Below are 57671 nucleotides of genomic sequence, written 5' to 3'. Positions count from 1 at the left end.
CCAACAGTGATTTACGGGGCGCAGTGGCGGTGTCCGTGCCGTTCCGTCTGGACGAATGCGCCAACCGTATCGGTCAAGGCTTCTCGCGGGTTTATCAACGGCACTTCATGCGCGAAATGCTGGCGTATATCCGTGACAAGCAGCATCGGTTCCAGCATGAAGGCATCAGCGAGGGGCTGGCCGAACTCGCCGCGCTGGGCTCACTGGAGAACATGCGAACGTTCTGGGACTTCGATGGACGGGTGACTGCACCGCTGCATGGTTTTTCCGACGCCACGGATTACTACCGCAGGGCATCCAGCCGCTACTATCTGGGTCAGATTCAGACGCCGACGCTCATCATCCAGTCCAGCGACGACCCGTTCGTGTTCCCCCACAGCCTCCCCGAACCAAGCGAGCTGTCGTCCTGCACCGAGTTCGAGCTACACGCCAAAGGCGGGCATGTCGGTTTCGTCGACGGCTCGCTGCGCAATCCGGGCTATTACCTTGAGCGCCGCATCCCGTTATGGCTAAGCGCTGCACATCAGCGCGAAAACGCCTGATCAGGCTGACGACGCATCAACCGGCGCCCGTGGCGATTTCATGCTCGGGATCGTTGATCCACTCGCTCCACGAGCCCGCATAAAGCGTTGCCAGCGGGTATCCGGCCAGGCACAGGGCGAACAGGTTATGGCAGGCCGTGACGCCTGATCCGCAGTAGGACACCAGACTTTCCGGCGGACGACCCTGCAATTTTTCGGCAAAACGCTGCCTGAGCTGCTCAGGTGGCAAAAAGCGTCCATCCGGCCCGAGGTTATCGGTACAGGCCGCACACTGAGCACCTGGAATATGCCCGGCGACAGGGTCCAAAGGCTCTACGTCACCTCGGAAGCGCGCTTCGGCGCGGGCGTCGATCAAGGTCATTTCCGGGCGACCGAGACGGCCATGCAAGCGACTGCCGCTGAGCACCATCGACATGTCCGGCTCACCGCTGAAACTGCCTGGCTCACGATTCGGAGCGTCAAGGCTCAACGGCAACCCGGCAGCGTGCCAGGCTTTCAGCCCTCCATCGAGCAGGTACACGCCTTCGCGCTTGCCCATCCAGGCCAGCAACCACCAAGCGCGCGCGGCGTACATTCCCGGCCCATCGTCATACAGCACAACATCACTGTCAGCGTTGATACCCCAAGCCTGAAAGCATTGCAGCAAAGCGCCGGGATCGGGCAGTGGATGACGTCCGGTCTTGCCTTTGATAGCAGGCCCGCTGAGGTCGCGCTTCAAATCGGCAAAGGACGCGCCCTCGATACGCCCTTGGGCGTAACTGCGCTGACCGTAATCGGAATCTTCAAGCGCATAACGGCAATCGAGAATCACCAGACCTGGGGTTTTCTGTCGTGCAGCCAGTTGCTCGGGGCTGATCAGTTGCGCAATGGACATGACACACTCCTGCGGCAGAGAACCGACAAGCAGGCCGCTCATCGGCTCTGAAATTCACATCAGAACCTCAGGCAACGTCGAGTGAAACGTTTCGCATAGCGCGTCGAACGCTTCGCGAGCCTGAGGCGCGACAAATACAGATTCGAGCATAAGTACCTGATAGACGCCACGTCGAATCGCCGATTCGTTCAACTCTGTAGCGTTTTCCCGGTTGGTGCACAGAAAACGCACCCACGACGTCAGAACGATCCAGGTGTTGAGACTGGTCCACTCGATCTGCGATTCATCCATTTTCAGGATGCCAGCCTTGATAAACCCCCGATAGATAGTCATCGCCTGCATCAGGCAGCGATACGAAAAGCGCCGGTAACGCCTCGCCAGCTCTGCATCCGACGTCAGTAGATGCTCAAGGTCGCGATGCAGAAAACGGTAGCGCCACATGGCGTCCATTATCGCCAGAAAATAATCGCGCTTGTCTTCAATGGTCGGCGGGCGGTCGGCAGGCAGGGTCAGAAAACTGCCCACCAGCGTTTCGTACTCGGTGAACAGCTCGGCGATGATCACCTGCTTGTTGGCGAAGTGGTAATAGAGATTGCCGGGCGAGATTTCCATGTGCGCAGCAATATGATTGGTGGTCACGCTTCGTTCGCCCTGCTGATTGAACAGCTCCAGACTGGTTTGCACAATGCGTTCACGGGTTTTGGTACGGGTTGCCATGCGGACAAGGCCACTCTAATTGCTAATCAGATGATGGCAATCTTAACGCAGGCAGATGCCGCAATGGCGGCAGAATCGAAGCAGCACCCGTGACGAGTCGACGCAGACAAGCTGAACACAAGGTGTCTTAGCCAATTGCTGCGCGTCGAGCATTATCCGCACCACAGTAAATAGCCCCAAAATCGGGGGTTTGGGCTGAAACATGGCCGATAATCGGCGCAATACGACGCTTGGCGCTTATTACGCAGCTTGGCCCATCGGGAAGGCTGCGATACCATCCGAGTCCCACAACGGACTCCGACCAGGACGACGCGATGAACCGAGTGTTGTACCCAGGCACCTTCGACCCGATTACCAAGGGCCATGGAGATTTGGTCGAGCGCGCCTCGCGCCTGTTCGATCACGTGGTCATTGCGGTTGCCGCCAGCCCGAAGAAAAACCCGCTGTTTCCTCTGGAACAACGCGTCGAACTGGCCCGCGAAGTCACCAAACACCTGCCCAACGTGGAAGTCGTCGGCTTCTCGACGCTGCTCGCGCATTTTGCCAAGGAACAGAATGCCAACGTCTTTCTGCGCGGCCTTCGCGCGGTATCGGACTTCGAGTACGAGTTTCAGCTGGCCAACATGAACCGTCAGTTGGCACCGGACGTCGAAAGCCTGTTCCTCACGCCCTCAGAGCGCTACTCATTCATTTCCTCGACGTTGGTGCGTGAAATCGCGGCGTTGGGCGGTGATATCACCAAATTCGTTCATCCTGCCGTCGCTCAGGCGCTGACCGAACGCTTCAAGCGCTAGACGCACTGCATGTGAAGGTGCATCCCGAAGCCTAATGCGGCACAATTCGCCGCATTGGTTTTAATGTGCCCCGGCGTCGGCTGCGGCAGGAGCAATTCATGTCCCTTATCATCACTGACGATTGCATCAACTGCGACGTCTGCGAACCCGAGTGCCCAAACGAGGCGATTTCACAAGGCGAGGAGATCTACGTGATCAACCCGAACCTGTGCACCGAATGTGTGGGTCACTACGACGAGCCTCAATGCCAGCAGGTTTGCCCGGTCGACTGCATCCCCCTGGATGAAAATCACGTCGAGAGCAAAGAGCAGCTGATGGACAAGTACCGGATCATCACCAGCAAGGTCTGATACAGCCTTTACTGCTGCTTGCCGTACCCGTCACCGGTGCAACCCAGGCAACGCACAAAGGCTGCCTTGCCCGGATCGACCACCAGCGCCTTGCCCGTTGCGCCGAGGTTGCCGCCTGCAGCTGCAAAAGGCGCAGCAATCACGAACAGCCCTGTACCGATGACCGTGGCTGCTATCAACAGCGGTCGGGCAATCAGCAGATCGCCGATCATCGCGAACGCTGGCGGGTTTTGAATGGTGTAGACCGGATCGCCGCTGCCGGTGGAGACATCGGCGGCAATCGCAGGCAGCGCCTGCAGGCCGATAAACAGCGCCAGCGTGGCAGCAAGAATACGAAACGGTCTCATGGCTTGGTCCTTCAGGCGTAGCAAATAATTAAGGTGCCATCACTATAAACAGGGGTGCAGCTTAAGCAAGTGGCCTGACGCTCTGCGCCTCTCGTATTTCAGCGCTGGCATTTTGGACAGTAAACACTGGCGCGCTGCCCCAGCTTGATTTCACGCAACGTTGTACCGCAGACCTTGCATGGCTGGCCGCCACGCCCGTAGACAAACAATTCCTGCTGGAAATACCCCGGCTTTCCGTCGCCGCCGATGAAGTCACGCAGGGTGGTACCGCCGCGCTCTATAGCGTAGGTCAGAATGCGCTTGATCTCGATGGCAAGCTTGAGATAACGAGCCCGTGAGACGCCTCCGGCTTCGCGTCGCGGGTCGATACCCGCCGCGAACAGTGCTTCGGTCGCGTAAATATTGCCCACCCCGACCACCACGGCGTTGTCCATGACAAACGGTTTGACCGCAATCGACTTGCCGCGCGAGCGCTCGTAAAGGCGCTCACCGTCGAACAGATCAGTCAGCGGCTCCGGCCCCAGACGAATCAACAACTCGTGGTTATGCGGATCAAGGCTCCAGAGCATCGCCCCGAATCGACGCGGGTCGGTGTAGCGCAAGGCCAGCCCGGACTCCAGTTCGATATCGACATGCTCGTGCTTGAGCGCCGGAAGCCCGGCCTCGACGAGGCGCAGATTGCCCGACATGCCCAAGTGGCTGATCAGCGTGCCCACTTCGGCCTGAATCAGCAGGTACTTGGCGCGCCGGTCCACCTGCACAATGCGCTGTCCGGAAAGCCGGATGTCCAAATCTTCGGGAATGGGCCAGCGCAAACGGCTGTCGCGTACGATAACGCGGCTGACACGCTGACCTTCAAGATGGGGTGCAATGCCGCGACGGGTGGTTTCTACTTCGGGTAATTCAGGCATGTATCACTCGGTTTTACAGGAAGGGCAAGCCAGCAGCGCACAGGCTCAGCGCGCGCCCAGCTCGCGGATGCTTTCCCTCAGGTATTCAAAGTCATATTCGGACAAGCCCACGTAATCCAGCACCAGCGCACCAATGCATTCCCATTCGTGATCTTCGCCCTGATTGCCCAGCACCTGGTAGGACTGGCAGATGTGCTCGGCCATTTTCAGGGGGGCCAAGAGGTTCTTGAGCGGGGCATTGCGACTGGTATCGTCCTGAAAAATCGCCAATGCGTTGTGATGATTGGCGATCGCGTCAGTCACGTGCGCAGGCAAGCGCCATGACTTGGCCGTGTAATAGCCGACCACCGAGTGGTTGGTGTGGAACGCGGCGTTTTCAGTATCGACAACGCGACAATCAGGCCCTGCGTTGGCGTAGGCTTGTTCAAGGACCGGCATGTAATTCGGGAAGCGCTTGAGCATCAACGGAATACCGCAGTCATGGAACAGGCCCAATGCGTAGGATTCATCCACAGTCTGCGAGCCGATGCGCTTGGACAGCGTCAGACTGGTCATTGCGACATCCTGCGCGGTGTCCCAGAAGCGATTAAGCGCGACGATGGTCTCATCGGTCATCTCGCCCCTGATCGACTGTGCGTTGATCAGATTGATCACGGTACGACTGCCCAGCAGATTCACGGCCTTGTCAATCGAGGCAATCTTGTTGGACAGGCCGTAGTGCGCAGAGTTGACGATCTTCAGCAGCGCCCCGGACAAACCCGGATCTTGCGCAATCAGCCGCGCAATTACCCCAAGGTCCGGATCGGGCATGTATTGCTCCATCTGCAGATCCACCATGATCTGCGGCTGCGGGGGCACACTGATACCCTGCAACGCTTGCTGGATCTGTTCTGGGCTTAGCTCTTCGGACATAGGAATTTACTCACCGTAATGACTGGATTCTGACCCCTTGCGGGGAAACGGTCCATCACCCAAGACGAAGATATTCTCGGAACTTTGCCAAATGCCAGGCTTCGGACCTTGTGTTGACGGCGTATATGGCGGCCTCAAAACGACCGCCAGACGCCACCCTGAAAGCCCGACACTGGAGGATCCCATGTCTAAAGCACTGACTGGCAAACGCATCGCAATTCTTGTAACCGACGGTTTCGAACAGGTCGAACTGACCGGCCCGAAAGAAGCGCTGGAGCAAGCAGGTGCCACCGTGGAAATCCTGTCCACCGAAGAGGGCCAGGTCAAAGGCTGGAATCACGACAAACCTGCCGATGATTTCAAGATCGACCGCACGTTCAAGGCGGCCAACGCCAGCGACTACCATGGCGTGGTTCTGCCGGGCGGCGTACAGAACTCCGACACCATCCGCATAGACACGGACGCACAGAAGCTCGTCAAGGACATAGAGGGCTCCGGCAAACCAGTGGCGGTTATCTGTCACGGCGGCTGGCTGTTGATATCGGCAGGCCTGGTGAAGGGTAAAACCCTGACCAGCTTCAAGACGCTGAAGGATGACCTGGTCAACGCCGGGGCTAAATGGGTTGATCAGGAAGTTGTCACCGACGGCACGCTGATCAGCAGCCGCCAGCCTGATGACATCCCGGCCTTCAACAGCAAGTTGATTGAAGCGCTGTCGGCTTGATCGGTTGCGATTATTGTAGTCATCCCGGCGCACTACCGGGATGACGCGCTATAATCCCGCTCTTTTTTCAGGAGCGACGTCATGTCCCTGCCTAGCTTGCGCCTCAAAGCCAACGCCGACCGCCGCCTGCGCGCCGGTCACTTGTGGGTCTACAGCAACGAAATCGACGTAGCCGCCACCCCGCTGCATGGTTTTGCAGCCGGTGATCAGGCCATCCTCGAAGCTGCTGGCGGCAAGCCGCTGGGCATCGTCGCCATGAGCCCCAACAACCTGATCTGCGCACGTTTGCTGTCGCGCGACATCAAGCTGCCGCTCGATAAGTCTTTGCTGGTCCATCGCCTGAACGTGGCGCTGTCGCTGCGCGAGCGTCTGTTCGACAAGCCTTTCTACCGCCTGGTCTACGGCGATTCAGACCTGATGCCGGGTCTGGTGGTGGATCGGTTCGGTGACATTCTGGTTGTCCAGCTGGCCTCGGCCACCATGGAAAACCACAAGGAAGACATCATTGCCGCGCTGGTTCAGGTCATCAAGCCAAGCGGCATCCTGTTCAAGAACGACTCAGCCGCTCGCGATGCGGAAGGTCTGAATCGTTATGTCGAAACCGTGTTCGGCCTGGTTCCCGAATGGGTTGCGCTGGAAGAAAACGGCGTGAAATTCGAAGCACCGGTGATGGCCGGGCAGAAGACCGGCTGGTTCTACGACCACCGTATGAACCGCGCGCGCATTGCCCCCTACGTCAAAGGCAAGCGTGTACTGGACCTGTACAGCTACATTGGTGGCTGGGGAATTCAGGCAGCGGCTTTTGGTGCCAGTGACGTGACCTGCGTCGACGCATCGTCCTTCGCCCTTGATGGCGTTGAGCGCAACGCAGCCCTGAATGGCTTCGCAGAAAAAATGACCTGCATTGAAGGCGATGTTTTCGAAGCGCTGAAAGAGCTGAAAGCCGGTGAAGAGCGTTTCGATGTGATCGTTGCCGATCCACCTGCGTTCATCAAACGCAAGAAAGACATGAAAAACGGCGAAGGCGCTTACCGCCGCCTGAACGAGCAAGCCATGCGCCTGCTCAGCAAGGACGGCATTCTGGTCAGCGCTTCCTGCTCCATGCACCTGCCGGAAGACGACCTGCAAAACATCCTCCTGACCAGCGCCCGCCATCTGGACCGCAACATCCAGCTACTGGAACGCGGCGGCCAGGGCCCGGATCACCCGGTACACCCGGCAATTGCCGAGACGCGCTACATCAAGAGCATTACTTGCCGGTTGCTGCCTAACAGCTGATGCTTCCAGCGTCGGAATGCAGTTCACGACGCTCTGCCTTGCAAGAGGACGCAGAGCGTCCGGAACGGCATGCGACGCGGAGCGTCGCACGATAGTTGAGGTTATCGTTCAGCCACGCTCCAACACCGTCCGCAAACCCAGCAATACCAGAAAGTGCAGCGGGTAGATCGCATAGGCCCAGCGCCGCATCGGGATCACTGCGAACTTCGGTTTGGTGCGCAGTAGCGCTATGCCCAGCGCAGGTGCCACCAGGCAGGCGGCTATCGAGCCAATGGAAATCGGATCGCCCCAGCTCGCGCCGGCAAACATCTGCGGCCAGGCATTGCCTGCGAGACAGAAAGCTGCCGGAAACACCGAATACCAAAGGCGCTTTTGCAGCACCAACAGAAAAACCAGCGGCAGCAACACGCCGGCAAAACCAAACATCAATTGTTGCTGAAAAACCGCCCCCAGCAGCAGGGCCACGATGGCCATGATTCGCGTCGTCACGTTGCGGTGCTGCCAGCCTTGAGCAATCAGCAGCCCCAGCAACAGGGTCGGCATCACGTTCAGCACGGTCACATCCGCCATGAACAGCCGATACGGGATTTCTGATAGCGCTGCAAATGCCAGCAGCCACCCCAGATAGCGCCATTGCACCCGCGGGGCCAGAATGGTTGCGCTGCGCCGGGAAAGGTTTACGGCAATTGCCAGACAGAACCAGGGAAAGGCGAAACGCCCCGGCACGTAAAGAAAATCAACTGACCAGCCCACATAGCGAAGATGATCGAGCACCATGCTCAGCATCGCCAGCCACTTGAGCAGGTCCAGCGCCTTGTTGCGTCCGGGCAGAAAAGGCGGGTTGGACAGATCCATATCGCTCCTGAATGGGGAATTGCGTCATGCAGTCAACACATGACCGAACCTTATATTGTCGCTACAGTGCGCACCATAATCGCCCATAAGGAATCGGCCATGACAGACCAAAGCCAACAGTTCGCCAGCGACAACTATTCCGGTATCTGCCCTGAAGCCTGGGCAGCCATGGAGCAGGCGAACAAGGGGCATCAACGTGCCTATGGTGACGATCAATGGACTGCACGCGCATCAGATGATTTCCGCCGTCTGTTCGAAACCGACTGCGAAGTGTTTTTTGCCTTCAACGGCACAGCGGCCAACTCGCTGGCGCTGTCATCGCTGTGCCAGAGTTACCACAGTGTCATCTGTTCGGAAACGGCTCACGTTGAAACCGATGAATGCGGCGCGCCGGAGTTTTTCTCCAACGGCTCCAAACTGCTGACAGCACGCAGCGCAGGCGGCAAGCTGACCCCGGAGTCGATTCGCGAAGTGGCGCTCAAGCGTCAGGATATTCACTACCCCAAACCGCGCGTCGTGACGCTGACCCAGGCCACCGAGGTAGGCGGCGTTTATCAGCCCGAAGAACTCAAGGCAATCAGTGCGACCTGCAAGGAGCTGGGCCTGCATCTGCACATGGACGGTGCCCGCTTCTCCAATGCCTGCGCCTTTCTGGAGGCCTCACCGGCAGAACTGACCTGGAAATCCGGCGTCGATGTACTGTGCTTCGGCGGTACCAAAAACGGCATGGCGGTGGGTGAAGCCATCCTGTTTTTCAACCATGACCTGGCTGAAGACTTCGATTACCGCTGCAAACAGGCCGGGCAACTGGCGTCGAAAATGCGCTTTCTGTCTGCGCCGTGGGTCGGGCTGCTGGAAAACGACGCTTGGCTCAAACACGCACGCCACGCCAACCATTGCGCACAACTCCTGGCCGAACTGGTCAAGGATATTCCCGGCGTGGAGCTGATGTTTCCGGTACAGGCCAATGGTGTGTTCCTGCAATTGTCGCAACCGGCCATTGCAGCATTGACGGCCAGGGGCTGGCGTTTCTATACCTTCATCGGCAACGGCGGCGCACGCTTCATGTGTTCGTGGGACACCGAAGAAGAGCGCGTGCGTGAACTGGCCGCCGATATCAAGCTGGTGATGCAGGGCTGAAGCGTCTGGCTCAAAGCTTGCAGGTGCAGCCTGGCAATCGTGGGGGGGTAATCTCCCCCTTAACGGCAATCGGCTCAAAAGGCCGCCCGGACTTCACTGACCACCCTCAAGAAGGAGCTTGTCTGCATGTTCGATTTCTCCGCCCGGCTCACGCAGCATTTCGCTGCTCTGCAGAGTGAAGCGCAATTTTTTTCCGTACGTTACGTGCACCGCACCGGCCAACGCCTGTGCGTGCGCAAGAATGTGGCCGAGCCGCCGTCGCTGAGCAGCGACGAGGGCGCAATGCTGACCGTGCGCCTGAACGGTGTTGAAGCCTACGCCGCCACCAACGACATTTCCCTTCGGGGTTTGCAAGCCGCCTTGCAGCAGGCCGAAGCGCTGGCACGTCGCCTGGCACCGCATGCGTTGCTGAACCTGAGCGATCAAGCTGTCTCGACTGCCAAGGCTGACTATCTGTCGCCGCACATGGATCAAGCATTCCCGCCACTGAGCGACTGCATCGGCCTGCTGATGGCCGAGTCCAGCGCCGTCCCGAAAGACGAACGGCTGGTCAACTGGCAGGCCGTACTGGGGCTGGAAACGGTTGAGCAGATTTACCTGAACACCGCGGGCGCAGAGCTTCGTCAGGCGCAACGCTTCGTTTTTCCGGGCCTGAGCGTCACCGCCTACGATGGCCGTGACAGCCAGACGCGTAACCTGGGCGGCGACAACTTCGGCCAACAGGGCGGTCTTGAAGTGCTGAGCAGTTGCGGTCTGATCGGCTCTGCGGCCAACGTCGCCGACCAGGCTTTGCAGCTTATCCTCGCCCCCAACACACCGTCAGGCCCACGCGACCTGCTGCTGATGCCGGATCAGATGGTGCTGCAGATTCACGAGTCCATCGGCCATCCGCTGGAACTGGACCGGATTCTCGGCGACGAGCGTAATTACGCAGGTACCAGCTTCGTCAAGACGACCGATTTCGGCACCCTGCAATACGGCTCCAGCCTGCTGAACGTGACGTTCGACCCGGACATTCCTGAACAACTGGCCAGCTACGCGCACGACGACGATGGCACGGCCGCCAGTAAACAGTTCCTGATTCGTGACGGCCTGTTGCAACGCCCGCTCGGCGGCGCACTGTCGCAATACCGCAGCGGCCTGGACGGGGTGGCCAACAGCCGCGCCTGCGGCTGGAACCGTGCGCCCATCGATCGCATGGCCAACCTGAACATCGAACCGGGCGACCAGTCACTGGACGGGCTGATCGGTAACATCGAGCACGGCATCCTGATGTCGAGCAATCGCTCCTGGTCCATCGACGACGCGCGCAACAAGTTCCAGTTCGGCTGCGAATGGGGCCAATTGATTGAAAACGGTGAACTCAAGGGCGTTGTGAAGAACCCCAACTATCGGGCAATTTCTGCTCAGTTCTGGAAAAACCTCAGCGCAGTCGGTGACGCCAGTACCTTCAAAGTGCTGGGCACGCCCAACTGCGGCAAAGGCGAACCCAATCAGGTGATCCGTGTAGGCCATGCCTCTCCGGCGTGTGTGTTTGCCAATGTCGATGTGTTTGGAGGGGATGCCTGATGTCGCACCAACAGCAATTCGAGGCGCTGGTCGCCGTGCTCAAGGCTGCCATCAGCCCGACGGAACACTTCACCCTGGCCTACGACGCCGAAGCGTCCGACTTCATTCGTTTCAACCACGGCCAGGTTCGGCAGGCCGGGAGCGTGCAGCAGGTCATTGCGACCTTCAAACTGATCGACGACGGGCGTCATGCCAACCTGGAAGTGACCTTGTCCGGGGATCAGGAGACCGATACTCGGCGCCTTTCCAATGCCTTGCAGCAATTGCGCGAAACCTTGCCTTCGCTGGCGAAAGACCCGTATCTGTTGCCTAACACGCAGGCCTGGCAAAGCAGCAATGTGCAGGACTTACCGCTGCCGGACAGCGCGCAGGTCGTCGAGCAAATCAGCCAACTGTCAGGCGACCTCGATCTTGTGGGTTTTTACGCGGCTGGCCCGCTGTACCGGGGTTTCGCCAGTTCGTGGGGAGCGCTGGGCTGGCATCAGGCCAACAGCTTCAATTTTGACTGGAGCCTGTTTCATGAAAACGGCCAGGCGGTGAAAGCCAATTACGCAGGTCACGACTGGAACAACGAAGCGTTCGTGCAACGCTTTCAGCAGGCCCGTGAGCAGCTCGAATTTCTCGGCCGTCCACTGCACACCCTCAAGCCCGGTCAATACCGCGCCTATCTGGCTCCGGCGGCACTGGACGAAGTCATTGGCATGCTCAGCTGGGGTGGGTTTTCCGCGCAAGCGGTGGCCAGCAAGCGCAGCCCGTTGCAAAGGCTGTATGACGGCGAGACTCATTTCAGCCCGCTGATCAGCTTCGACGAGCAAGTCAGTGGCTCGCTCTCGCCAGCCTTCTCACGCGAAGGCTACCCGCGCAAGGATCTGAAGCTGATCGTCAACGGGCAGGCCCGCGAGCGACTGGTGGACTCGAGCAGCGCCGCTGAGTACGACCTGCCTGCCAACGGCGCGGATTATGGCGAAGGTCCAAGCGCACTGAGCATTGCCGGCGGCTCGCTGGAGCTGGACCAGATCCTTGAAAAGCTCGGCACAGGCCTTTACATCAGCAACCTGTGGTACCTGAACTTTTCGGATCGCGCTGCCGCACGTCTGACCGGGATGACACGTTTCGCAACATTCTGGGTCGAAGACGGCAAGATCGTCGCACCGGTCAGCACCATGCGTTTCGATGACAGCGCCTACAGCCTGTTGGGTAGCGCACTGGAGGACCTGACTCGCGAGCGGGAACTGATTCTTCAATCGAGTACCTACACTCAGCGCCAGACGGGGTCGATTCAACTGCCCGGCGCTCTGATAAGCCGAATCACCCTAACCTTGTAGCAGGAGCTTATGTCGAACTCAGCAGCGCCAATCATGGATGAAAAGACCCTGCGCTGGATGCCCTGGGTCATCGCCATTGCGTTCTTCATGCAAAGCCTGGACGGCACGATCCTCAACACTGCCCTGCCGTCCATGGCCAGCTCGCTGGCGCAAGACCCCCTGCGCATGCAGTCGGTGGTTATCGCCTACATGCTGACCATCGCACTGCTGATCCCGGCCTCGGGCTGGATTGCCGATCGTTTCGGGATCAGGCGCATCTTCTTCAGCGCCATTTTGCTGTTCAGCTTCGGCTCGCTGCTGTGCGCGCTGTCCTGGTCGCTCAATGTGCTGGTGGCGGCGCGGGTGATTCAGGGGCTGGGTGGCGCGCTGATGCTGCCCATCGGACGCCTGATCGTCTTACGTGCGTATCCGCGGTCGGAGCTGGTACGGATCATGGGCTTTATCACCGTGCCCGGTCTTTTGGGACCGTTGCTGGGGCCGACGCTTGGCGGCTGGATGGTCGAGTACCTGAGCTGGCACTGGATTTTCCTGCTCAATATTCCAGTCGGGATTATCGGCTGCTATGCCGTCAAACACTTCATCCCCGACCTTCCCGGAGGCGGTCGAACGCGTTTTGACGGCATCGGGTTTATCCTGTTTGGCGCGGCAATGGTGCTGATCACCATTGCTCTTGAGGGGCTGGGCGAGCTGAACCTGCCACATATGCGCGTGGTGCTTCTGCTGTTTGCCGGGATGGGCTGCCTGGCGGCCTACTGGCTGCGCGCCGGGCACATCGAATCGCCGTTGTTCGCCCCTTCGCTGTTTCGCACCCGAACGTTTGCGGTCGGTATTCTGGGCAATCTGTTCGCCCGTCTGGGCAGCGGAGCCTTGCCGTTCCTGATCCCGTTGCTGCTGCAAGTGGCACTGGGGTATTCGCCTTCCGAGGCGGGCATGAGCATGTTGCCGCTGGCAGCTGCAGGAATGTTCGCCAAGACGGTAGCGCGCTGGCTGATCGAGCATATGGGCTATCGCCTCATTCTGACCGGTAACACATTGCTGCTGGGCATCCTGCTGGCAAGCCTGGCACTGGTCGATGTGCAGACGCCTTATTGGGTTCTGCTGGTGCATCTGGGCCTGCTCGGTGCGGTCAACTCCTTGCAGTTCACCGCGATGAATACCGTCACCCTGATCGATCTGGACGATGCCAGCGCGGCAAGCGGCAACAGCCTGCTCTCGGTGGTGGCACAACTTTCGCTGAGCCTTGGGGTTGCAAGCGCTGCGGCCTTGTTGGGCGGTTTCAGCGAAGAAGTGGCCACCGGCGAGCTGAGCAGCGTGCTGGAGGCTTTCCAGCTGACGTTCCTGAGCGTCGGAGTTCTGGCCATGTTTGCCGCCGGGATTTTCCTGCAATTACCAGCGAAGGAGGCCAGGGTAGCGACGACTTGATTGACAACCCTTCCGGACAGGAGCAAACCTGTATGGCGAAATCCCCTTTAAAACAGGGACTTTGCCCGAAAAACGAGCAGTTTCAAGTATCCGACCAGATACATTGAAGAACCTGGGCAATCGGCCGACACTTTTATAGCACTAAGCCACTGTGGTCTCTTGTAAGCACGAGCCGCATCATGCAACCTTGCCATACGCGAAAGTGGGGTTTACGCCCGTCGCGACTAGTATTCCGGAAGCGAGTTTGTTCATGAAAAGCCAAACCGATGCTGCCGGTAGATCCGCAGCCGAGGTAGTGACGCAATTGCCAGTGCCATCGCGCCTGGGCATGCTGCGTTTCGAGCGGCTGAATGAAGCCAATTGGGCGCTATTGTTTCTCGATCCGAATTGCGAAAAGCAGTTCGGCCTGCCCGCCGTCGACCTTTGCGCCTTGATTGGATCCCCTTATGCCAGCCTCATGGAGCCGCAAGCACGCTATCAACTGCATGACGACATCCAGCAGCAACTGGCTTCTTCTCCGAATTACCTGATTCGCTACACCCTGCACAGCCCCAAGGGCGCGCTTGGCTTGCTGGAAATCGGCGAAGCCTACAAGCAGCACAATCGTCATCTGCTGCGTGGTTATTTTCTGATCGTCGATGGCCTTGTCACAGAAAGCGAGACCGCCACTGACTCCGATCTCGAAACCCGTAACCTGCGCCTGCAGATTGCCCTTGAACTCAACCAGCGCGCCCAGCGTGACCAGTTTGCCCATCTGGAACGCGTGCGTGCCCAGCAGGACCTGATCCTGCGCCTTACCCGGCATCGTTACACCACAGCCAATACCCTGCTGGAAGCGGCAAAGCTGATCACCAAAAGTGCCTGCGACATTTATGACGTCGATCATGTCAGTATCTGGAACCTCACCGACAAGCGTCTTGAGCCGATCACCGACTATCGTCGGGAAAGCGGCGACTATCAGTCGCGTACGCCGATTGATATCAGCGCCTACCCCACCTATCTCCAAGCGCTCAATACCAGCAGGGCGATTGACGCCAGCAATATCCAGACCGACCCGCGCACCCGCGAAATGGCCGAAAGCCTGAACCCTGGAGAAGACAAGGCGGTCCTCGATGCGAGTATTCGTATCGATGGCCAGGTCATTGGCGTGCTCTGCCTGGAACAGTCCGGCTCGACACGCGAGTGGCAGTCCGACGAAATCGCCTTCGCCGGGGAGCTGGCCGACCAGTTCGCTCAGGTCATCAACAACCATAACCGTCGAGCCGCGACCAATGCGCTGCACCTGTTCCAGCGTGCAGTCGAACAAAGCGCCAACGCCTTTCTGCTGGTCAACTGCAACGGCGTGGTCGAATACGTCAATCCAAGCTTCACGGCGATCACGCAATACAGTTCCGATGAGGTCTCCGGGCACAAGCTCTCGGAACTGCCTGCGCTGGAAAACCTCAACCAGTTGCTGCTGGAAGCCAACTCCAGCCTGACCAACAGCAACAGCTGGCAGGGCGAGTTCAAAAGTCGACGCAAGAACCTCGAACCCTACTGGGGCCAGCTGTCGATTTCCAAGGTGTATGGCGATAATCGCGAGCTGACGCACTACATCGGCATCTATGAAGACATCACCCAGAGCAAGCTGGCCCAGCAGCGCATCGAGCGCCTGGCGTACACCGACAACCTCACCAATCTGGGCAACCGTCCGGCCTTTATCCGCAATCTGGACGAACGCTTTGCCCGCGACACCGATACGCCGATGAGCCTGTTGTTGGTCGACATCGACAACTTCAAGCGCATCAACGACAGTCTTGGCCACCAGACCGGCGACAAACTGCTGATCAGTCTGGCGCGCCGTCTGCGTAACACCTTGAGCCCGTCCGACGTGCTGGCGCGCTTTGCCAGTAACGAATTCGCCGTTCTGCTCGACAACACGGATCAGGAAGCCGGACAGGCCACAGCCATTCAGGTACTGGCCACGCTGGACAAGCCGATGTTCGTCGATAATCAGCTGATCAGCGTTACCGGCTCGGTGGGCCTTGCTTGCGCGCCGCTGCACGGCCGTGACCCGCAGACCTTAATGAAAAACGCCGGCCTGGCACTGCATAAGGCCAAAGCCAACGGCAAGCACCAGGTTCAGGTGTTTACCGAAGCCTTGAATGCCGAGGCCAGCTACAAGCTGTTTGTGGAAAACAACCTGCGCCGCGCCCTGACCCAGAACGAGCTGGAGGTGTTCTACCAGCCCAAGCTGTGCCTGCTGACCGGTCGTCTGCTGGGCATGGAAGCGCTGCTGCGCTGGAATCATCCTGAAAAAGGCATGATCCGCCCCGATCAGTTCATCAGCGTGGCGGAAGAAACCGGCCTGATCATCCCCATCGGCAAATGGGTCGCTCGCCAGTCCTGCCGCATGAGCAAGGACCTCACCGCCGCTGGTTTCGGTAATTTGCAGGTAGCGATCAACGTGTCACCCAAGCAGTTTTCCGACCCCGAGCTGGTGTCATCGATTGCCGCTATCCTCAGAGAAGAAGAGCTGGATCCTTCGCTGCTGGAACTGGAACTGACCGAAGGCCTGCTGCTGGAAGCCACCGAAGACACGCGCCAGCAGCTGGACTCGCTGAAGAAGCTTGGCCTGTCGTTGGCCATGGATGACTTCGGCACCGGTTACTCGTCATTCAGCTACCTGAAGAAATTCCCCATTGATGTGATCAAGATCGATCGCAGCTTCATCCGCGATATTCCGGATGATGAAGACGACATGGAAATCACCTCTGCGGTCATCGCGATGGCCCACAACCTCAAGCTCAAAGTGGTCGCCGAAGGCATTGAAACCGCTGCACAGTTGACGTTCCTGCGCCGTCATCGTTGCGATGTGGGCCAGGGCTATTTGTTCGACAAGCCTATCCCCGGCGAAGAGCTGATCGAGAAACTGAAGCGCTACCCGCGTCGTCCGTCCGCCTGACAACCTTCCCTGCACCCTGCTCTCTCGGGCACACTGTCAGGCTGTTATTACACGGCAGCACTTGTTTGTGCGTGTAACGGGACCTATGTAACTCTGCTCATCTGTCCTGGCCCCTGCTGCCTGTCTCTAAACGAGAGGATATGGTTCATGACTCTGCGCTCGGAAATTCTAGTGAACAAAAACGTACTGCCCACCGCCGAACAAGCACTGCCGGGTCGTGAAACGCCTATGGCGCTTCCGGAAACTCATTTCGTCAACGGCAACCCGCTGCTGGGACCGTTTTCGAGCAATGTGGAATTCGCCATCTTCGGCCTGGGTTGCTTCTGGGGCGCAGAACGCCGCCTGTGGCAACAGGAAGGTGTGGTGAGCACCGTCGTGGGGTATGCGGGCGGATTTACCCCGAACCCGACTTACGAAGAAGTCTGCTCCGGTCTGACTGGCCACACTGAAGTGGTGCTGGTTGTCTACGAGCCCGAGAAAATCAGCTACAAGTCGTTGCTCAAGGTGTTCTGGGAAGCGCACAACCCGACCCAGGGTATGCGTCAGGGTAACGACATCGGTACTCAGTACCGCTCGGTGATCTACTGCACCACTCCCGAACAGCTCGACGCCGCCAAGGCCAGCGCTGCAGAATTCCAGGCGGAACTGAGCAAGGCCGGGCTAGGCGCAATTACCACTGAAATCGAAGAAGCCCCGACGGTCTACTTTGCCGAGGCCTACCACCAGCAATATCTGGCCAAGAACCCACAGGGCTACTGCGGGCTGGGCGGCACGGGTGTGTGCATGCCGGCTTGAGACACGCCCCTGCCGGGGCGTCAGGAACCGGGCTTCTGCCCGGAGGGCGTAGGAGCGGACTTGTCCGCGATGGGCTGCGAAGCGGCCCCAAAACCGGCCAACTCGGCTGTATCTGATGCACCGAGGCAAGCGGTTTTGCTGCCGGTTCCCGGCAGATCGCGAACCAGCGAAGCGTTGCACGGTACGCACCTATATGCCCTACACAGCCTTCTGGGCTTGCCAGGATCTGTGTACAACGCTGAGTGCTCCGCATGGGCACGCAGTGATGGATGCAGGCAAGCCTACTCCGCAATCAACCAGTCCATCTTCCAGCCGCCCTGGGTCTGGCCCAGTTTCTGGGCGAGGTACGGCATCAGCTCACGCAGCTCTTCTTCCAGGCCCCACGGCGGGTTGGCGATGGCCAAGCCTGAACCGTTGAGGCTGGCCGGGGTGTCCAGCGGGTGGACGAACAGCTCGACGCGCAGCAATTTGGGTGCGCCAGTCTCGGCCAGGTCCTGATAAAAACGCCGCAGCAGGCGCGGGTCCTTGATCGGGTACCAGATCGCCGCCACCGTCTGACGCATGCGCCCGATGGTTTCCTTGAGCGCTACAGCGCAACGTTTCATTTCATCGAGCTGCTCAAACGGCGGGTCGATGAGCATCACGGCACGCTTTTCAGCCACCGGCAGCAAGGCGCGTGGCACATGCCAGCCTTCCCCCAGATGCACTGCCACGCGGCGATCGCCCTTCATGTTTTCCTTGAGCAGACGCCCATCTTCGGGGTGCTTCTCGTTGAGCAGCACACGCTCGCGCTCGCGAGTCAGGCGGCGGGCCAGCTCCGGCGAGCCGGGGTAGTAGCGCAGCTCGCCGTCGGGGTTCATGTCGTGCAGCACTTGCAAGTAATCGGAGGCCAGCGCGGGCAAATCCGGTGCATCCCAAAGACGGCCGATGCCTTCCAGCCATTCTCCGGTGCGGGTGGCCTGATCGCCCTTGAGGTCGTATAACCCCAACCCCGCGTGGGTGTCGAGATAGGCGAACGGCTGCTCCTTGCGCGCCATGAGGGCGATCAAGCGAGTCAGAGTCAAGTGTTTGAACACGTCGGCGTGGTTGCCGGCATGGTAGGCGTGACGGTAATTCATGGCAGCTCCTGGCAAGCTGCGCAGTTTAGCAAACCTGAGCAATGAACAAGAATTTGTAACGAATTTGCGGGACTCGTCTCTTTCGTTTGAAGGAAATTTCCGAGAAACTCCCGCCCCCTTGTGCCTGCCGATTTCGATCACTACTCTGCGCCCGTCGCTGCATATTCAGCGATGAGGATTAGTAGCCCTCGTTAATCCAGGCGCATTGCGCCACCTTGTGCAGGTGCCCTTTCACGGCCTGCATTTTTTATGGTGGTCGTGCGTGGGGCATCTTCGGATGCACCGGGGTTCCTGGACCGGGCTACTACCTGCGCATGATCACCACCCTCGCTTAGTAGCCGACGGTGATGGTCTTCTAAAACTCCAGGAGATACATCACATGCTAAAAATCGTCCCCGACCCACCCCTCTTCAACGCCCGCCCCAAAGTCAGCCATGAAGATGCGCTGATGTATGCCAGCGACCTGCTGCGCTGTGCTGCAACCAGCGCTTACGAATTCAGCGACAGCATGACCGGCGCGCAAAGAGACATGACGCTCACGATCATGCACTTGGTGGAAATGGCAAAGGTCATGGTCGACAACACAATAGAAAACCTGCAAATCGAATAAGCGCGACCTGAACTGAAAACGACGTACCTGTAGTCAATCCTGCCATGCGCGACGCACAGGACTTGCCCTTGGCAGTCTGCCCTACCAGAATCGGAAAAAAGCCCGATCAAAGGAACAGAAGCCATGATGCACGCAGATTTGATTGACCAGGAAGACCTGCTCGGCCAACTCAGAGCCCTGGGCTTCGAAGCACCCGGCGGCGCAACCGCTGAACAAGCCTGCGCGCAAGCCGTTTGCGGCCTGAACGCCGAACGCGCTACAGCCCTGCGACGTCTGGTAGAGCAACTCCTGACCGGCAGTGCCACCCTCCTCCCCGCCGTCCGCCAGGCCATCGACCAGCAACTGCTGCCAGCGCTGGCGGCTTATAAGCAGAGTCACAGTGGAAGGTAACCGATAGATACCCGAAAGAATGCCCATCGTACCCACGCTGGAGCGTGCGGAAGGATGACACCAACTATCGTGCGACGCTCCGCGTCGCATGCCGTTCTGGACGCTCCGCGTCCGGTCTTGAACCTGCGGTGCGGCATAGATTTGTGACGCAGAGCGTCACCCACGGCATTCCCACGCTGGAGCGTGAGGAACGATAGTCGTCAGAGAGATCACTATCGTGCCCATGCTCCGCGTGGGTATGCCGTTCCGGACGCTCCGCGTCACACAGTTTCAGGCGTGCTCAATACTCAATCCGCACATCCCCCTTCGGTACGCTGCAGCAGGACAGAATGTAGCCCTCTGCAACATCCTCGTCGGTGATGCCGCCGTTGTGCTCCATTTCCACTTCGCCGCTCAGCTTCATAACCTTGCAGGTGCCGCAAATGCCCATACCACAGGCTTTGGGGATCATCAGGCCGAGTTTGGCGGCAGCGGCGTGAACAGTTTCGCCCGGGGCCACGCGAATGCTCTTGCCGGTGTCGGTGAATTCCACCTGATGCAGGTCGGCGGCGTCGACATCCGGCGTGTCGGCTGCGATTTCGGCCTGCTCGACTGCATCGGCCCGCGCTTCAGGCGGTGTCGCGCCGAACGACTCCTCATGGTATTGCGCCATGTTGAAGCCGTTTTCCAGTAGAAGACGCTTGACCGCCGCCATGTACGGCGTCGGCCCGCAGCAGAACACCTCGCGGTCCATGAAGTCCGGGGCCATCAGTTCAAGCATTTTCTGGTTCAGGTAGCCGCGATAACCGGCCCACGGCTCACCCAGCCCATGCTTTTCGCAGACAAGATGCAGGCTGAAGTTATCGATCCGCGAGGCCATGTGTTCCAGCTCGCGGTGATAGATGATGTCCTTGGGCGAGCGGGCGCTGTGCACAAACACCATGTCGACATTGGCGTTGGTGTCATAGAACCAACGCGCCATGGACATCACCGGCGTGATGCCGACGCCACCGCTAAGGTAGAGAATCTTCGGGTTGGGGAAATCGATGGCATTGAACAGCCCGACCGGCCCGTGCACGGCCAATTCCTGACCCTCACTGAGTGTGTCGTGCAGGTAGTTGGAGACCTTGCCGCCCGGTACGCGTTTGACGGTGATCGAAAAGCTGTAGGGCACCGACGGTGAGCTGGAGATGGTGTAAGAGCGCATGATCGGCAGACCATCGATCTCCAGCTCCAGGGTCACGAACTGGCCCGGCTTGAAGAAGAACATGATCGGCTGGTCGGCCATGAAGCAGAAAGTGCGCACATCCCAGGTTTCCTGGATGACTTTGACGACACGTACCAGGTGGCGACCGTTGGCCCATGTCTGGGTCGTGACCGGGCTCAGGAAACTTTGCGACATACTCGATCTCCACGGCCGACTGTCGGCCTCTCATGCTGCGGATTCTGCGTAACGCGCGAGGCGGCCATTTACCTATCAACGACATTCACGTACTTACCGCGACCAGCCCCGTGCAACAAGGCCTGTCGCGTCGGGAACGGATGCGGCCATGTCGCCCATGGATAAGGTTCGCTGCGCGCCCGGCTCCACACTCGCCACCAAGGGTCATAAGCATGGTCGACTGATCTATCGTCATGCGTGAAACGCGATCACACCCGTATCAGCCACATTCGCAGGCCGCCCATGCCGCGGTCATGAGGGATTTAATCGATGGACGTCACCGCAACCTTGAGCCTGGGCGATCCGCTGGAACCTGCACGCAAGGCCACTGCCGAGATGCTGCAGAATCGCGAGCGCACCTACTCGCTGCCGCAGCCTTTTTACAGTGATGACCGACTGTTTGAAATCGACATGCAGGAAATCTTTCACAAGGAGTGGCTGATTGCCGGGATGACGTGCGAGATCCCGACCAAGGGCAATTACCTGACGCTGCAGATCGGCAAGAACCCGATCCTGGTGGTGCGCGGCCCGGACGGTGCAGTCAACGCGTTCCACAACGTATGCCGCCATCGCGGCTCGCGCCTGTGCACCGCCGAGAAAGGCAAGGTCGCCAAACTGGTTTGCCACTATCACCAGTGGACCTATGAGCTGGACGGTCGTCTGCTGTATGCGGGCACTGAAATGGGCGACGACTTCGACATGAAGCAGTTCGGCCTCAAGCCGGTGCACGTCAAGACCGCAGGTGGCTACATTTTCATCAGCCTGGCGGAAAACCCGCCTGCCATCGACGAGTTCCTGTCGACGCTGCGGCACTACATGGAACCCTATGATATGGAGAACACCAAGGTGGCGGTGCAAACCACCTTGATGGAAAAGGCCAACTGGAAGCTTGTACTGGAGAACAACCGCGAGTGCTATCACTGCGGTGGCTCGCACCCTGAGCTGCTCAAAACCCTGCTGGAATGGGACGATGTCACAGACCCGCGCGCCGATCAGGCCTTCAAGGATCACGTGGCCGCGTCTGCTGCTGCGTGGGACGCCGAGAAAATCCCCTACGCCCACGCCAGTTTCGGCCTGCGTAACCGTATCGTGCGCATGCCGCTGCTCAAAGGCACGGTGTCGATGACCCTGGACGGCAAGGTCGGCTGCAAAAAACTGATGGGCCGCATCCAGAACCCGGACCTGGGCTCGATGCGTATTCTGCATTTGCCGCACTCCTGGAACCACTGCATGGGCGATCACATCATCGTATTCACGGTGTGGCCGATCAGTGCGCAGGAAACCATGGTTACGACCAAATGGATTGTCCACAAGGATGCAGTCGAGGGTGTGGACTACGACGTGGAACGCATGCGCCAGGTCTGGGATGCCACCAATGATCAGGACCGCCGTCTTGCCGAAGAAAACCAGCGTGGCATTAACTCTACCGCCTATCAACCCGGGCCTTATTCGAAAACCTATGAGTTCGGCGTGGTCAACTTCGTCGACTGGTACAGCTCGCGCATGCTGGAAAACCTCGGGGCAGAGCCTGCACCCTATCTGAAGGGCGTGGCGGTGAATCACGAGTAGAGGGCACACCTGCCCTTGGCAATACTGAGTACGGCTCACTCTCCAGCGAGGTGAGCCTGCTCAAACGATCGTCGACTGACGAATTTCCCGTTTCCCCCGCACAACAACTCCTCCGCCGATACCGTCATTTCTGACAGTTACCTGAAAACCCCTCTCGTGATCAACTCTCGTTGAAGTCAATCCAACGGAAGGAGACACGGACTATGCTCAACCCAAAAATCATTAATCAATATAAAAACAAAACAACCGATGCCGCCTCGGCCATGCCGGATATAAGGGGCAAAAATATTCTCATGGGGTTCTGGCATAACTGGCCTTCCGAACCCGGTCAAGGTTACCAGCAAGGCCTCTTCAAAGAGATGGCGCTGACCGACATACCCGAAGCGTATAACGTTGTGGCAGTGGCCTTTATGAAAGGTGCCGGCATTCCCACCTTCAAACCTTATAACCTGAGTGATGATGCGTTTCGCGCTCAGGTGGCAGCACTCAATGCACAAGGCCGTGCAGTGCTGATTTCTCTTGGCGGGGCTGACGCGCATATTGAGTTGCATGCCGGTCAGGAAGATGCACTGGCCTATGAAATTATTCGTCTGGTTGAAACCTATGGCTTTGACGGCCTGGATATCGACCTTGAACAAGCTGCTATTACCTTTGCCGATAACCAGACCGTATTACCCGCTGCGTTGAGGATGGTGCGCGAGTATTACGAGACAGAAGGTAAGCACTTCATCATCAGCATGGCCCCGGAATTTCCTTACCTTAGAGTCAGCAAAAAACTGCCTTTATTGAAAGAAATCACTGCGTACTTTCCGTTTCTAAAAGACGTCGTGACGTTCCTGGAATCGTTGAGAAGCGGCGGCGCTTACCTGGCCTACATCAACGCTCTGGAAGACATCTATGACTTTATCGCGCCACAGTATTATAACCAGGGCGGCGATGGCATATGGGTCGATGAGCTGAACCTGTGGGTCACTCAAAACAACGACGCCCATAAGAAAGAGTTTATTTACTACCTGACCGACAGCTTGATCCACGGTACGCGTGGCTTCACTAAAATTCCGGCCGACAGGCTGGCCATTGGTCTACCGACCAACAATGACGCCGCCGCCACCGGTTACGTGGTTGATCCGCAGGACGTCAAGGATGCACTGCAAGAGCTGGAAGACGCCGGCAATCCGATTCGCGGGCTGATGACCTGGTCAGTCAACTGGGATGCCGGCAAGAACAAAAGCGGCGAGGAGTACAACTGGGAGTTCGTGAACCGCTACGGTTATCTCACCGGAGGCGAAACACCTGTACCGGAAAAACCATCAGTACCTGCTGATCTCAGATCAACCGAAAAAACTGCAACGTCGGTGAAACTGAACTGGTCGCTCTCGGAAGGCCCGCAACCGGTCTTGCAATATGAATTGCGTCGTAACGGTACGGACTCCTTTCTTGTAGACAACCCTGTTTATAACAATACCGGCCTTCAGCCCGGTACTGCTTACAGTTACCAAGTGCGTGCAATTGATGTCACGGGCAACACATCCGAATTCTCGGCCGCGCTCACCGTGCGTACACAGAGTGAAGGCGGAGGCGATGCAAAACCGACGACACCTGTATTGAGCCTCGTGGACGTCACCGAGAGCAGTGTGTCACTGACCTGGACACCGTCCACCAGCGATAGCCAAATCGTCAGGTATCAAATTGGCCGCAATGGCTGGCCTTTTCAAACGATCGCGAGCGTAACGACCGCGTATACCGATAGCGACGTTACTGCCGATACTCAATATGAATACTACGTCGTTGCACAAGATACCGAACTTCAGTGGTCAGAGGTCAGTAATGTATTAAAGGTCAAGACCGCTGGCGAAACACCTGTGCCCGGCAACCCGTCACTGCCTCTCGACTTCAAATCCACCGAACAGACCACAACGTCGGTAACGCTCGACTGGAGCAAGGCGAAAGTTGCTCACGTCCAATATGACCTCTTCAGGGATAATGTTTTTTTACAGCGCGTTGGAAGCGCACCCTTTACTGACACAAGTGTTTTGCACAGCCGTCTTTATGGTTATCAGATCCAGGCGATTGACAGCGTGGGAAACAGCTCTGAGCGCTCTGAAACGCTCTTGGTCACTACAAAGTCCGAGCCCTCTGACGATCGCCCTACGCCACCAGGCAACTTACGCCAGACCGCTGCAACAATGACCAGTGTTTCATTAGAGTGGGACGCGTCTTTCAGTGCACTGGGTGTCGCGTCCTACCGCCTCATAACCTTTGGCGGGGAGACAGTGAGTCTCGACGCCACAACACTCAAGTACACTGTGGAAGGACTAACAGCGGCTAAAACGTATCAGTGTCTTGTCGGCGCGCTCGATACAGAGAAAAACCTGTCTGGCCCAAGCAATGTTGTACAAGCTTCGACCAGCGCAGCGATTCCTGAGTGGAAAACAGCTCAATCCTATTTGGAGGGGGATAAAGTGACGTATGGCGGCGACACCTATATCTGTCTTAATCCTCACACCTCACAAATAGACTGGAAGCCAGGTAGTGCACCAACGTTGTGGGCGCTTTGGGTGGAGCAAGCAGGCGGCAAACTTTATCCCGGTTTGCCGAAAAAATGGCAGTAATCCTCGTGGCGTCAGGTACCTGCTGCCATAGCCGATGAGACGGGCTTGAAAATATAGCGACGAAATGACTTATCCACACAGCCTTCAAAGCGTTCATGTGGGTGAGTCGTTGCGCTGACGCAAGAATGTACTGGATAACAATCACTTATCCAGATCACCTTGCAAACATTGCACCTGTACATTTTTTGCTCAAAACCTTGTAGCCCACAGTTTCACTGGGTTACAGAGGAGCGCGAACACCTTATCCACAGAAGCGCCAACAGACTTTGGGTACAACTTCGTCCGAATCACCCGGCCTGCTGTGGACAACGTATAAAATGGCTGAAAAACCACCCGAATGAACCAACGCTGCACGCAAAACCCTGCTTTGATCATTTTTCGTACAAAACCTCCAAAGCCTTTATTTACAAGGCTTGCAGGTAATCACAAACAACTTGTCCACAAGCACGCGCACAGAGATTGTGGGCAAACCCAGTGGCTGGCAGATGGCAGTGCGCATTTATCCACAAAAAAATGCAATAAAAATAAAGAGTTAGATTGATCGTTTTTTGAACACCACTCCGAAAGTCACGTTCTAAAAGCCCTTCAGACGTCCACCAACACATTATCCACAGGCACACGCACAGGGATTGTGCGTAAGTCTTCCCGAAAAGAATATTGGTCAAGGCCGTACAGGCGTGACGTTCAAACGAGCCATCTTGCTACCCCATCACCATTTCGAGTTTCAACCGCAGTTACGAAAACGCGGATGTAAAAGTCGAGGTCAGTAATAGCGGTGGTCTGGACGGGAGTATTTCCTATGCCTGCTTCCGGCCTCTCTCCGAGCAGAAAGGCAAACCGCCCATCAAAGAGGGCAGCACAAGACCATAGCCTTACTTTACGACGCCCTCATCGATCAACAGCTTCAGAATCGCGGCTGCGCCCTCTTCCGGGCGCAGCCCCTTCAGCACTTGGCCTGCGCCGCCGCTGGCCTTGGCGGTGGCGGCTTTCATGCGGTCAGCGCCGCTCTTGGCCTTGATGACCTTCAAGCGTTTGGGCCGCGGTCTGGCTGGCTGCAGCGCTTGGTCGGTCAATAACTCATCGGCAACGACCTGAACCATTTCGGTGTCCAGCGTGCCACGCTGTGCAGGCCCGAACGCGCTCTGCCGAGGTTTGGGAGCCGCGTTATCCACAGTGGCCAGAAACGGCAGGCGGACCTTCAGCCGACGACGCTGGCCGCGAGGCAGAGCCTGCAACACCACTGCGGTACCGTTGTTCAGCGACTGGACTTCAGCCAGACCGGTCACCAGTGACCAGCCCAGCCTTTCAGCCAACAAAAAAGGCAGCATGCCCGACCCTTCACCGGTTTCAGCCTGACTGCCGGCCAGCACCACCTGTGCGGCAGAATCGCGGAGGTAGTCAGTCAACGCGACCAGCGCATCGGCGCCCTCGGGTTGCTCCAGCACATGTAGCTCGTTGAGCCCCATGCCAAGGTAAGCGCGCAGCGCCGGTTCTTCGGCATTGCCGGCGTGCAGTACCTGCAAGTTATCCCCAGCCAGCTGCAAGCCAAGCTCGACGGCCCGCGCATCCTGTTCGGCGCGGCGCGCACGACCTGATGTCGGGTGCGCTCCGATGGACACCAGACTGATGATCTGTACCGCATGCTTATCCACAGACACTTCAGGCTGCATCGCGCTTACCTCCGCTGCGCCAGGCTTGCACTGCGGCTATCAACGCCGTGAGCACTTCGGCGCTCTCGCCGATGACCGATAGATCAGCGCGTTTGACCATGTCGCACCCCGCATCAAGATTGATCGCAATAACCTTGTCACAGGCGCCGATGCCCTGCAGATGCTGGATGGCCCCGGAAATACCGACGGCGACATACACCCTTGCGGTCACCCAGGTGCCACTCGCGCCTACCTGCCGCTCGCGGCCCATGAAACCATCGTCCACCGCCACCCGCGACGCCCCTTCGGTGGCCCCGAGTGCCGAAGCGGCCTGATGAAACAGGTCCCAGTCTTTGACACCATTGCCGCCAGACAGAATGAATTCGGCTTCAGCCATGGGGATAACGCCGGGATCGACGGCAACTGCTCCCAGGTCTTCGATACGCGGCAGGCTGCGCGCTACGCCTGTGGACAACTCGACCAGCACTACCTCGTGGCGGGTTTCGCTCACCGGTTCGGCACACTCTACGGCGGCCAGAATCAGACGGGCCAAAGGCCGAACCAGGTCTTCGCGCCCGGCTCCTGCCCGACTTATGCACAGCTGGTCCTTGACCTGCCAGACCCGCGTTGCAGGTCGCTCGCCGATGCTGGCGGCAAAACGTCTTCCCAGTTCGCCACCGCCGGTGCGGCTGTCCGGCAGCAGCCAGTGGCGCGGGTTGAACTGGTTATCCACAGCTCGCAATCCTTGCACGCGCTGTTCCGGTGAATAACCGTCGAACCCGGCACCGTCGATAATCAATAACCGATCCACGCCAGCAACGTCGAAAGCAGTTTCCTTGTGTTCGCCGAACACCACTGCCAGCACGGCACCTTCAGCTCCGGCAAACTGACGCGCCAGCCCCAGTAGATCGCGATCGTGGCTGCTCAGGCGGCCGCCGACCATATCGGGCACCACTGTGATATAGAACGCTGGCTCGACGATGGTATGCAGTGGCAACTGCACGTCGGCAGCGGCCGAACGCTTGACCGCGCCACCCTGCTGAGCGCCGCTGCGGTCGATGCGCTTTATACCGTTGGGACCGATAAAACCCAGGCCATGCACGTTCTTGCGCAGCAAACCGTTTGGTCCCATCCAGCTGTTCAGCGCCGGCTGCATGGCGGCATGCAGTGGGTGCAGTCGATTGCGGGCAATCCACTCGGCACGAGGGTCGCGGCGGATAATGTCGCTCATCAGTGCACCTCCGCGGGTTCACGTTTGCTGGCAACAGACGAGCTGGGGATAACTTCTTCAATCAGCGCATCGGCCACCAGCTCGGCGATATCCTTGATCAGCGGGCGTGGTTCAACCACGCCTTCAAGCATGGCCGTGCACTGTGGACAACCGACTGCTACCACCTCGGCAGCGGTTTCACGAATGTCGTCCATGCGCATGTCGGGAATTCGCTGTTTGCCGGGGATATCGGTGATCGGCGCGCCGCCACCACCGCCACAGCAGCGGGAACGAAAGCCCGAGCGCTGCATTTCCCTGATTTCTATACCCAGCGCACGCAGCACGTCACGAGGGGCCTCGTACTCGCCGTTATAACGGCCCAGGTAACACGGGTCGTGATAGGTCACGCTGGCACCTTTGTGCTGGCCCAGACTCAATGCGCCATTGCGCACCAGTTCAGCCATGAAGGTGCTGTGGTGCTGCACCTGATAGTCGCCACCAAAAGCGCCATATTCGTTTTTCAGCACATGAAAACTGTGCGGGTCGCAGGTCACGATACGCTTGAAGCTGTAATTGGCCAGGGTCTGAATGTTTCGTCGGGCAAGTACCTGAAAGGTTGCCTCATCGCCCAGACGCCGTGCCACGTCACCGCTGTCGCGCTCTTCGAGGCCCAGCACGGCGAAATCGATCCTGGCCGCTTTAAGCACTTTGACGAAGGCGCGCAGCGTGCGCTGATTGCGCATGTCGAACGCGCCGTCCCCCACCCAGAACAGCACGTCCACGCTCTTTCTCTCGCTGAGCAGACTCAGGTTCAGATCCGCTGCCCAGTTCATCCGACCACCCGGTGCAAAACCGCCGGGGTTATCGGTGGCGATCAGGTTGTCCAGCACCTCGGCACCCTTGTTTGGCGTCGCGCCCTTTTCGAGGGTCAGGTGACGGCGCATGTCGACGATGGCATCGACGTGCTCGATCATCATCGGGCACTCTTCTACGCAGGCCCGGCACGTGGTGCAGGACCACAGCGTTTCGGCGTCCACCAGCCCGTTGACGATGGGCTGATGCGGATTGCCGCCATGCTCGCCCAGCGGCTTGCCTTTGCCATCCAGCGACGGATATGGACTGCCCGCAAATTTTGCGTCGGTGCCACCGGCAAGGCCGACCACCATGTCCTGAATCAACTTTTTCGGGTTGAGTGGCTGGCCTGCCGCAAACGCCGGGCAGGCCGCTTCGCACTTGCCGCACTGCACGCAGGCGTCGAAGCCCAGCAGTTGATTCCAGGTGAAATCCTGCGGTTTCTCCACACCCAGCGGTGCGGTTCGATCGTTCAGGTCCAAAGGTTTCAGGCCCGTGGAGCGACCACTAGCAAAGCGCTCGGCACGCCGATGCCAGGCCAAGTGCAGAGCCCCGGCGAAAGCATGCTTCATCGGCCCGCCCCAGGTCATGCCGAAGAACAGCTCGCTAACGCCCCACAACACGCCCAACCCGAGGATAACGACCAGCACCCAGCCACCAAAATGCTCGGGAAGAATGCCCGCCACCGGCAGCGTGACCAGAAAGAAGCTCGCTGAAAACGCCATGAGGCTTTTCGGCAGACGCATCCACGGCCCTTTCGACAAACGCGCGGGCGGATTGAGACGACGCTTATAGACAAATACCGCGCCGACAAACATCACCGCCGTCATTAGCAATAGCGCGTAGCCAAGAACGCGGTTATGCAGGCCGAAGCCGTGCACCAGAATCGCCAGCACGATTGAGGCAACCGCCCCGCCTGCAGTGGCAACATGGGTGTTGGCGATGTATTTATCGCGTGCGACTACGTGGTGCAGGTCAACCATGTAGCGCTTGGGCATGGCCAGCAGCCCGCCGAGCAAGTCGACTTTCGAGGGCCGTCCGTTGCGCCACATGCTCACCCGCCGCCACGCACCCAGCGCCGCAAGGGCCAGGGCGCTGAACAGCAGGATGGGAAGAAGGGTGTCTAGCATCACGTTGCCCTCAAGATGCAAGCTTTAAGCTGGAAGCCTCAAGCTGCAAGCTTCAAGAAAAAGCACCGAGCAAAGGCTTCTACTTGCAGCTTGAAGCTTGCAACCTGTAGCTGTTCTCAAAAATCCTTGCACAGGCGCAAGCCGTCATAGATCGCTGCATGGGTATTGCGCTGCGCCACGCAGTCGCCGATACGGAACAGCAGGTAACCGTCGCCCGGCTGGCTCAATGAAGGCTGTGGCTGAATGGCGAACAGCGCATCGATGTCGATCTGGCCCTTGTTGCGCGAGCCTTCCTTGAGCGCGTAATAGATCGCTTCGTCCGGACGCACGCCGTTTTCCACCACCACTTGATCGACCACTCGCTCTTCCCTGGCACCGGTGTATTCGTTCTCCAGCACCGCCACCAGCTTGTCGCCCTCGCGATAGACCTTTTCCAGCATCATGTCGCCGGTCATGATCACTTCCTTGGGGTACATGCTGCGGTAGTAGGTCGGGAACGAGGTTCCGCCAATTGCCACGCCCGGCTTGATGTCATCGGTGACGATTTCGACCTGGCTGCCCTTGTCGGCCAGATAGTCGGCTACCGACATGCCGGTGAACTCGCAGATGGTGTCGTAGACCAGCACGTTCTTGCCGGGCGCCACCTTGCCGTCCAGCACATCCCAACTGCTGACCACCAGGCCTTCAGCCGCACCCCAGTGTTCGTTCTGCTCAAGAAACGGGTGACCGCCGACCGCCAGCACCACGATGTCCGGGCGCAGGTCGAGGATGGTTGCTCCATCGGCCGCAACACCCAGACGCAAATCTACTTTCAAGCGCGCCAGCTCCAGCTGGAACCAGCGCGTAATACCGGCAATCTGGTCGCGCTGCGGTGCCTTGGACGCGGTAGTGATCTGCCCGCCGATGAACTCCTTTTTCTCGAACAGCGTTACGTCATGGCCACGCTCGGCAGATACCCGAGCCGCTTCCATACCGGCAGGACCGGCACCGACTACCACGACCTTGCGTTTCGGCCCAGTGGACTTTTCGATGATGTGCGGCACGCCCATGTATTCGCGGGACGTCGCAGCGTTCTGGATGCACAACACATCCAGCCCCTGATACTGGCGGTCGATGCAGTAGTTGGCACCGACGCACTGTTTGATCTGATCGATCTGGCCCATCTTGATCTTGGCGATCAGGTGCGGGTCGGCAATGTGCGCGCGGGTCATGCCGACCATGTCCACATAGCCGCCTTCCAGAATTCGCGTTGCCTGGTTCGGGTCCTTGATGTTCTGCGCGTGCAGCACCGGGGCCTTGACCACTTCCTTGATCCCGGCCGCCAGGTGCAAAAACGGCTCCGGTGGATAACTCATGTTTGGAATGACGTTGGCCAGGGTGTTGTGGGTGTCGCAACCCGAGCCCACCACGCCGATGAAATCGATCATGCCGGTGTCGTCGTAATACTTGGCGATCTGCTTCATGTCCTCGTGACTGAGGCCATCGGGGTGGAACTCGTCGCCACAGATGCGCAGGCCCACACAAAAGTCGGGGCCGACCTCCTTGCGCACCGCCTTGATAACTTCCAGACCAAAGCGCATGCGGTTCTCGAAACTGCCGCCCCATTCATCGGTGCGCTTGTTGACCCGCGGGCTCCAGAACTGGTCGATCATGTGCTGGTGCACCGCCGACAACTCGACCCCGTCCAGCCCACCGGCCTTGGCACGCGCCGCTGCGCTGGCGTAGTTGCCGATCACTCGCCAGATCTCCTCCGGCTCAATGGTCTTGCAAGTCGCACGGTGTACCGGCTCGCGAATGCCTGACGGCGACATCAGGGTCGGCCAGTGATCACCATCCCAGCGCGAGCGACGGCCCATGTGAGTAATCTGGATCATGATCTTGGCGCCGTGCTTGTGCATGGCGTCGGCGAGGTTCTGGAAGTGCGGGATGATTCTGTCGGTCGCCAGATTGACCGATTTCCACCAGCCTTGCGGGCTGTCGATGGCGACACTTGATGAGCCGCCGCAGATGGCCAGACCGATGCCGCCCTTGGCCTTCTCTTCGTAGTACTTCACATACCGGTCGGTGGTCATACCGCCGTCTGTGGCATAAACCTCAGCGTGCGCGGTACTCAACACACGGTTACGGATTGTCAGTTTGCCAATCTGGATCGGCTGGAACATCGCTTCGAAAGCCATAACGCGATCCTCGATTTACAGCGGCTTGACGACAAACAGTCCGTCGTCGTGACCTTCTTCGGAGCCACCGTAAACCTGCTCGGCTACGGTACGGATCGAGCTGCCGCTGGCGGCGAGTATCTGGTCCATCGCCCCGGCAAACCAGCCGGTGAACATGTAGTCGACCTTGCGTCCGACCTTGCCGTAGACATACACGAAACAGGAGTGCTCAAGCTTCACGCTGGCGGTGCCTTTTTCGATATCGATGTCCTGAATCTTGAACAGCCCCCATCCGCGTTGCGACAGACGCTTCATGTAGTGCTCGAACACGGCAACACCTTGCAGGCCGTGGCATTCAGCTTCCTTTTCACACCAGTGCCAGGCGGACTTGTAACCGGCTTTGTAGAGAATGTCAGCGTAGGCATCGGCACCCAGCACTTCTTCGATGCCCATGTGGTTGTTGACGAAAAAGTGCCGGGGCACATAGAGCATCGGCAACGCATCGGAGGTCCAGACGCCGGTTTCGCTGTCGACTTCGATAGGCAGTTGCGGGGCGATTTTAGCCATGGGGGTCAAACTCCAGATGATTCGGGTTACACCCACCGCCTGAAAGGCCGCGGGGGTTCAATTCGATAAGGTGTGGCTGGCGGATTACTCGCCCCAGACGTCGGCCAGTACGTTGACCCAGTTCTCGCCCATGATCTTGCGCACAACGCGCTCGGAATGACCGCGCTTGAGCAATGTTTCAGTCAGATTGGGAAACTCGCCCACGGTGCGGATGCCCAGCGGGTTGATGATCTTGCCGAAGCTGGTCAGACGGCGGGCGTAGCCCTTGTCGTGGGTCAGGTATTCAAAAAACTCCTGACCGTGGCCCTGGGTAAAGTCAGTACCAATGCCGATGGCATCTTCACCCACGATGTTCATCACGTATTCGATGGCTTCGGCGTAATCGTCGATGGTCGAATCGATGCCCTTGGCCAGAAACGGCGCGAACATGGTCACGCCCACAAAGCCGCCGTGGTCGGCAATAAACTTCAGTTCAGCGTCGGATTTGTTGCGCGGATGCTCTTTGAGGCCTGAAGGCAGGCAGTGGGAATAGCAGACCGGCTTTTTCGATTCGAGAATGACTTCTTCCGAGGTTTTCGAACCCACGTGGGACAGGTCGCACATCACCCCGACACGGTTCATTTCAGCAACGATCTCACGACCGAAACCCGACAGCCCGCCGTCGCGTTCGTAGCAGCCGGTGCCGACCAGGTTCTGGGTGTTGTAGCACATCTGCACGATGCCGACGCCAAGTTGCTTGAAGATCTCGACGTAGCCGATCTGGTCTTCATAGGCATGCGCATTCTGGAAGCCGAAGAGGATGCCGGTCTTGCCCAGTTCCTTGGCCTTGCGAATGTCTGCGGTAGTGTGCACCGGCATGACCAGGTCGCTGTTTTCGCGCATCAGTTTCTGGCTGCTGCAGATGCTGTTGATAGTGGCCTGGAAGCCTTCCCATACCGACACCGTGCAGTTGGCCATGGTCAGGCCGCCCTTGCGCATGTCTTCAAACAGCTCGCGGTTCCACTTGGCGATGATCAGCCCGTCAATAACGATGCTGTCGGCGTGCAATTCGGCTGGGCTCATCAGGCTGTCCCCTTTTTTGATTCCGGCGCGCCGAATCGGCTGTCGGCGCTAATGGGGTCAGCATATGCCGGAGGGTCGCGTGAACCGGGTGCAAAAACGACAGGGGGTTTGCCGAAAGCGTCAAGATGCGACAAAGGGTGACGGCGTATCGCCCCACGATGTCGTAAACCTGTTCATTGTCTCGCGCTTGAGACAGAATCCAGCGTATCAATGGATCGGAGCGACTCGATGAAAACGTTTTTGCTGACCCTGGCCCTGATGGCAACGGCTGTGACAGGCGTACAGGCTGCTCAGAACCCGGATGTCTCGCCTTGCGACGGTGTTGACGATGACAAGCAGACTCTGGAGTGCTCGGTTTACAGCCGCACGACTGCAGAAGAATTGCTCAAGGAAAACTTCAACAACCTGCTCAAGCGTGTTCAGTCGCAGTTCGTTGCCAACAAGACGCAATTCAACGACTTTACCAGCAAACTCAAGACCGCCCAGCAAGCCTGGGAGAAGCTGCGTGACGCAGATTGCGCCGTTGAAGTCTTCCCTTCTGCGGCAGGCAGCAAAGCATTCACCATCAGTGAAAACGACTGCATTGCGCGCATGAGCGACGAGCGCTCGGAGTACCTGGAGTCGATTGCACAGGAATAACGTCTACGATGAGATAACCTGCTTCTTTATATGAACGAGCTCATCAGGTTTTCTCATGATTATTTGCGGTGTAGAAATCAAAGGCAGCGAAGCCATATTCGCCCTTGCCACTCGACGTAATGGCGGCATCGAGCACTTGCCGCTCGCCACCAAGAAGCTTGCGCTGGAGGACGATGACGAGGCCGCCAACGTCAAAGCCTTCTCCACGCAACTCGCCGGTTTCGTACGTGAAAACGGCATCAGCCATGTGGTTATCAAGAAGCGCAGCAAGAAAGGCGAATTCGCTGGCGGCCCGACCACCTTCAAGATCGAAACCATCTTTCAACTGATGTCTGATTGCAACGTGGTGCTGATCTCGCCGCAGACCGTCAATGCGCAGAACAAGAAACACACCTTCGCCCTGCCCGACACCCTGAACAAGTATCAGCACGAAGCGTACAAGGCGGCGTGTGCGGGTGTGATGAAGAGCGTTTAAGCCTTTCGAGAGAGGACGCAGAGCGTCCGGAACGGCATGCGACGCAGAGCGTCGCACGATAGCGGGGATTATCGTTCCTCACGCTCCAGCGTGGGAATGCAGTTCGTGACGCTCCGCGTCACATTCATTCGCCGCGCAGTTACTTTTGACCCGACATAAAAAAACCCGCATTTCTGCGGGTTTTTTCAATGCGCAATCAACTCAGTTGATCTTGGCATCCAGCTCGCCACGCGCGTAGCGTTCGAACATGGCGTCCAGGGAGATCGGTTTGATCTTCGAGGCGTTGCCAGCGGTGCCGAAGGCTTCGTAGCGCGCGATGCACACGTCACGCATGGCCGAGACGGTTTTGGCCAGATACTTGCGCGGGTCGAACTCGCTTGGGTTTTTAGCCATGAATTCGCGGATGGCACCGGTAGAGGCCAGACGCAGGTCGGTATCGATGTTGACCTTGCGCACGCCGTGCTTGATGCCTTCAACGATTTCTTCGACCGGTACACCGTAGGTTTCTTTGATGTCGCCGCCGAACTCGTTGATGATCTTCAACCATTCCTGTGGAACAGACGAAGAACCGTGCATCACCAGGTGAGTGTTCGGGATGCGCTTGTGGATCTCTTTGATGCGCTCGATCGCCAGGATGTCACCGGTAGGCGGCTTGGTGAACTTGTACGCGCCGTGGCTGGTACCGATGGCAATGGCCAGGGCATCGACCTGGGTACGCTTGACGAAGTCAGCCGCTTCTTCAGGGTCGGTCAGCATCTGGCTGTGGTCCAGAACGCCTTCCGCGCCAACACCATCTTCTTCACCGGCCATACCGGTTTCCAGCGAACCCAGCACGCCCAGCTCACCTTCCACGGAAACGCCGCAGGCGTGAGCAAAGGACACCACGCGACGGGTAACGTCGACGTTGTAGTCGTAATCGGCTGGGGACTTGCCGTCTTCACGCAGCGAGCCGTCCATCATCACCGAGCTGAAGCCCAGCTGGATCGAGCGCTGGCAGATGTCAGGGCTGGTGCCGTGGTCCTGGTGCATAACCACCGGGATGTGCGGAAATTCTTCGATCGCGGCGAGAATCAGGTGACGCAGAAACGGCGCACCGGCGTATTTGCGGGCACCGGCAGAAGCCTGGACGATCACCGGGGAGTCGGTCTTGTCGGCCGCTTCCATAATGGCGCGCATCTGTTCCAGGTTGTTTACGTTGAAAGCTGGAACGCCATAGCCGAATTCGGCTGCGTGGTCCAACATCTGGCGCATGCTGATAAGTGCCATTGTCTGTCTCTCTCCCGGTAGGGTCGTTAATCGAGCAAGCCTGCCGTAGTGGCGGCTGCCATTCAAGTTATAAGCTCAGCCACGAAGGCTGTGCGTGTGTGCCCGAAATCCGACTTATCTGGCCTTGCAGCCGCGACCGATCAGATCGTTGGTAGCGTCCCAATAGATCAGGCCCTCGCTACCCTTGTTGACGAATGCCAACACATTGTTGCTGTAAAGCGTTCCGCTGGCAGCGCCGGGTTCAGCCTTGAGCCTGAACACCTGATCGCTCTGATTCAGACGAACATCGACTTCCTTTTTGGCCGAATCGATGTAGCGCCAGTTGACCTCTGCATTGCTGTCACACACCCAACGGTTCCAGGGGTCATTGTGCTGCGATGTGCTCAGGCTCGAACAACCGCCAAGCACTGCCAAAACCCCAAGGGCAATCACGCGTCTCATTACATCTCCTGGCTGCCCTGCGAAACGCGGTGTATGCCGGTCGTCTCAACTGTCAGGGGCAGTTCTGTTCCTGTTTACGGTCGTCGGCCGGCTCACCCGTTACATGTGCCTCGACCCGTTGACTGTTTTCAGTCGTCGGCACATTCACAGAGGCCGGGCTGAATATCTGACAGGTCTTGGCATGTGAGCCAGAACCGGTACAACCAGCCAATACAACGCAGCTCATCAGAGCCAGGGCAGCGATCTTCATGGCGAAACTCCTTTGCCGGAAAAATATCCACTCTTTAAAGACCGCCCAAGCCCGTCAATGTTGCCAAACGGATTTCAGACCTGGCTCACAAACATCCTACATTGCCTGTTCTGGGCATGAACTCGTAACGATCCCATGCCTGCGGACCGCCACGCTTGTAGATGACCGGCACCGTTTCGGCCTGCCAGCCCGCCTGATAACAGCTTAACTGGAGCGGTTGGCTCGGGGAGTCGCTCTCCACCTCTTCAACCGCAGGTTTGCCCGCGCAACCGGCCAGCAAACCTGCGATGAGAAACCACGGTAACGCCCTGACCATTGACCACTCCTTGTCCAAAGCTTTCATTCAAGCCTTGGCGCGTTGTTCGAGCACTTCTACCGCTGGCAGAACCTTGCCTTCCACGAACTCGAGGAATGCACCGCCACCGGTCGAAATGTAGGAAATCTGTTCTGCAACACCATACTTGTCGATGGCCGCCAGTGTGTCGCCACCGCCCGCGATGGAGAACGCCTGGCTTTCGCCAATGGCCTTGGCCAGCGTTTTGGTGCCTTCACCAAACTGATCGAATTCAAACACGCCGACTGGACCGTTCCACAGGATAGTCCCGGAAGATTTCAGTAATTCGGCGAAATGCGCAGCAGTTTGCGGGCCAATATCGAGAATCATGTCGTCGTCGGCCACGTCAGCGATCAGCTTGACGGTTGCAGTGGCGCTCTCGGCGAATTCCTTGGCAACCACCACGTCAGTCGGCAATGGCACGCTGACCTTGGCGGCAATGGCACGCGCGGTATCGAGCAGGTCAGGTTCGTACAGCGATTTACCGACCTTGTGACCCGCTGCGGCCAGGAAGGTATTGGCAATGCCGCCGCCGACGATCAACTGATTGCAGATGCCGCTCAGGCTGTTGAGTACGTCAAGCTTGGTGGACACCTTGGAGCCAGCAACGATGGCAGTCATCGGCTGAGCCGGAGCGCCCAAGGCCTTGCCCAGCGCTTCAAGCTCGGCGGCCAGCAACGGGCCTGCCGCTGCCACTTTGGCGAATTTGGCAACGCCGTGGGTCGAGCCCTCGGCACGGTGAGCGGTACCGAAAGCGTCCATCACGAACACGTCGCACAGGGCCGCATATTTCTGTGCCAGCTCGTCGGCGTTCTTTTTCTCGCCCTTGTTGAAGCGAACGTTCTCGAACAGCACGACGTCGCCGGCCTTGACGTCAACGCCGTTCAGATAATCGGCAACCAGCGGAACATCACGACCCAATGCCTTGCTCAGGTACTCGGCAACCGGCTTGAGGCTGTTTTCAGCAGAGAACTCGCCCTCGGTCGGACGACCCAGGTGCGAGCAGACCATGACGGCCGCGCCTTTTTCCAACGCCAGCCTGATGGTCGGCAGCGAGGCAAGAATACGTGCATCACTGCTGACAACGCCGTCCTTTACCGGGACATTGAGGTCTTCGCGGATCAGTACACGTTTACCTTGCAGATCGAGGTCGGTCATCTTCAAGACGGTCATGAGCATTCCTGTTTTTTTACTGTTATTGGTCAGCGACGCGCAGAAAGTGATCGGCGACGTCGAGCATTCGGTTGGCAAAACCCCATTCGTTATCGAACCAGGCCAGCAGATTGACCAGCCTGGGACCGGAAACGCGGGTCTGACTCGCATCGACAATCGCCGAATGCGGGTCATGGTTGAAATCGCAGCTGGCGTGCGGCAACTCAGTGTAGGCCAGCAGTCCCTTGAGCGGGCCGCTGGTGGCGGCCTCACGCAAAATACGGTTGATCTCGACAGCGTCGGTGTCTCGCGACATTTGCAGCGTAATGTCCAGGCAAGACACATTGACGGTCGGAACACGAACAGCTTTGGCCTGAATTCGGCCGGCAAGTTCCGGAAGCAGCCGCTCGATTCCGCGCGCCAGACCGGTGGACACCGGAATGATCGACTGAAACGCCGAGCGGGTACGGCGCAGATCTTCGTGGTGATAGGCGTCGATCACCGGCTGATCATTCATTGCCGAATGGATGGTCGTGATGGTGATGTACTCAAGGCCGATGGCCTGATCCAGCAGACGCAGCAGCGGCACACTGCAATTGGTGGTACACGACGCTGCGGAGACCAGTAATTCCCGGCCAGTCAGCTTCTGCTGGTTGACACCGAACACGACAGTGGCGTCGACATCCCGCTCGCTGGCCATCGGCTGAGAGAACAGCACCCTCGGCGCACCGGCATTCAGAAAGCGCTGGCCGTCTTCGCGAGTGTTGTAGACACCGGAGCACTCAAGCACCAGATCGACTTCCAGACCGGCCCAGTCGATGCCTTCCGGCGTCGCACTGCGCAGAACCTTGATCCGGTGATCATTGATATGCAGGTATTGCCCTTCGACCCGCACTTCGCCGGGAAACCGGCCGTGTGTGGAGTCAAAGCGCGTGAGGTATTCGAGACTGGCCATGTCGGCCAGATCATTGATGGCAACCACTTCAAACCCGGCCTTGGCCCCCCGCTCGCACAGCGCGCGAACAACACAACGACCAATACGGCCGTAACCGTTCAGAGCAACTTTGTAAGGGCGGGGCTGGGGCATGAAGTTTTCGCCAGGGAATAACAGTCATGTGGGAGCGGACTTGTCCGCGAATGGCAGCACTCGGTGCAGCTGATTTACCGAGTTGCTACATTCGCGAGCAAGGCGGATCGCCGCCCCGGTCGCTCCCACAACATCAACATTACATAGCTGATCAGTCTTCGAGCAGCTCTTCAGCCGTGCTCAAGACGTTTTCCAGCGTAAAGCCGAACTCTTCGAACAAGGCTGACGCAGGGGCCGACTCGCCGAACGTGGTCATGCCGATCACGCGACCTTCCAGACCCACGTATTTGTACCAGTAGTCGGCGTGAGCCGCTTCGATGGCAATACGTGCACTGACCTGCAGTGGCAGAACAGCCTGCTTGTAGGCCGCATCCTGAGCTTCGAAGATGCTGGTGCATGGCATGGAGACCACACGAACGTGGCGACCCTGCTCGGTCAGCTTGTCATACGCTTGCACAGCCAGACCGACTTCCGAACCGGTCGCGATCAGGATCAGCTCAGGCTCTGCAGCGCAGTCACGCAGTACATAGCCGCCACGGGCAATGGCATCTATTTGCTGCGGTTCACGCGCTTGGTGAGTCAGGTTCTGACGCGAGAAAATCAATGCGGATGGACCGTCATTGCGCTCGATGGCGTGTTTCCAGGCCACGGCCGATTCCACGGCATCTGCCGGACGCCAGGTGTCCAGGTTGGGCGTGGTACGCAGGCTGGTCAGTTGCTCGATCGGCTGGTGAGTCGGGCCGTCTTCGCCCAAACCGATGGAGTCGTGGGTGAATACGTAGATCACGCGCTTCTTCATCAGCGAGGCCATACGCACCGCGTTGCGAGCGTATTCCATGAAGATCAGGAAGGTTGCGCCGTACGGCACGAAGCCGCCGTGCAGGGCGATACCATTCATCATGGCGCCCATACCGAACTCACGAACACCGTAGTGCAGGTAGTTGCCGTTGGGGTCTTCGCCAGTGATGCTCTTGCAGCCTTTCCAGATGGTCAGGTTGGAGCCGGCCAGGTCGGCCGAACCACCGAGGATTTCCGGCAGCAACGGGCCCAGTGCGCTCAGGGCGTTCTGACTGGCCTTACGGCTGGCGATGGTTTCGCCTTTGGCGTTGACTTCGGCGACATAAGCAGCGGATTTCTCTGCAAAGTCAGCAGGCAACTCGCCGCTCATGCGACGAATGAAGTCGTTGGCCAGCTCAGGGAAAGCGGCGGAATAGGCAGCAAAGCGCTGATCCCACTCGGCTTCGGCAGCCAGGCCTTTTTCTTTCGCATTCCACTCGGCGTAGATATCAGCCGGAATTTCGAAAGGACCGTGGTTCCATTTCAGGGCCGCACGGGTCAGGGCGATTTCGTCCGCACCCAGCGGCGCACCGTGGGATTCTTCCTTGCCCTGCTTGTTCGGCGAGCCAAAGCCGATGGTGGTCTTGCAGCAGATCAGCGTCGGCTTGTCGCTCTTGCGCGCGGTGTCGATGGCGGTCTTGATTTCTTCAGGGTCATGACCGTCGACATTGCGGATAACCAACCAGCCGTAGGACTCGAAACGCTTAGGCGTATCGTCGGTAAACCAGCCTTCGACTTCGCCATCGATGGAGATGCCGTTGTCGTCGTAGAACGCAATCAGCTTGTTCAGCTGCAGCGTACCGGCCAGGGAAGCGACTTCGTGGGAAATACCTTCCATCATGCAGCCATCACCCATAAACACGTAGGTATGGTGATCAACGATGGAATGGCCTGGACGGTTGAACTGTGCGGCGAGGGTTTTCTCGGCAGCGGCAAAACCGACGGCGTTGGCAAAACCCTGACCCAATGGGCCAGTGGTGGTTTCAACGCCTGGGGTATAGCCAAACTCGGGGTGACCCGGTGTGCGGCTGTGCAGTTGACGGAAGTTTTTCAGGTCGTCGATGGACAGGTCGTAGCCGGTCAGGTGCAGCAACGAATAGACCAGCATCGAACCATGGCCGTTGGACATGATGAAACGGTCACGGTCAGCGAACGCGGGGTTTGCCGGGTTGTGCTTGAGATAATCACGCCACAGAACCTCGGCGATATCCGCCATGCCCATCGGGGCACCCGGATGGCCGCTGTTGGCTTTTTGCACGGCATCCATGCTTAGGGCACGAATAGCATTGGCACGCTCACGACGGCTTGGCATCGCTGATCTCCTGGGAATTGTAAAATTAGGATCGGAAAAAAGACGGCCATTTTCCCTCAGGGACAGGCCGGGGGCAATCACAGATAGTCGACCATAGGCTTTTTTCCGGGGTTACGGACATTATTTGCCCTGTAAAGACTGGATTACCCGTCAGCGTAACAAGTTCAGAATGCCTGACCGGTGCCACCCATCCAGCAATATCAAAACTTTTTGATATTGCCCTTGCAGCGCTCCGGATCGCTCTCTAGACTGCGCAGCTATGAACCTGCGTGTACCTGCCATTCGCCATGATGCATGCGACGACCTCTCTGCATTGTGCAAGGCCGGCGGCGATCCCTTGCGGCTCAACGTACTGCGTGTGCTGACCAACGATTCGTTCGGCGTGCTTGAGCTGGCGCAGATTTTTGCCATCGGTCAGTCCGGCATGAGCCATCACCTCAAGGTGCTGGCGCAGGCGGATCTGGTTGCAACGCGGCGTGAAGGCAATGCGATTTTCTACCGTCGCGCCCTGCCCCACACTGAATTGCTGGGTGGCAGGCTGCATGCGGCGCTGCTCGATGAAGTGGACACCCTGAACCTGCCGGACGACGTACAGAGCCGCATAGGCCTGGTGCATCGACAACGTGCACTGGCTAGCCAGGATTTCTTTGCCCGTACTGCCGAAAAGTTTCGTGCCCAGCAAGACCTTATCGCCGGTCTGGCGCAGTACAGCGAAAGCCTGCTGACATTGCTCGACAAACTGAGCTTCGGCGCGCAGGCAACGGCGCTGGAAGTAGGCCCCGGCGACGGCGGCTTTCTCCCAGAGCTGGCCCGGCGCTTCCGCCAGGTTATCGCGATGGACAACAGCCCGGCGATGCTGGACCTGGCGCGTGGCGTCTGCGAGCGCAAGGCGCTGGCTAACGTTGAGCTGAGGCTGGCCGATGCACTGACGGACGCTAAAGTCAGTGCCGACTGCGTCGTCCTCAACATGGTGCTGCATCATTTCGCAGTCCCGGCCCAGGCCCTCAGGCAACTGGCCGAACACGTAAAACCCGGCGGTAGTTTGCTGGTAACAGAATTGTGTAGTCATGACCAGAGCTGGGCCAGGGAGGCCTGTGGCGATCTCTGGTTAGGTTTCGAGCAGGAAGACCTGGCCCGTTGGGCCATCGCTGCGGGGCTAGTTCCCGGGGAAAGCCTCTATGTAGGCTTACGTAATGGTTTCCAGATCCAGGTTCGCCATTTTCAGCGACCGGCTGGCGACACTCACCATCGGTAAAATGAAGGAAACCCGTAGAGATGAGCGAATATTCACTTTTCACCTCCGAGTCCGTGTCCGAAGGGCATCCGGACAAGATCGCCGACCAGATTTCCGACGCGGTTCTGGACGCTATCATCGCTGAAGACAAATACGCCCGTGTAGCGTGCGAAACACTGGTCAAGACCGGTGTGGCAATCATCGCTGGCGAAGTGTCGACTTCGGCCTGGGTCGATCTGGAAGACATCGTGCGTAACGTCATCCTCGACATCGGCTACAACAGCTCCGACGTCGGTTTCGACGGCGCGACTTGCGGCGTGATGAACATCATCGGCAAACAGTCGGTAGACATCGCCCAAGGCGTTGACCGCAGCAAGCCTGAAGATCAGGGCGCTGGCGACCAGGGCCTGATGTTCGGCTACGCCAGCAACGAAACCGACGTGCTGATGCCAGCACCGATCACCTTCTCTCACCAATTGGTGCAGCGTCAGGCCGAAGCGCGTAAATCCGGCCTGCTGCCGTGGCTGCGCCCGGATGCCAAATCCCAGGTAACCTGCCGTTATGAAAACGGCAAGGTTGTCGGCGTCGACGCCATCGTACTGTCGACTCAGCACAACCCGGATGTGTCCTACAAGGACCTGCGCGAAGGCGTGATGGAGCTGATCGTCAAGCACGTCATCCCTGCGCACCTGCTGCACAAGGACACCCAGTTCCACATCAACCCGACCGGCAACTTCATCATCGGTGGCCCGGTAGGTGACTGTGGCCTGACCGGCCGTAAAATCATCGTCGACACCTACGGCGGCATGGCCCGTCACGGTGGCGGTGCATTCTCCGGCAAGGACCCATCGAAGGTTGACCGTTCGGCTGCGTACGCCGGTCGTTACGTGGCCAAGAATATCGTGGCTGCCGGTCTGGCCGAGCGTTGCGAAATTCAGGTGTCCTACGCTATCGGCGTGGCCCAGCCGACGTCGATCTCGCTGAACACCTTCGGCACCGGCAAGCTGTCCGACGACAAGATCATCAAGCTGGTCCGCGACAACTTCGACCTGCGCCCATACGCCATCACCACCATGCTCGACCTGCTGCACCCGATGTACCAGGCCACTGCGGCCTACGGCCACTTCGGCCGTACCCCGGTCGAAATGACCGTTGGCGATGACACCTTCACCGCCTTCACCTGGGAAAAAACCGACCGCGCCGACGCCCTGCGCGCCGCTGCCGGTCTGTAAAAAACCAGAAAAAAGCCCCGGACGACCTGGTCGTTTCGGGGCTTTTTTTCGTCTGCGCGGCGGTTATTCCAAAGTCACACTTCAAGCCCGCCGCGACACCAGCAGTACCGATGCAGCGCCCTCCAACAACCCTGCGCACATCCTGTTGAACAACCGCTTGCCACTGGGTTTCGCCAACAGGCGGCGAGCATGTATCCCCATCGCGGCATACAACGCGATCGCTACGCACTCCAATACCAGAAACAAACTACCCAGCACCGCGAACTGACCTGACACATCACTCTGCTGATCTACAAACTGCGGAAGAAAAGCAGTAAACAGCAGGATCGCTTTCGGATTACCAATAGCCACCAGAAACTCTTGCCGCGCAAGGCTGCCAGCGTTGGCTGTTGTGACCGCTGCCTGGTCCTGTATGGACGGAGCAGCGCGCCACAACTGCACCGCGAGATAAAACAGATAAGCCGCGCCGATGACTTTGATCACATGAAACAACCATTCGGACGTATGCAACACAGCAGTCAGTCCTGCACCGGCCAAGGCGATCATGATGACAAACGCCAACAAGCGCCCCGCTCCGCCGACGCAAGAGCTGGCGAAGCCATAGCGCGTAGCATTACTGATCGACAGAAGATTGTTCGGACCGGGCGCCATGTTCAGCGCAAAGCAGGCCGGAATGAATACAGCGAGAGTCGAGATGTCCATTGGCTCCAATCCCTGAGTTGAGTCAGCTACTCAGTCTGGCTTTTTTTAGTGAGCGGTCAAGACACAACTGCGCCGTGAAATGCGGCCGGGCTTTACTGGCAAGGCCATGCGTTCCCAGCCTTTGTGGGAGTGAGCTTGCTCACGAAGACGCCGGTACAGTAGCGACTATCGTGCGGCGCTCTGCGTCGCATGCCTTTCTGGACGCTCCGCGTCCTCTTGACGACGCAGAGCGTCGAGAACTGCGTTCCCACGCTGGAGCGTGAGGAACGATAACCTCAACTATCGTGCCCGATGATCTGCGCTTCTGCCCGAAGGGCGTGCGAGCTTGCTCACGAAGGGGCAGGTGCAGTCGCGACTATCGTGCGGCGCTCTGCGTCGTATGCCTTTCTGGACGCTCCGCGTCCTCTTGACGACGCAGAGCGTCGAGAACTGCGTTCCCACGCTGGAGCGTGAGGAACGATAACCTCAACTATCGTGCCCGATGCTCTGCGCTTCTGCCTGAAGGGCGTGTGAGCTTGCTCACGAAGGGGCAGGTGCAGTCGCGACTATCGTGCGGCGCTCTGCGTCGTATGCCTTTCTGGACGCTCCGCGTCCTCTTGACGACGCAGAGCGTCGAGAACTGCGTTCCCACGCTGGAGCGTGAGGAACGATAACCTCAACTATCGTGCCCGATGCTCTGCGCTTCTGCCTGAAGGGCGTGTGAGCTTGCTCACGAGGACGCCGGTACAGCCACTGATCACTCTGCGTAGACATACCGCCCTGCGCAATCGCAAAACCTGGTAACCAAGCCCTGCCCCTTCACCACACGACAACGACTAGCCTCATCGAGCCCATTCCTAAAGCAAGGATGCTTCGATGCTGCCCACCATTCGCCTGATGACGTTCGCTCTTGTGTTTCTTCTGCCCGGCCTCGGCAATGCCAGTCAATGCCCTGACTGGCCTGCAGCCAAGGCGCGCAGCGAGGTCACAAACTTGCAACAGCAGATGGCTGCGTGGGACGACAGCTACCACCGCCAGGGCCTCTCGAAAATCCCTGACGAGCTTTACGATCAGGCGCGGCAGAAGCTGAGCGTGTGGCGCTCGTGCTTTGCCATTTCCAAACCCGAGTCCGATCCGCTAACGACAGCAGTTGGCCCGCTGCCTCATCCCGTACCGCATACGGGCGTTAACAAGCTGGAGGACGAAGACAGCGTCAAGGCCTGGCTCAAGGGCCGCAACGACCTGTGGATTCAGCCCAAGATCGACGGCGTGGCAGTCACACTCGTTTACGAAAAAGGTCAGCTGGTGCAGGCGATCAGTCGCGGCGATGGGCGCAAGGGCCAGGACTGGACTTCGCAGGCACGACTGATAAAAGCCATTCCTCAGCGTTTGCCCCACCATGACTCCCTGATCCTGCAAGGCGAGCTGTACTGGCGGTTGACCGATCATATTCAGGCAACATCCGGCAGCGTCAACGCGCGCAGCAAGGTGGCAGGCATGCTGGCCCGGCAGACAATCAGCCCGCAGCAGGCTGATGCCATCGGACTATTCGTCTGGGACTGGCCGAACGGGCCTACCGATATGGCTCAACGACTCTCAGGCCTGCAAGCCATGGGCTTTGAAGGCAGCGAGGCGTACACGCTCTCACTGGAAAATCATGTTCAGGCTGCGAGATGGCGCGAGCATTGGTATCGCAATCCCCTGCCGTTCGCCACCGATGGCGTGATCATGCGTCAAGGCCAACGTCCACCCGCCCAACGCTGGCAAGCCAGTGCGCCTTACTGGATCGCGGCCTGGAAGCACCCTTACGCACAGGCACTGGCCGAGGTGCGCAAGGTCAGCTTCAATGTCGGTCGCAGCGGCAGGATTACCCCTGTGCTGGAGCTGACCCCGGTACGTCTCGACGACCGTACCGTCAGCCGCATCAGCACCGGCTCACTGCAACGCTGGCAAACACTGGATATAAGACCTGGCGATCAGGTAGCCGTGAGCCTGGCCGGGCTGACGATTCCGAGACTCGACGGCGTGATATCCCGCGCGGCCGAACGAGTTGAAATGATCATTCCGCAAGCCGACGACTTTCATGAGTTGAGCTGCTGGCAAGCCACCCCAGGCTGTGAAAGCCAGTTCCGCGCCAGACTGATCTGGCTCAGCGGCAAGAAAGGCCTTGCGCTGCCCGGCGTCGGTCCGGGGACCTGGGACAAGCTTATTGAAAACGGCCAAATAGAGAGCCTGCTCGATTGGATGACCCTGAATCATGCTGAGCTTGCTAACATTCCCGGCTTCGCAGAGCGCAGCAGCGCTAAACTGCTCGCCAGCCTGCAAACAGCGCGTGAACGGCCGTTTCAGACGTGGCTCAAGGCCATCGGACTGCCGCCCACAGGAAGTGCAACACTTCCTGACAATTGGCAGGAACTGGCCGGGCGTAGCGTTGAGCAATGGCAAGCAGAGCCGGGCATAGGTCCTGGCCGGGCAGCGAAACTGAGGTCTTTTTTTCAAGCCCCAGAGGTGCAGGCATTGAGCCATCAATTGCAGGCTCAGGGTATTTCAGGTTTTAAGTAGCGGACGTCCATTTTTTGGTCCGTGTTCAAACGGAGTTCATATGCAGTTTTTATCACCACTGATCCTTTTCACCAGTTGCACGCTACTGGCTACAACGCTGCTGGCAGATGAGCAGGCACCCGCACCTTCCGAGTGCCAGATCAAAAGCCAGGAAATCAGCAGCAAGATTCAGGACGCCAAGACCGAAGGTAACAAGGCCGAGCAGACCGGGCTTGAGAAGGCCCTCGCCGAGGTCAATGCCAACTGCACCGAGACCTCATTGATCAAGCAGAGAAAGCAAAAGGTGCTGGATGCCAAGCAGGAAGTCAGCCGCCGCCAGACCGACCTGAACAAGGCCATGGACAAAGGTGATCCGGAGAAGATCAACAAGCGCAAGGACAAGCTGGCGGAATCGCGCAAAGAGTTGCAGGAAGCCCAGACCGACCTTGAGAAAGTCCAGCCTGACGATTGATCAAGGTCCCGGCGCTGCTGCTTATAGGCAGCGCCGCAACCTGGCTGTCAGGATACGGCCGGGAAAGCCGACACGCCGAACAGCGCGACGATGAGCCCCATGCCCACCAGCCAGACTATCGAACGCAGTGCGGCGAGGTCAGCCAGATAGAAGATGATGTACAACAGACGACTGGTGATGAACAGCACCGCCAGCACATCAATGGTCACCAGCTGCGCATTGCCGGCAATGTGCGCAATGATGACTGCCGCAGCGAACGCCGGTGTCGCTTCATAGCTGTTGAGCTGGGCAGCATGCGCACGGCGCGGGAAACCCTCCAGCTTGTCGAGAAAGGCACGCGGGTCATGATTGTGTCCGCTGCCGAATTTGCCGCTGCCGAACTTGGCGATACCGGCACACATAATCGGCAGCAGGATCGCGACCAGCACGCACCAGAAAGCAACTGTCATACGTCTATCCTTATAGGTTCAGCTTCAACTGAAGCATCCGGGCAATACCCGCTCACAAGCTATGAGCCGGGGGGCAGCGAAAGGTTCTTGAAGAACGACCAGCAACCTGACGCATTACACCAGTTTAGGAAAGATCAGGCTGAACGTCGTGAAGTGTCCGGGCTCGCTCTCGACCGTCACCTGCCCTTCATGCAGGCTCATGATGGAACGCACAATCGCCAGCCCAAGCCCGGTACCGCCCTGCTGTCGCGCACGGCTGACATGAACCCGGTAGAAGCGATCAAACAGCCGCGGCAGATGTTCGGCATCGATACCATCGCCCGCGTTGCGCACCGCCAGTGACACTTCATCTGCATGCGTGGCAAGGGTGATGGTAATGACACTGCCGGACAGACCGTGGCGAATAGCGTTGGACAGCAGGTTCGAAATCGCTCGCTGAATCATCAGCCGGTCGCCTGTTGCCTTCGCGTTACCCTGAACCTGCAAGGTGATGTCGCGCTCTTCCGCCGAAGATGAAAACAGCTCGGCGACCTTATCGGCTTCTTCGCGCAGGTCGATGACCTCAACCGGCAACGGCGCGGCAGGCTGGCTGACACTGGCCAGAAACAGCATCTGGCTGATCATGCGCGACATGCGCTCCAGTTCCTCGGTGCACGATTCCAGCGCCTGCTTGTACTCTTCCGAAGGGCGCGGCCTGGACAGCGTGACCTGCGCCTTGCCCATCAGGTTGTTCATGGGCGAGCGCAGCTCATGTGCGAGGTCGTCCGAGAACTGCGCCAGTTGCTGCACATCGCCGTCCAGCCGGTGCAGCATGAAATTGACCGCATGCGCCAGGTCGCGCAATTCATCAGGCAGGCCCTTCACTTTCATGCGATGAGACAGATCGCGAGCCGAGATCAGTGCCGTTACTTTTCTGAAAGCACCCAACGGCCTGAGACCACGACGCACCACCCACCAGGCAACGAAGCCGACCAGCAGCAAGATCACCGGCAGTATCAGGAAAGTCGATTTCAAATAAGCATGCAGCAGCGTGCTGTCGCTTTCCCGATCCATCGACAGCCTGACGAGAATGTCCTGCCCTGTCTTGAGGTGTATTTCCCTGTAACCCATCAGAATCTTGTGGCCGTGTACCGACTGCAACTCCTGAAAGCCTTGAGGTATGTGATCTGCCTCGGGGACAGGCAGGTTCCGGCCTTCCTCGTTACCGACCATCATCAATTGCTGCCGAGGGTTGCCCGCGTCGAGCACCATCAACGAATAGCTGTCGTGTCCGATGATCTGGTCACGCAGGGTATGAGGGTATTGAACAATATCTTCGATGCCGAGAAAGCCCTCGCTCATGCTGTGTTCGATCTGCGCGAACTTCTCGTTCAGGCTGTCTTCGGCGCGCAGATCGAGCTGACGGGAAATAGCCGCATAAGCGAGCATTTCCATTACCAGTACCAGACACGCAATCAGCGCAGTAACGGTCAGCCCCAGGCGCGTCGACAGACGCGTCGGTTTCATTCACGCACTTCCAGCACATAGCCCACGCCGCGCAACGTGTGGATCAGCTTGGTCTCGAAAGGATCGTCGATCTTCGCGCGCAGGCGACGGATCGACACTTCCACCACATTGGTGTCGCAATCGAAGTTCATGTCCCAGACCAGAGAAATGATCTGGGTACGCGACATGACTTCACCGCTGTGACGCATCAGCAAGTGCAGCAGCGCGAACTCCTTGGTGGTCAGGTCGATGCGCTGGCTGCCGCGAAACGCCCGGTGCCGCCCTTGATCAAGCTCCAGATCGCCAACCTGCAACACCTTGGAGGTGGTGGTCTGCTCGCTGCGCCGCATCAACGTGCGGACCCTTGCCAATAGCTCGGGAAACTCGAACGGCTTGACCAGATAGTCATCCGCGCCCAATTCCAGACCCTTGACCTTCTCTTCCAGGCGCCCTCGTGCGGTGACCATCATGACACGCGTACTGACCGTCTTCCTCAAGCGACTCAATACCTCCCAGCCGTCCATTTCCGGCAGGTTCACATCCAGTATCACCACATCGTAAGCCTGATGCTGCGCGAGATAGAGGCCATCGAGCCCGGTTGCAGCGATATCGACGATATAGCCACTTTCGGTCAGACCCTGATGCATGTACTCGGCAGTTTTCGGCTCGTCCTCTACGACAAGGATTCGCATAACCAGGCTTCCTGTTTGATGAACGGATGATGACGATGTCGTGCAGTGTACTGAAAAGAAACGCTTATCTTGTTGGATAACAAAATCGTAATTTTCCAGCAATCCCTGTGATAGCTCCGGTTACATAAAGTCCCCACAGCCAACTTCAGCGCCAAGGTGCCTGTTTGTTTTTTGTTTTGATGGGGTGCTTCATGGACAGGGTAATTCATGCGACTGAAGAACAACGTACGCACTCCGCGTACCGGTCTGGTAACAGGGTGCCCGGCATGAAAGTCGCCGTACTTTGTCTGCTGCTGTTGCCATTTGCTGCTCCCGGCATCGCAGCAGCCCAGGGCATCAGCCTGGCTCAGGCGCTGGACGCAGCCTTTGCGCGCAACCCGGAACTCGCCGCCGCGCAATGGGAGATCGGCGTTGCCGAAGGTGATCGCCAGCAGGCCGGGCTGATTCCCAACCCGGTGGTGTCGTGGGAGGTTGAAGACACACGCCGCGAGACCAGCACCACCACCGTGATGCTCAGCCAGGCACTGGAACTGGGCGGCAAGCGCGGAGCACGCATCGAAGCCGCCAGCAAGGGCCAGGACGCCGCCCGGCTGGAGCTGGAGCGACGCGGCAACGAACTGCGGGCCGAAGTGGTTCAGGCGTTCTACGCAGCGGCGCGAGCGCAGGCAGGTCTGGACCTGGCGCGCCAGTCCAGGACACTGGCCGAGCGCGGCTTGCAGGTTGCCGAGGGGCGTGTTCGGGCGGGCAAGGTGTCACCGGTGGAGGCCACGCGCGCCCAGGTGCAACTGGCTGAAACCGACCTGCTGGTACGGCGCGCGGAGACCCTGAAGATCAACAGCAACCGTGAACTGGCGCGCACCACAGGTTCGCCGGTCGCCTCTTTCGAGCGTCTGGAGTACACCGATCTGTCGCCGGGCAAGCTGCCACCGAGCGCAAAGCTACTGAGCGCCATCAACCAGTCCGCCGAGCTGCGCCTCGCTCAGGCGCAAATAGAACAGCGCGAAGCCGCGCTGGGTTCAGAACGCGCCAAGCGCATCCCGGACCTGACCGTCAGCGTCGGCAGCCAGTACAGCCGCGAAGAGCGCGAACGGGTCAACGTCGTGGGTCTGTCGATGCCGCTGCCGTTATTCGACCGGAATCAGGGCAACGTACTTGCAGCATCACGCCGGGCCGACCAGTCACGCGACCTGCGCAATGCTGTTGAGCTCAAGCTTCGCACCCAGACCCAGTCCGCCCTCGATCAGTGGAGTACCGCGACGCAGGAAGTCGAGTCCTTCAATCAGGTCATCCTGCCCGCCGCGCAGCGCGCCGTCGACACCGCAACGCGCGGTTTCGAAATGGGCAAGTTCGGTTTTCTGGAAGTGCTGGATGCGCAACGAACGCTGATTTCAGCGCGCAGCCAGTACCTGGAATCGCTGGCGACTGCCACCGAAGCCCGAGTGGCTGTCGAGCGAATTCACGGTGATCTCAACCGGTTCAGCTTCAACCCCTGACTTTCCTTTTCCGCCTGTATCGAGCGTATCGCAAGGTGCCGCGAGCACCTGATCGCCGGGAGCCTTTATGAACAACAAACGAAGCACTGCCATCACGCTGGCGGTGGTGGCCATCATTGGTCTGGGCAGTCTGACGCTGAACCCGCAGATGCTGCCATTCGCAACTGGAACAGAGCCATCAGGCGAGGAACACGACCATGACGCCGAGCCAGGTCATGCCGACGAGAAGAGCCAAGGTAACGAGAAGAAAACACCAGGCACCGCAGCGTCAGAATCTTCCCATGAAGAGGAAGAGGGACACATCGAACTGAGCGCAGAGCAGATCAAGACTGCCGGCATCGAGCTGGCCACCGCCGAGCCTCGACAGATGAGCACCACTGTGACCTTCCCCGGCGAAATCCGCTTCGATGAGGATCGCACCGCGCATGTCGTGCCTCGGGTCAGCGGTGTGGTCGACTCAGTGAAGGTCGATCTGGGTCAAGCCGTGAAAAAGGGTCAGGTGCTGGCAGTGATTGCCAGCCAGCAGATCTCCGATCAACGCAGCGAACTGAACGCCGCACAACGCCGCCAGGAACTGGCCCGCCTGACGTTACAGCGCGAGAAGAAACTCTGGGAAGACAAGATTTCCGCCGAGCAGGACTACTTGCAAGCGCGCCAGGAGTTTCAGGAGGCCGACATCAACCTGGCCAACGCCCGGCAGAAGATCAGCGCCATCGGTGCCAGCCTGAACCCATCCGCAGGCAATCGCTACGAATTGATCGCGCCATTTGACGCCATGGTCGTGGAGAAACACCTCGGCATCGGCGAGATGGTCAGCGAAGCGAGTAATGCCTTCACGCTGTCCGACCTGTCGCGTGTCTGGGCCACCTTCGGCGTAGCGCCCAAGGATCTGGACAAGGTGGTGGTCGGTCGTCCGGTCATCGTCAGCGCGCCCGATCTGAATGCGCGGGTCGAAGGCAAGATTGGTTACGTCGGCAGCCTGCTGGGCGAGCAGACTCGCGCCGCCGCCGTGCGCGTGACCCTTGCCAACCCGCAGGGCGCGTGGCGTCCCGGTTTGTTCGTGTCGGTGGAAGTCGCCGTCGAGCAGACCAGCGTGGCGGTCAGCATTCCCGAGTCTGCGATTCAGTCGATTGAGGACAAACCCTCGGTCTTCGTACGCAACGCTGAAGGTTTTCAACTGACACCGGTAACGCTCGGTCGCCGCGATGGCGGCTACGTGGAAATCGTCAAAGGCCTGGCTGGCGGCACACAAGTGGCTGCCGCGGGCAGTTTCATCCTCAAGTCGGAGCTGGGCAAAGGCTCCGCCGAGCACGCCCATTGATCTGCGTCACACGAGTACACCTCCATGTTTGAACGGTTGATTCAATTCGCGATTGAACAGCGCATCGTTGTGATGCTTGCTGTGCTGCTCATGGCTGGGCTGGGCATTGCCAGTTACCAGAAACTGCCTATCGATGCCGTCCCCGACATCACCAACGTACAGGTGCAGATCAACACGTCGGCACCCGGCTTTTCGCCGCTGGAAACCGAACAGCGCATCACCTTCGCCATCGAGACCAACATGGCAGGCCTGCCCGGCCTGCAACAGACGCGCTCGCTGTCGCGCTCGGGCCTGTCTCAGGTCACGGTGATTTTCGAAGACGGCACTGACCTGTTCTTTGCCAGGCAGTTGGTGGGCGAGCGCCTGCAGATTGCCAAGGACCAGTTGCCTGAAGGCGTCAACGCGATGATGGGGCCGATTTCCACCGGCCTCGGCGAGATCTTTCTGTGGACGGTCGAGGCCCGTGAGGGCGCACTGAAAGAAGACGGCACGCCGTACACGCCGACCGACCTGCGAGTGATTCAGGACTGGATCATCAAGCCGCAATTACGCAACGTACCAGGCGTGGCCGAGATCAACACCATCGGCGGTTTCGCCAGGCAGTATCAGATTGCGCCCGATCCGAAGAAGCTGGCGGCCTACAAGCTGACGCTGAACGATCTGGTGGCTGCGCTTGAGCGCAACAACGCCAACGTCGGCGCAGGCTACATCGAACGCGGCGGTGAGCAACTACTGATACGCGCACCGGGCCAGCTCGGCACGGTGGACGATATCGCCAACATCGTCATCGCCAATGTGCAGGGCACGCCTATCAGAATCAGCAGCGTGGCCGAGGTCGGTATCGGCAAGGAAATGCGCTCCGGCGCAGCCACCGAAAACGGCCGTGAAGTCGTGCTTGGCACAGTGTTCATGCTGATCGGTGAAAACAGCCGGACGGTGTCACAGGCCGTGGCCGCCAAACTTGCCGACATCAATCGCACACTGCCTGAAGGCGTCGAAGCGGTAACGGTTTACGACCGCACCAACCTGGTCGAAAAAGCCATCGCAACAGTGAAAAAGAACCTGATCGAAGGCGCGATTCTGGTCATCGTGATTCTGTTCCTGTTTCTGGGCAACATCCGTGCTGCGCTGATCACCGCCATGGTGATTCCGCTGGCCATGCTGTTTACCTTCACCGGCATGTTCACCAACAAGGTCAGCGCCAACCTGATGAGCCTGGGCGCGCTGGACTTCGGCATCATTGTCGACGGCGCGGTGGTGATCGTCGAAAACGCGATCCGCAGGCTGGCGCATGCCCAGAAGAAATACGGCCGCATGCTGACCCGCTCCGAGCGTTTCCACGAGGTCTTCGCCGCCGCCAGAGAAGCCCGTCGGCCGCTGATTTTCGGCCAGTTGATCATCATGGTCGTGTACCTGCCGATCTTCGCCCTCACCGGTGTGGAAGGCAAAATGTTCCACCCTATGGCGTTCACTGTGGTCATCGCCCTGCTCGGTGCCATGATCCTCTCGGTGACCTTCGTGCCTGCCGCCATCGCCATGTTCGTCACCGGCAAGGTCAAGGAAGAAGAAGGTTTTGTGATGCGCACCGCTCGCCAGCGCTACGCGCCGATACTGAGCTGGGTACTGGGGCATCGCTCAATAGCGTTCGGCATGGCCTTGGTGCTGATCGTGCTGTCCGGCTTCACTGCCAGCCGCATGGGCAGCGAGTTCATCCCGAGCCTGAGCGAAGGCGACTTCGCCTTGCAGGCGCTACGGGTTCCCGGCACTAGCCTGACCCAGTCGGTGGACATGCAGCAGCGTCTGGAAAAAGCCATCATCGAAAAAGTGCCGGAAGTGCAGCGCGTGTTCGCCCGCACCGGCACCGCCGAGATCGCCGCCGACCCGATGCCGCCCAACATCTCCGACAGCTACGTGATGCTCAAACCACAAAGCGAATGGCCGGACCCGGACAAGTCCCGTGAGGCACTGATAGCCGACCTGCAAAAGGCCGCCGCCAGTGTGCCGGGCAGCAACTACGAACTGTCCCAGCCGATCCAGTTGCGCTTCAACGAGCTGGTTTCCGGTGTACGCAGTGACGTCGCGGTGAAAGTGTTCGGCGACGACATGAACGTGCTCAACCAGACCGCCGCAAAAATTGCCGCCACCCTGCAAAAAGTGCCAGGCGCTTCAGAAGTGAAAGTGGAACAGACCACCGGCCTGCCGGTACTGACCATCAATATCGATCGCGACAAGGCCGCGCGTTACGGCCTCAACGTGGCCGATGTGCAGGACGCCATCGCCATTGCGCTGGGCGGTCGTCAGGCGGGAACGTTGTATGAGGGCGACCGCCGCTTCGACATGGTGGTGCGCCTGTCCGAGCAACTGCGCACCGATGTAAACGGGCTCTCCAGCCTGCTCATTCCGGTGCCTGCGAGCGCCAACAGCAACCAGCAGATCAGCTTTATCTCGCTGTCCCAGGTCGCCAGCCTTGACCTGGTGCTCGGCCCGAACCAGATCAGTCGCGAGAATGGCAAACGTGTGGTCATCGTCAGCGCCAACGTGCGCGGTCGGGATCTCGGCTCGTTTGTCGAAGAAGCAGGCACCACCATCGACAGCGGCGTGCAGATCCCGGCCGGCTACTGGACCAGTTGGGGCGGGCAGTTCGAACAACTGCAATCGGCCGCCAAACGCCTGCAGATCGTCGTGCCGGTGGCGCTACTGCTGGTACTGGCGCTGCTGTTCATGATGTTCAACAACCTCAAGGACGGCCTGCTGGTGTTCACCGGCATCCCGTTCGCCCTGACCGGCGGCGTCATGGCGCTGTGGCTGCGCGACATTCCGCTGTCGATCTCCGCAGGCGTGGGCTTCATCGCACTCTCGGGTGTGGCGGTGCTGAACGGCCTGGTGATGATCGCCTTCATCCGCAGCCTGCGCGAACAAGGCCACTCGCTGCACAACGCCATCAACGAAGGCGCCCTCACCCGCCTGCGCCCGGTGCTGATGACCGCACTGGTCGCCTCCCTTGGCTTCATCCCCATGGCCCTCGCTACCGGGACTGGTGCCGAAGTGCAGCGACCGCTGGCGACGGTGGTGATTGGCGGGATTCTGTCGTCGACGGCGCTGACGTTGCTGGTCTTGCCGGCGTTGTATCAGTGGGCGCATCGGCGGGAGGATGAGGAGGCGGTTGAGGCGTTAAAATAGGTTTTTAAGTAAAAATTGCGCTGATCCAGCTGATGTTACCGTCAACTGGCCCAGCGCAGTCGGCACTGTCTGTAGCCAAAGTCTTACTCCATTTCCAGAAACGCAGCACACCTGCTGGCGAACAATTCAGGTAGACACCGCAGCCTTGAGCAATGATATTTCGAACCATGGAACACGTTACTAACTAGTTGCCAAATGTGTTGAAATGCAGCCTTATCACCCAGCGCAGAACGCGTTGCGCCGAAGATACTTAAGATCATGAATTTCCCGCCAGTGTGGGAACTCATTCCCCGGATCGGCCACTAACAGCGCAGTCGCTTGCGCATCGGCGGCCAAACAGGATCGACGCTGAACGTAGTGTTTCTTTTCAATTCGCCACACCAAGTGGCCATTTGAAAGACAGGACGTACAGTTTGCGCAAGTAAAGGAGTTACACAATGGACCTGACCTTTGGCACACCTCTCAGCCAGAGCGGACGCCTTCTGCAACTCACCACGCCACTGGGCGAGCATCAGCTTCAGGCCCTGCGCATGCATGGGGTCGAGCGCATCGGCCGCGTGCCCCGCTACACCCTCGACGTGGTGGTGCAGGACACCGAATACGATCCTGAAAAACTCATCGGCCAGCCCGTCAGCCTGGCGATTCTCTGCGATGACGGTTCTCCCGCGCAGCGCCATGGCCTTGTCGAGAGCGTGCGCTACTTGGGCAATGACGGTGGTCTGCATGACTGGCAACTGGTCTTCGCGCCCTGGTTCAGCCTGCTCGAATACCGACTCGACTGCCGCATCTGGCAGGACAAAAACCTGCCGGCGATTCTCGAAGCGGTGTTCTCTCTTTATGAACAGGCCAAAGGCAACTACCGCCTGGACCTGCGTCGTGAATACGCACCGCTGTCCTACGTCACTCAGTTCAACGAGAGCGACGCCAACTTCGTGCAGCGTTGGTGCGAGCAGGAAGGTCTTTTCTGGTACGTCGAGCACACAGCGGACAAGCACTGCATTGTCTTCACTGACACCGTCGACACCCTGCCCGCGCTGGCACCGCAGAGCATTCGCTTTCACACCCAGAACGCCACTGAAAAACAGGATGGCATTACCCAGTGGAGCAGCGGTTCGCAGTTGTTGAGCGGCAAGCTGCATTGGCGCAGTGTCGATTACCTGGCCCACGGCCAGCCGCGGGAAACCGTGATGCCGGCCTTGCAGGCCGCTTCGGCCCCGCAGGCGCTGGAGCGTTACGAGTATCAGGGCCAGTACG

General features: G+C 58.7%; 50 protein-coding genes (1 of these 50 running past the window's edge). 25 read left to right on the top strand and 25 right to left on the bottom strand.

What is annotated here, in order from left to right; translation table 11 throughout:
- Positions 1 to 542, top strand: the 3' portion of a protein-coding gene (locus RYC18_RS14385; RefSeq protein ID WP_316886323.1) for a hydrolase. 484 nt of this gene lie to the left of the window's left edge; only the last 542 of its 1026 coding nucleotides appear in the window; its start codon lies beyond the left edge, outside the window; it ends in the stop codon at positions 540 to 542.
- A gap of 16 nt (positions 543 to 558) precedes the next feature.
- Here RYC18_RS14385 and RYC18_RS14380 read toward each other — a convergent pair whose 3' ends face one another.
- Positions 559 to 1416 (bottom strand): sulfurtransferase, encoded by an 858-nt coding sequence (locus RYC18_RS14380; RefSeq protein WP_005744090.1) that lies wholly within the window; start codon positions 1414 to 1416, stop codon positions 559 to 561.
- Positions 1417 to 1470: 54 nt separating this feature from the next.
- Positions 1471 to 2133 carry a TetR/AcrR family transcriptional regulator gene (locus tag RYC18_RS14375; RefSeq protein ID WP_005744091.1) on the bottom strand — a complete coding sequence of 221 codons (663 nt, stop codon included), beginning with the start codon at positions 2131 to 2133 and terminating at the stop codon, positions 1471 to 1473.
- A 314-nt stretch (positions 2134 to 2447) separates the two neighbouring features.
- On the opposite strand from RYC18_RS14375, the gene coaD reads away from it, so the two are divergent.
- Together coaD and RYC18_RS14365 are read left to right on the top strand one after the other, a co-directional pair.
- On the top strand, positions 2448 to 2927 hold the full coding sequence (gene coaD, locus RYC18_RS14370) for a pantetheine-phosphate adenylyltransferase (protein WP_002555639.1): 480 nt from the start codon (positions 2448 to 2450) through the stop codon (positions 2925 to 2927).
- Between the two features lie 98 nt (positions 2928 to 3025).
- Positions 3026 to 3277 (top strand): YfhL family 4Fe-4S dicluster ferredoxin, encoded by a 252-nt coding sequence (locus tag RYC18_RS14365; protein WP_002555640.1) that lies wholly within the window; start codon positions 3026 to 3028, stop codon positions 3275 to 3277.
- Positions 3278 to 3285: 8 nt separating this feature from the next.
- Here the strand turns inward: RYC18_RS14365 and RYC18_RS14360 are convergent, their stop codons facing one another.
- The 3 genes from RYC18_RS14360 to RYC18_RS14350 form a co-directional block, all read right to left on the bottom strand.
- Entirely contained in the window at positions 3286 to 3624 is a 339-nt protein-coding gene (locus tag RYC18_RS14360) for a hypothetical protein (RefSeq protein ID WP_002555641.1), read from the bottom strand.
- Positions 3625 to 3722: 98 nt separating this feature from the next.
- Positions 3723 to 4535 carry a bifunctional DNA-formamidopyrimidine glycosylase/DNA-(apurinic or apyrimidinic site) lyase gene (gene mutM, locus RYC18_RS14355; RefSeq protein ID WP_002555642.1) on the bottom strand — a complete coding sequence of 271 codons (813 nt, stop codon included), beginning with the start codon at positions 4533 to 4535 and terminating at the stop codon, positions 3723 to 3725.
- 45 nt (positions 4536 to 4580) lie between these two features.
- Complete coding sequence (locus tag RYC18_RS14350) at positions 4581 to 5393, bottom strand: HDOD domain-containing protein (RefSeq protein ID WP_183132679.1); 813 nt, start codon at positions 5391 to 5393, stop codon at positions 4581 to 4583.
- Between the two features lie 238 nt (positions 5394 to 5631).
- Here RYC18_RS14350 and RYC18_RS14345 point away from each other — a divergent pair, with 238 nt between their 5' ends.
- Positions 5632 to 6171, top strand: a complete 540-nt coding sequence (locus RYC18_RS14345) for a type 1 glutamine amidotransferase domain-containing protein (protein WP_005735018.1) — start codon at positions 5632 to 5634, stop codon at positions 6169 to 6171.
- An 81-nt stretch (positions 6172 to 6252) separates the two neighbouring features.
- Entirely contained in the window at positions 6253 to 7449 is a 1197-nt protein-coding gene (locus tag RYC18_RS14340) for a class I SAM-dependent rRNA methyltransferase (RefSeq protein WP_005744093.1), read from the top strand.
- Between the two features lie 108 nt (positions 7450 to 7557).
- Here the strand turns inward: RYC18_RS14340 and RYC18_RS14335 are convergent, their stop codons facing one another.
- Positions 7558 to 8304: a TraX family protein gene (locus tag RYC18_RS14335; protein ID WP_316886318.1), complete on the bottom strand. Its 747-nt coding sequence runs from the start codon at positions 8302 to 8304 to the stop codon at positions 7558 to 7560.
- Positions 8305 to 8403: 99 nt separating this feature from the next.
- On the opposite strand from RYC18_RS14335, the gene RYC18_RS14330 reads away from it, so the two are divergent.
- The 6 genes from RYC18_RS14330 (at position 8404) to msrA (ending at position 17499) form a co-directional block, all read left to right on the top strand.
- Complete coding sequence (locus RYC18_RS14330; RefSeq protein WP_002555646.1) at positions 8404 to 9444, top strand: low specificity L-threonine aldolase; 1041 nt, start codon at positions 8404 to 8406, stop codon at positions 9442 to 9444.
- 126 nt (positions 9445 to 9570) lie between these two features.
- Positions 9571 to 11013 carry a TldD/PmbA family protein gene (locus RYC18_RS14325; RefSeq protein WP_316886317.1) on the top strand — a complete coding sequence of 481 codons (1443 nt, stop codon included), beginning with the start codon at positions 9571 to 9573 and terminating at the stop codon, positions 11011 to 11013.
- Positions 11013 to 12338: a TldD/PmbA family protein gene (locus RYC18_RS14320; protein ID WP_004654868.1), complete on the top strand. Its 1326-nt coding sequence runs from the start codon at positions 11013 to 11015 to the stop codon at positions 12336 to 12338. Before RYC18_RS14325 ends, RYC18_RS14320 begins: the two co-directional genes overlap by 1 nt.
- A 9-nt stretch (positions 12339 to 12347) precedes the next feature.
- Positions 12348 to 13760, top strand: coding sequence for a multidrug transporter subunit MdtD (gene mdtD, locus RYC18_RS14315; protein WP_016980685.1), 1413 nt, complete (start codon positions 12348 to 12350; stop codon positions 13758 to 13760).
- Between the two features lie 250 nt (positions 13761 to 14010).
- Entirely contained in the window at positions 14011 to 16704 is a 2694-nt protein-coding gene (locus tag RYC18_RS14310) for an EAL domain-containing protein (RefSeq protein ID WP_316886315.1), read from the top strand.
- Between the two features lie 147 nt (positions 16705 to 16851).
- On the top strand, positions 16852 to 17499 hold the full coding sequence (msrA, locus tag RYC18_RS14305) for a peptide-methionine (S)-S-oxide reductase MsrA (protein WP_005744100.1): 648 nt from the start codon (positions 16852 to 16854) through the stop codon (positions 17497 to 17499).
- A 281-nt stretch (positions 17500 to 17780) separates the two neighbouring features.
- Here the strand turns inward: msrA and RYC18_RS14300 are convergent, their stop codons facing one another.
- Positions 17781 to 18617: a 23S rRNA (adenine(2030)-N(6))-methyltransferase RlmJ gene (locus RYC18_RS14300; RefSeq protein ID WP_005744101.1), complete on the bottom strand. Its 837-nt coding sequence runs from the start codon at positions 18615 to 18617 to the stop codon at positions 17781 to 17783.
- A 379-nt stretch (positions 18618 to 18996) separates the two neighbouring features.
- Between RYC18_RS14300 and RYC18_RS14295 the strand changes: the two genes are divergently transcribed.
- Together RYC18_RS14295 and RYC18_RS14290 are read left to right on the top strand one after the other, a co-directional pair.
- A complete protein-coding gene (locus RYC18_RS14295) occupies positions 18997 to 19227 on the top strand; it encodes a DUF6124 family protein (RefSeq protein ID WP_004654874.1) in 231 nt (76 codons plus the stop codon).
- A 123-nt stretch (positions 19228 to 19350) separates the two neighbouring features.
- Entirely contained in the window at positions 19351 to 19617 is a 267-nt protein-coding gene (locus tag RYC18_RS14290; RefSeq protein WP_039847315.1) for a hypothetical protein, read from the top strand.
- 280 nt (positions 19618 to 19897) lie between these two features.
- Here RYC18_RS14290 and gbcB read toward each other — a convergent pair whose 3' ends face one another.
- A complete protein-coding gene (gene gbcB / locus RYC18_RS14285) occupies positions 19898 to 20998 on the bottom strand; it encodes a glycine-betaine demethylase subunit GbcB (protein WP_004654878.1) in 1101 nt (366 codons plus the stop codon).
- 309 nt (positions 20999 to 21307) lie between these two features.
- Here gbcB and gbcA point away from each other — a divergent pair, with 309 nt between their 5' ends.
- The gene (gene gbcA / locus RYC18_RS14280) at positions 21308 to 22606 is read left to right on the top strand and encodes a glycine-betaine demethylase subunit GbcA (RefSeq protein WP_002555658.1); all 1299 of its coding nucleotides are present in this window, start codon (positions 21308 to 21310) and stop codon (positions 22604 to 22606) included.
- Positions 22607 to 22809: 203 nt separating this feature from the next.
- The gene (locus RYC18_RS14275) at positions 22810 to 25218 is read left to right on the top strand and encodes a fibronectin type III domain-containing protein (RefSeq protein WP_316886314.1); all 2409 of its coding nucleotides are present in this window, start codon (positions 22810 to 22812) and stop codon (positions 25216 to 25218) included.
- An 872-nt stretch (positions 25219 to 26090) separates the two neighbouring features.
- Here RYC18_RS14275 and RYC18_RS14270 read toward each other — a convergent pair.
- The 6 genes from RYC18_RS14270 to RYC18_RS14245 all read right to left on the bottom strand — a co-directional run bounded on the left by RYC18_RS14270 (position 26091) and on the right by RYC18_RS14245 (position 33844).
- A complete protein-coding gene (locus tag RYC18_RS14270) occupies positions 26091 to 26888 on the bottom strand; it encodes an electron transfer flavoprotein subunit beta (RefSeq protein ID WP_316886313.1) in 798 nt (265 codons plus the stop codon).
- Complete coding sequence (locus tag RYC18_RS14265; protein WP_316886312.1) at positions 26878 to 28098, bottom strand: electron transfer flavoprotein subunit alpha/FixB family protein; 1221 nt, start codon at positions 28096 to 28098, stop codon at positions 26878 to 26880. Before RYC18_RS14265 ends, RYC18_RS14270 begins: the two co-directional genes overlap by 11 nt.
- Complete coding sequence (dgcB, locus tag RYC18_RS14260) at positions 28098 to 30059, bottom strand: dimethylglycine demethylation protein DgcB (protein ID WP_316886311.1); 1962 nt, start codon at positions 30057 to 30059, stop codon at positions 28098 to 28100. The genes RYC18_RS14265 and dgcB overlap by 1 nt, the downstream gene beginning before the upstream one ends.
- Before the next feature lie 116 nt (positions 30060 to 30175).
- Complete coding sequence (dgcA, locus tag RYC18_RS14255) at positions 30176 to 32236, bottom strand: dimethylglycine demethylation protein DgcA (RefSeq protein WP_060411250.1); 2061 nt, start codon at positions 32234 to 32236, stop codon at positions 30176 to 30178.
- A 15-nt stretch (positions 32237 to 32251) separates the two neighbouring features.
- A complete protein-coding gene (locus tag RYC18_RS14250) occupies positions 32252 to 32782 on the bottom strand; it encodes a DUF5943 domain-containing protein (protein ID WP_005613912.1) in 531 nt (176 codons plus the stop codon).
- Positions 32783 to 32866: 84 nt separating this feature from the next.
- A complete protein-coding gene (locus tag RYC18_RS14245) occupies positions 32867 to 33844 on the bottom strand; it encodes a dipeptidase (protein WP_004663330.1) in 978 nt (325 codons plus the stop codon).
- Positions 33845 to 34072: 228 nt separating this feature from the next.
- Between RYC18_RS14245 and RYC18_RS14240 the strand changes: the two genes are divergently transcribed.
- Complete coding sequence (locus tag RYC18_RS14240; protein ID WP_002555668.1) at positions 34073 to 34483, top strand: lysozyme inhibitor LprI family protein; 411 nt, start codon at positions 34073 to 34075, stop codon at positions 34481 to 34483.
- Between the two features lie 55 nt (positions 34484 to 34538).
- Entirely contained in the window at positions 34539 to 34958 is a 420-nt protein-coding gene (locus RYC18_RS14235; RefSeq protein ID WP_003372607.1) for a DUF3010 family protein, read from the top strand.
- Between the two features lie 201 nt (positions 34959 to 35159).
- On the opposite strand, the gene fba is transcribed toward RYC18_RS14235, so the two are convergent.
- The 7 genes from fba to tkt all read right to left on the bottom strand — a co-directional run bounded on the left by fba (position 35160) and on the right by tkt (position 41637).
- Positions 35160 to 36224 carry a class II fructose-bisphosphate aldolase gene (gene fba, locus RYC18_RS14230; RefSeq protein ID WP_004654897.1) on the bottom strand — a complete coding sequence of 355 codons (1065 nt, stop codon included), beginning with the start codon at positions 36222 to 36224 and terminating at the stop codon, positions 35160 to 35162.
- Between the two features lie 114 nt (positions 36225 to 36338).
- Positions 36339 to 36665: an MliC family protein gene (locus RYC18_RS14225; protein WP_002555692.1), complete on the bottom strand. Its 327-nt coding sequence runs from the start codon at positions 36663 to 36665 to the stop codon at positions 36339 to 36341.
- A gap of 52 nt (positions 36666 to 36717) precedes the next feature.
- Positions 36718 to 36915: a hypothetical protein gene (locus RYC18_RS14220; protein ID WP_004654900.1), complete on the bottom strand. Its 198-nt coding sequence runs from the start codon at positions 36913 to 36915 to the stop codon at positions 36718 to 36720.
- Between the two features lie 85 nt (positions 36916 to 37000).
- On the bottom strand, positions 37001 to 37231 hold the full coding sequence (locus RYC18_RS14215) for a hypothetical protein (RefSeq protein WP_002555693.1): 231 nt from the start codon (positions 37229 to 37231) through the stop codon (positions 37001 to 37003).
- 27 nt (positions 37232 to 37258) lie between these two features.
- Positions 37259 to 38422 carry a phosphoglycerate kinase gene (locus RYC18_RS14210; RefSeq protein WP_005746919.1) on the bottom strand — a complete coding sequence of 388 codons (1164 nt, stop codon included), beginning with the start codon at positions 38420 to 38422 and terminating at the stop codon, positions 37259 to 37261.
- 22 nt (positions 38423 to 38444) lie between these two features.
- Positions 38445 to 39488, bottom strand: coding sequence for an erythrose-4-phosphate dehydrogenase (gene epd, locus RYC18_RS14205; RefSeq protein WP_002555695.1), 1044 nt, complete (start codon positions 39486 to 39488; stop codon positions 38445 to 38447).
- A 151-nt stretch (positions 39489 to 39639) separates the two neighbouring features.
- Positions 39640 to 41637: a transketolase gene (gene tkt / locus RYC18_RS14200; protein ID WP_316886309.1), complete on the bottom strand. Its 1998-nt coding sequence runs from the start codon at positions 41635 to 41637 to the stop codon at positions 39640 to 39642.
- 259 nt (positions 41638 to 41896) lie between these two features.
- Between tkt and RYC18_RS14195 the strand changes: the two genes are divergently transcribed.
- Together RYC18_RS14195 and metK are read left to right on the top strand one after the other, a co-directional pair.
- A complete protein-coding gene (locus RYC18_RS14195; RefSeq protein WP_316886307.1) occupies positions 41897 to 42892 on the top strand; it encodes a metalloregulator ArsR/SmtB family transcription factor in 996 nt (331 codons plus the stop codon).
- Positions 42893 to 42912: 20 nt separating this feature from the next.
- Complete coding sequence (gene metK, locus RYC18_RS14190) at positions 42913 to 44103, top strand: methionine adenosyltransferase (RefSeq protein WP_002555698.1); 1191 nt, start codon at positions 42913 to 42915, stop codon at positions 44101 to 44103.
- A gap of 81 nt (positions 44104 to 44184) precedes the next feature.
- On the opposite strand, the gene RYC18_RS14185 is transcribed toward metK, so the two are convergent.
- A complete protein-coding gene (locus tag RYC18_RS14185) occupies positions 44185 to 44805 on the bottom strand; it encodes a LysE family translocator (RefSeq protein WP_316886303.1) in 621 nt (206 codons plus the stop codon).
- An 855-nt stretch (positions 44806 to 45660) separates the two neighbouring features.
- Between RYC18_RS14185 and ligB the strand changes: the two genes are divergently transcribed.
- Together ligB and RYC18_RS14175 are read left to right on the top strand one after the other, a co-directional pair.
- Positions 45661 to 47346 carry an NAD-dependent DNA ligase LigB gene (gene ligB / locus RYC18_RS14180; RefSeq protein WP_005781251.1) on the top strand — a complete coding sequence of 562 codons (1686 nt, stop codon included), beginning with the start codon at positions 45661 to 45663 and terminating at the stop codon, positions 47344 to 47346.
- A gap of 40 nt (positions 47347 to 47386) precedes the next feature.
- Positions 47387 to 47797: a DUF1090 domain-containing protein gene (locus tag RYC18_RS14175; protein ID WP_005746924.1), complete on the top strand. Its 411-nt coding sequence runs from the start codon at positions 47387 to 47389 to the stop codon at positions 47795 to 47797.
- Between the two features lie 47 nt (positions 47798 to 47844).
- On the opposite strand, the gene RYC18_RS14170 is transcribed toward RYC18_RS14175, so the two are convergent.
- The 3 genes from RYC18_RS14170 to RYC18_RS14160 form a co-directional block, all read right to left on the bottom strand.
- Positions 47845 to 48246, bottom strand: coding sequence for an MAPEG family protein (locus RYC18_RS14170; RefSeq protein WP_002555701.1), 402 nt, complete (start codon positions 48244 to 48246; stop codon positions 47845 to 47847).
- 114 nt (positions 48247 to 48360) lie between these two features.
- On the bottom strand, positions 48361 to 49752 hold the full coding sequence (locus tag RYC18_RS14165) for a heavy metal sensor histidine kinase (RefSeq protein ID WP_005746925.1): 1392 nt from the start codon (positions 49750 to 49752) through the stop codon (positions 48361 to 48363).
- Entirely contained in the window at positions 49749 to 50423 is a 675-nt protein-coding gene (locus RYC18_RS14160; protein WP_004654919.1) for a heavy metal response regulator transcription factor, read from the bottom strand. Before RYC18_RS14160 ends, RYC18_RS14165 begins: the two co-directional genes overlap by 4 nt.
- Before the next feature lie 266 nt (positions 50424 to 50689).
- Here RYC18_RS14160 and RYC18_RS14155 point away from each other — a divergent pair, with 266 nt between their 5' ends.
- From RYC18_RS14155 to RYC18_RS14140, 4 genes are all read left to right on the top strand, one after another.
- Positions 50690 to 51916 (top strand): TolC family protein, encoded by a 1227-nt coding sequence (locus RYC18_RS14155; protein WP_316886297.1) that lies wholly within the window; start codon positions 50690 to 50692, stop codon positions 51914 to 51916.
- 67 nt (positions 51917 to 51983) lie between these two features.
- A complete protein-coding gene (locus RYC18_RS14150) occupies positions 51984 to 53237 on the top strand; it encodes an efflux RND transporter periplasmic adaptor subunit (RefSeq protein ID WP_010194686.1) in 1254 nt (417 codons plus the stop codon).
- A 24-nt stretch (positions 53238 to 53261) separates the two neighbouring features.
- Complete coding sequence (locus tag RYC18_RS14145) at positions 53262 to 56417, top strand: CusA/CzcA family heavy metal efflux RND transporter (RefSeq protein ID WP_316886296.1); 3156 nt, start codon at positions 53262 to 53264, stop codon at positions 56415 to 56417.
- 437 nt (positions 56418 to 56854) lie between these two features.
- Positions 56855 to 57671: type VI secretion system Vgr family protein (locus RYC18_RS14140; RefSeq protein ID WP_316886295.1), on the top strand; the 817-nt coding region annotated here is incomplete at its 3' end.

This window comes from Pseudomonas syringae group sp. 247E2, assembly GCF_032587795.1.
GTDB lineage: Bacteria > Pseudomonadota > Gammaproteobacteria > Pseudomonadales > Pseudomonadaceae > Aquipseudomonas > Aquipseudomonas amygdali.
The sequence above is the reverse complement of the archived record's forward strand: the minus strand, read 5'-3'. Positions and strand labels throughout refer to the sequence as shown.

Coding starts and splice junctions, on each gene's coding strand:
- RYC18_RS14240 (WP_002555668.1), top strand. CDS start 34,073: ATGAAAACGTTTTTGCTGACCCTGGCCCTGATGGCAACGGCTGTGACA.
- RYC18_RS14300 (WP_005744101.1), bottom strand. CDS start 18,617: ATGAATTACCGTCACGCCTACCATGCCGGCAACCACGCCGACGTGTTC.
- gbcB (WP_004654878.1), bottom strand. CDS start 20,998: ATGTCGCAAAGTTTCCTGAGCCCGGTCACGACCCAGACATGGGCCAAC.
- RYC18_RS14155 (WP_316886297.1), top strand. CDS start 50,690: ATGAAAGTCGCCGTACTTTGTCTGCTGCTGTTGCCATTTGCTGCTCCC.
- RYC18_RS14210 (WP_005746919.1), bottom strand. CDS start 38,422: ATGACCGTCTTGAAGATGACCGACCTCGATCTGCAAGGTAAACGTGTA.
- dgcA (WP_060411250.1), bottom strand. CDS start 32,236: ATGGCTTTCGAAGCGATGTTCCAGCCGATCCAGATTGGCAAACTGACA.
- RYC18_RS14330 (WP_002555646.1), top strand. CDS start 8,404: ATGACAGACCAAAGCCAACAGTTCGCCAGCGACAACTATTCCGGTATC.
- RYC18_RS14185 (WP_316886303.1), bottom strand. CDS start 44,805: ATGGACATCTCGACTCTCGCTGTATTCATTCCGGCCTGCTTTGCGCTG.
- RYC18_RS14265 (WP_316886312.1), bottom strand. CDS start 28,098: ATGAGCGACATTATCCGCCGCGACCCTCGTGCCGAGTGGATTGCCCGC.
- coaD (WP_002555639.1), top strand. CDS start 2,448: ATGAACCGAGTGTTGTACCCAGGCACCTTCGACCCGATTACCAAGGGC.
- gbcA (WP_002555658.1), top strand. CDS start 21,308: ATGGACGTCACCGCAACCTTGAGCCTGGGCGATCCGCTGGAACCTGCA.
- RYC18_RS14380 (WP_005744090.1), bottom strand. CDS start 1,416: ATGTCCATTGCGCAACTGATCAGCCCCGAGCAACTGGCTGCACGACAG.
- RYC18_RS14150 (WP_010194686.1), top strand. CDS start 51,984: ATGAACAACAAACGAAGCACTGCCATCACGCTGGCGGTGGTGGCCATC.
- RYC18_RS14365 (WP_002555640.1), top strand. CDS start 3,026: ATGTCCCTTATCATCACTGACGATTGCATCAACTGCGACGTCTGCGAA.
- RYC18_RS14310 (WP_316886315.1), top strand. CDS start 14,011: ATGAAAAGCCAAACCGATGCTGCCGGTAGATCCGCAGCCGAGGTAGTG.
- RYC18_RS14245 (WP_004663330.1), bottom strand. CDS start 33,844: ATGAGCCCAGCCGAATTGCACGCCGACAGCATCGTTATTGACGGGCTG.
- RYC18_RS14225 (WP_002555692.1), bottom strand. CDS start 36,665: ATGAGACGCGTGATTGCCCTTGGGGTTTTGGCAGTGCTTGGCGGTTGT.
- msrA (WP_005744100.1), top strand. CDS start 16,852: ATGACTCTGCGCTCGGAAATTCTAGTGAACAAAAACGTACTGCCCACC.
- mutM (WP_002555642.1), bottom strand. CDS start 4,535: ATGCCTGAATTACCCGAAGTAGAAACCACCCGTCGCGGCATTGCACCC.
- RYC18_RS14320 (WP_004654868.1), top strand. CDS start 11,013: ATGTCGCACCAACAGCAATTCGAGGCGCTGGTCGCCGTGCTCAAGGCT.
- RYC18_RS14345 (WP_005735018.1), top strand. CDS start 5,632: ATGTCTAAAGCACTGACTGGCAAACGCATCGCAATTCTTGTAACCGAC.
- RYC18_RS14175 (WP_005746924.1), top strand. CDS start 47,387: ATGCAGTTTTTATCACCACTGATCCTTTTCACCAGTTGCACGCTACTG.
- metK (WP_002555698.1), top strand. CDS start 42,913: ATGAGCGAATATTCACTTTTCACCTCCGAGTCCGTGTCCGAAGGGCAT.
- RYC18_RS14145 (WP_316886296.1), top strand. CDS start 53,262: ATGTTTGAACGGTTGATTCAATTCGCGATTGAACAGCGCATCGTTGTG.
- RYC18_RS14195 (WP_316886307.1), top strand. CDS start 41,897: ATGAACCTGCGTGTACCTGCCATTCGCCATGATGCATGCGACGACCTC.
- RYC18_RS14375 (WP_005744091.1), bottom strand. CDS start 2,133: ATGGCAACCCGTACCAAAACCCGTGAACGCATTGTGCAAACCAGTCTG.
- ligB (WP_005781251.1), top strand. CDS start 45,661: ATGCTGCCCACCATTCGCCTGATGACGTTCGCTCTTGTGTTTCTTCTG.
- RYC18_RS14360 (WP_002555641.1), bottom strand. CDS start 3,624: ATGAGACCGTTTCGTATTCTTGCTGCCACGCTGGCGCTGTTTATCGGC.
- RYC18_RS14165 (WP_005746925.1), bottom strand. CDS start 49,752: ATGAAACCGACGCGTCTGTCGACGCGCCTGGGGCTGACCGTTACTGCG.
- RYC18_RS14160 (WP_004654919.1), bottom strand. CDS start 50,423: ATGCGAATCCTTGTCGTAGAGGACGAGCCGAAAACTGCCGAGTACATG.
- RYC18_RS14235 (WP_003372607.1), top strand. CDS start 34,539: ATGATTATTTGCGGTGTAGAAATCAAAGGCAGCGAAGCCATATTCGCC.
- RYC18_RS14220 (WP_004654900.1), bottom strand. CDS start 36,915: ATGAAGATCGCTGCCCTGGCTCTGATGAGCTGCGTTGTATTGGCTGGT.
- RYC18_RS14340 (WP_005744093.1), top strand. CDS start 6,253: ATGTCCCTGCCTAGCTTGCGCCTCAAAGCCAACGCCGACCGCCGCCTG.
- tkt (WP_316886309.1), bottom strand. CDS start 41,637: ATGCCAAGCCGTCGTGAGCGTGCCAATGCTATTCGTGCCCTAAGCATG.
- RYC18_RS14275 (WP_316886314.1), top strand. CDS start 22,810: ATGCTCAACCCAAAAATCATTAATCAATATAAAAACAAAACAACCGAT.
- RYC18_RS14290 (WP_039847315.1), top strand. CDS start 19,351: ATGATGCACGCAGATTTGATTGACCAGGAAGACCTGCTCGGCCAACTC.
- RYC18_RS14250 (WP_005613912.1), bottom strand. CDS start 32,782: ATGGCTAAAATCGCCCCGCAACTGCCTATCGAAGTCGACAGCGAAACC.
- RYC18_RS14170 (WP_002555701.1), bottom strand. CDS start 48,246: ATGACAGTTGCTTTCTGGTGCGTGCTGGTCGCGATCCTGCTGCCGATT.
- mdtD (WP_016980685.1), top strand. CDS start 12,348: ATGTCGAACTCAGCAGCGCCAATCATGGATGAAAAGACCCTGCGCTGG.
- fba (WP_004654897.1), bottom strand. CDS start 36,224: ATGGCACTTATCAGCATGCGCCAGATGTTGGACCACGCAGCCGAATTC.
- RYC18_RS14295 (WP_004654874.1), top strand. CDS start 18,997: ATGCTAAAAATCGTCCCCGACCCACCCCTCTTCAACGCCCGCCCCAAA.
- RYC18_RS14270 (WP_316886313.1), bottom strand. CDS start 26,888: ATGCAGCCTGAAGTGTCTGTGGATAAGCATGCGGTACAGATCATCAGT.
- dgcB (WP_316886311.1), bottom strand. CDS start 30,059: ATGCTAGACACCCTTCTTCCCATCCTGCTGTTCAGCGCCCTGGCCCTT.
- RYC18_RS14325 (WP_316886317.1), top strand. CDS start 9,571: ATGTTCGATTTCTCCGCCCGGCTCACGCAGCATTTCGCTGCTCTGCAG.
- RYC18_RS14335 (WP_316886318.1), bottom strand. CDS start 8,304: ATGGATCTGTCCAACCCGCCTTTTCTGCCCGGACGCAACAAGGCGCTG.
- epd (WP_002555695.1), bottom strand. CDS start 39,488: ATGCCCCAGCCCCGCCCTTACAAAGTTGCTCTGAACGGTTACGGCCGT.
- RYC18_RS14215 (WP_002555693.1), bottom strand. CDS start 37,231: ATGGTCAGGGCGTTACCGTGGTTTCTCATCGCAGGTTTGCTGGCCGGT.